At 34.0% G+C, this 57,671-nt stretch carries 50 protein-coding genes (1 of these 50 running past the window's edge); 32 read left to right on the forward strand and 18 right to left on the reverse strand.

Annotated elements, in window-relative coordinates; translation table 11 throughout:
* Nucleotides 1-93 precede the first annotated feature (93 nt).
* The 4 genes from E0F89_RS17140 to E0F89_RS12175 form a co-directional block, all read right to left on the reverse strand.
* Complete coding sequence (locus E0F89_RS17140; protein ID WP_165930014.1) at nt 94-258, reverse strand: hypothetical protein; 165 nt, start codon at nt 256-258, stop codon at nt 94-96.
* Nucleotides 259-889: 631 nt separating this feature from the next.
* Nucleotides 890-3,472, reverse strand: a complete 2,583-nt coding sequence (locus E0F89_RS12165) for a S9 family peptidase (RefSeq protein ID WP_165930024.1) — start codon at nt 3,470-3,472, stop codon at nt 890-892.
* Nucleotides 3,473-3,476: 4 nt separating this feature from the next.
* The gene (locus E0F89_RS12170; RefSeq protein ID WP_131910059.1) at nt 3,477-4,886 is read right to left on the reverse strand and encodes a RagB/SusD family nutrient uptake outer membrane protein; all 1,410 of its coding nucleotides are present in this window, start codon (nt 4,884-4,886) and stop codon (nt 3,477-3,479) included.
* An 18-nt stretch (nt 4,887-4,904) separates the two neighbouring features.
* Nucleotides 4,905-7,898, reverse strand: a complete 2,994-nt coding sequence (locus tag E0F89_RS12175; protein WP_131910060.1) for a SusC/RagA family TonB-linked outer membrane protein — start codon at nt 7,896-7,898, stop codon at nt 4,905-4,907.
* Between the two features lie 886 nt (nt 7,899-8,784).
* Between E0F89_RS12175 and E0F89_RS12180 the strand changes: the two genes are divergently transcribed.
* The 9 genes from E0F89_RS12180 to E0F89_RS12225 all read left to right on the forward strand — a co-directional run bounded on the left by E0F89_RS12180 (nt 8,785) and on the right by E0F89_RS12225 (nt 17,101).
* Nucleotides 8,785-9,027, forward strand: a complete 243-nt coding sequence (locus tag E0F89_RS12180; RefSeq protein WP_131910061.1) for a helix-turn-helix domain-containing protein — start codon at nt 8,785-8,787, stop codon at nt 9,025-9,027.
* Between the two features lie 429 nt (nt 9,028-9,456).
* Nucleotides 9,457-9,972: a hypothetical protein gene (locus E0F89_RS12190; RefSeq protein WP_131910062.1), complete on the forward strand. Its 516-nt coding sequence runs from the start codon at nt 9,457-9,459 to the stop codon at nt 9,970-9,972.
* 241 nt (nt 9,973-10,213) lie between these two features.
* On the forward strand, nt 10,214-10,567 hold the full coding sequence (locus tag E0F89_RS12195; RefSeq protein ID WP_165930025.1) for a hypothetical protein: 354 nt from the start codon (nt 10,214-10,216) through the stop codon (nt 10,565-10,567).
* Nucleotides 10,568-10,787: 220 nt separating this feature from the next.
* Complete coding sequence (locus E0F89_RS12200) at nt 10,788-12,353, forward strand: IS1182 family transposase (protein ID WP_165930026.1); 1,566 nt, start codon at nt 10,788-10,790, stop codon at nt 12,351-12,353.
* A 73-nt stretch (nt 12,354-12,426) separates the two neighbouring features.
* A complete protein-coding gene (locus tag E0F89_RS12205) occupies nt 12,427-13,233 on the forward strand; it encodes a hypothetical protein (RefSeq protein WP_131910064.1) in 807 nt (268 codons plus the stop codon).
* Between the two features lie 167 nt (nt 13,234-13,400).
* Nucleotides 13,401-13,868: a hypothetical protein gene (locus E0F89_RS12210; protein ID WP_131910065.1), complete on the forward strand. Its 468-nt coding sequence runs from the start codon at nt 13,401-13,403 to the stop codon at nt 13,866-13,868.
* Nucleotides 13,859-14,362, forward strand: a complete 504-nt coding sequence (locus E0F89_RS12215) for an endonuclease V (RefSeq protein WP_131910066.1) — start codon at nt 13,859-13,861, stop codon at nt 14,360-14,362. Before E0F89_RS12210 ends, E0F89_RS12215 begins: the two co-directional genes overlap by 10 nt.
* An 800-nt stretch (nt 14,363-15,162) precedes the next feature.
* On the forward strand, nt 15,163-15,966 hold the full coding sequence (locus E0F89_RS12220; protein ID WP_131910067.1) for a TIGR02391 family protein: 804 nt from the start codon (nt 15,163-15,165) through the stop codon (nt 15,964-15,966).
* A gap of 370 nt (nt 15,967-16,336) precedes the next feature.
* Entirely contained in the window at nt 16,337-17,101 is a 765-nt protein-coding gene (locus tag E0F89_RS12225) for a hypothetical protein (RefSeq protein ID WP_131910068.1), read from the forward strand.
* Nucleotides 17,102-17,340: 239 nt separating this feature from the next.
* Here E0F89_RS12225 and E0F89_RS12230 read toward each other — a convergent pair whose 3' ends face one another.
* On the reverse strand, nt 17,341-17,709 hold the full coding sequence (locus E0F89_RS12230; RefSeq protein WP_131910069.1) for a transposase: 369 nt from the start codon (nt 17,707-17,709) through the stop codon (nt 17,341-17,343).
* A 205-nt stretch (nt 17,710-17,914) separates the two neighbouring features.
* Here E0F89_RS12230 and E0F89_RS12235 point away from each other — a divergent pair, with 205 nt between their 5' ends.
* The 3 genes from E0F89_RS12235 (at nt 17,915) to E0F89_RS12245 (ending at nt 20,618) form a co-directional block, all read left to right on the forward strand.
* The gene (locus tag E0F89_RS12235) at nt 17,915-18,430 is read left to right on the forward strand and encodes a hypothetical protein (RefSeq protein ID WP_131910070.1); all 516 of its coding nucleotides are present in this window, start codon (nt 17,915-17,917) and stop codon (nt 18,428-18,430) included.
* Nucleotides 18,431-18,643: 213 nt separating this feature from the next.
* Nucleotides 18,644-19,174: a hypothetical protein gene (locus E0F89_RS12240; protein ID WP_131910071.1), complete on the forward strand. Its 531-nt coding sequence runs from the start codon at nt 18,644-18,646 to the stop codon at nt 19,172-19,174.
* A gap of 550 nt (nt 19,175-19,724) precedes the next feature.
* Nucleotides 19,725-20,618 carry a hypothetical protein gene (locus tag E0F89_RS12245; RefSeq protein ID WP_131910072.1) on the forward strand — a complete coding sequence of 298 codons (894 nt, stop codon included), beginning with the start codon at nt 19,725-19,727 and terminating at the stop codon, nt 20,616-20,618.
* A gap of 474 nt (nt 20,619-21,092) precedes the next feature.
* Here E0F89_RS12245 and E0F89_RS12250 read toward each other — a convergent pair whose 3' ends face one another.
* The gene (locus tag E0F89_RS12250; RefSeq protein WP_131910073.1) at nt 21,093-21,284 is read right to left on the reverse strand and encodes a hypothetical protein; all 192 of its coding nucleotides are present in this window, start codon (nt 21,282-21,284) and stop codon (nt 21,093-21,095) included.
* Between the two features lie 128 nt (nt 21,285-21,412).
* Here E0F89_RS12250 and E0F89_RS12255 point away from each other — a divergent pair, with 128 nt between their 5' ends.
* From E0F89_RS12255 to E0F89_RS12265, 3 genes are all read left to right on the forward strand, one after another.
* Entirely contained in the window at nt 21,413-22,996 is a 1,584-nt protein-coding gene (locus E0F89_RS12255) for an endonuclease NucS domain-containing protein (RefSeq protein WP_131910074.1), read from the forward strand.
* A gap of 278 nt (nt 22,997-23,274) precedes the next feature.
* Nucleotides 23,275-23,688 (forward strand): hypothetical protein, encoded by a 414-nt coding sequence (locus tag E0F89_RS12260; RefSeq protein ID WP_131910075.1) that lies wholly within the window; start codon nt 23,275-23,277, stop codon nt 23,686-23,688.
* Nucleotides 23,689-24,003: 315 nt separating this feature from the next.
* Nucleotides 24,004-24,360, forward strand: coding sequence for a hypothetical protein (locus tag E0F89_RS12265; protein WP_131910076.1), 357 nt, complete (start codon nt 24,004-24,006; stop codon nt 24,358-24,360).
* A gap of 448 nt (nt 24,361-24,808) precedes the next feature.
* On the opposite strand, the gene E0F89_RS12270 is transcribed toward E0F89_RS12265, so the two are convergent.
* Nucleotides 24,809-25,057: a transposase gene (locus E0F89_RS12270; protein ID WP_131910077.1), complete on the reverse strand. Its 249-nt coding sequence runs from the start codon at nt 25,055-25,057 to the stop codon at nt 24,809-24,811.
* A 114-nt stretch (nt 25,058-25,171) separates the two neighbouring features.
* Between E0F89_RS12270 and E0F89_RS12275 the strand changes: the two genes are divergently transcribed.
* Both E0F89_RS12275 and E0F89_RS12280 read left to right on the forward strand, forming a co-directional pair.
* Nucleotides 25,172-25,876 carry a hypothetical protein gene (locus tag E0F89_RS12275; RefSeq protein ID WP_131910078.1) on the forward strand — a complete coding sequence of 235 codons (705 nt, stop codon included), beginning with the start codon at nt 25,172-25,174 and terminating at the stop codon, nt 25,874-25,876.
* Nucleotides 25,876-26,322: a hypothetical protein gene (locus E0F89_RS12280; protein WP_131910079.1), complete on the forward strand. Its 447-nt coding sequence runs from the start codon at nt 25,876-25,878 to the stop codon at nt 26,320-26,322. The genes E0F89_RS12275 and E0F89_RS12280 overlap by 1 nt, the downstream gene beginning before the upstream one ends.
* A gap of 184 nt (nt 26,323-26,506) precedes the next feature.
* On the opposite strand, the gene E0F89_RS12285 is transcribed toward E0F89_RS12280, so the two are convergent.
* The gene (locus tag E0F89_RS12285; RefSeq protein WP_243699517.1) at nt 26,507-27,004 is read right to left on the reverse strand and encodes a transposase; all 498 of its coding nucleotides are present in this window, start codon (nt 27,002-27,004) and stop codon (nt 26,507-26,509) included.
* 150 nt (nt 27,005-27,154) lie between these two features.
* Here E0F89_RS12285 and E0F89_RS12290 point away from each other — a divergent pair, with 150 nt between their 5' ends.
* Genes E0F89_RS12290 through E0F89_RS12300 form a run of 3 tightly spaced genes read left to right on the forward strand, consistent with a single transcriptional unit; the run spans nt 27,155 to nt 29,113 of the window.
* The gene (locus tag E0F89_RS12290) at nt 27,155-28,168 is read left to right on the forward strand and encodes a hypothetical protein (protein ID WP_131910080.1); all 1,014 of its coding nucleotides are present in this window, start codon (nt 27,155-27,157) and stop codon (nt 28,166-28,168) included.
* A gap of 3 nt (nt 28,169-28,171) precedes the next feature.
* Nucleotides 28,172-28,531 carry a hypothetical protein gene (locus tag E0F89_RS12295; RefSeq protein ID WP_131910081.1) on the forward strand — a complete coding sequence of 120 codons (360 nt, stop codon included), beginning with the start codon at nt 28,172-28,174 and terminating at the stop codon, nt 28,529-28,531.
* On the forward strand, nt 28,532-29,113 hold the full coding sequence (locus tag E0F89_RS12300; RefSeq protein WP_131910082.1) for a hypothetical protein: 582 nt from the start codon (nt 28,532-28,534) through the stop codon (nt 29,111-29,113).
* A 110-nt stretch (nt 29,114-29,223) separates the two neighbouring features.
* Here the strand turns inward: E0F89_RS12300 and E0F89_RS12305 are convergent, their stop codons facing one another.
* Entirely contained in the window at nt 29,224-29,505 is a 282-nt protein-coding gene (locus tag E0F89_RS12305; RefSeq protein ID WP_131910083.1) for a transposase, read from the reverse strand.
* A 138-nt stretch (nt 29,506-29,643) separates the two neighbouring features.
* Between E0F89_RS12305 and lgt the strand changes: the two genes are divergently transcribed.
* From lgt to E0F89_RS12320, 3 genes are all read left to right on the forward strand, one after another.
* On the forward strand, nt 29,644-30,486 hold the full coding sequence (lgt, locus tag E0F89_RS12310; RefSeq protein WP_131910084.1) for a prolipoprotein diacylglyceryl transferase: 843 nt from the start codon (nt 29,644-29,646) through the stop codon (nt 30,484-30,486).
* 154 nt (nt 30,487-30,640) lie between these two features.
* Nucleotides 30,641-31,351, forward strand: coding sequence for an exonuclease/endonuclease/phosphatase family protein (locus E0F89_RS12315; protein ID WP_131910085.1), 711 nt, complete (start codon nt 30,641-30,643; stop codon nt 31,349-31,351).
* Between the two features lie 393 nt (nt 31,352-31,744).
* The gene (locus E0F89_RS12320; protein ID WP_131910086.1) at nt 31,745-32,800 is read left to right on the forward strand and encodes a serine hydrolase domain-containing protein; all 1,056 of its coding nucleotides are present in this window, start codon (nt 31,745-31,747) and stop codon (nt 32,798-32,800) included.
* A 167-nt stretch (nt 32,801-32,967) separates the two neighbouring features.
* Here the strand turns inward: E0F89_RS12320 and E0F89_RS17145 are convergent, their stop codons facing one another.
* Entirely contained in the window at nt 32,968-33,135 is a 168-nt protein-coding gene (locus tag E0F89_RS17145) for a hypothetical protein (protein ID WP_165930023.1), read from the reverse strand.
* Nucleotides 33,136-33,791: 656 nt separating this feature from the next.
* Between E0F89_RS17145 and E0F89_RS17370 the strand changes: the two genes are divergently transcribed.
* The 8 genes from E0F89_RS17370 (at nt 33,792) to trxB (ending at nt 37,669) form a co-directional block, all read left to right on the forward strand.
* Nucleotides 33,792-34,001 carry a hypothetical protein gene (locus E0F89_RS17370; RefSeq protein WP_243699518.1) on the forward strand — a complete coding sequence of 70 codons (210 nt, stop codon included), beginning with the start codon at nt 33,792-33,794 and terminating at the stop codon, nt 33,999-34,001.
* 485 nt (nt 34,002-34,486) lie between these two features.
* Nucleotides 34,487-34,732 carry a GIY-YIG nuclease family protein gene (locus E0F89_RS12330; protein WP_131910087.1) on the forward strand — a complete coding sequence of 82 codons (246 nt, stop codon included), beginning with the start codon at nt 34,487-34,489 and terminating at the stop codon, nt 34,730-34,732.
* A gap of 112 nt (nt 34,733-34,844) precedes the next feature.
* Nucleotides 34,845-35,090, forward strand: coding sequence for a GIY-YIG nuclease family protein (locus E0F89_RS12335; protein WP_131910088.1), 246 nt, complete (start codon nt 34,845-34,847; stop codon nt 35,088-35,090).
* Between the two features lie 111 nt (nt 35,091-35,201).
* Nucleotides 35,202-35,447: a GIY-YIG nuclease family protein gene (locus E0F89_RS12340; RefSeq protein WP_131910089.1), complete on the forward strand. Its 246-nt coding sequence runs from the start codon at nt 35,202-35,204 to the stop codon at nt 35,445-35,447.
* 112 nt (nt 35,448-35,559) lie between these two features.
* Nucleotides 35,560-35,703 (forward strand): GIY-YIG nuclease family protein, encoded by a 144-nt coding sequence (locus E0F89_RS17560; protein WP_207915821.1) that lies wholly within the window; start codon nt 35,560-35,562, stop codon nt 35,701-35,703.
* A 214-nt stretch (nt 35,704-35,917) separates the two neighbouring features.
* Entirely contained in the window at nt 35,918-36,163 is a 246-nt protein-coding gene (locus E0F89_RS12350) for a GIY-YIG nuclease family protein (protein ID WP_131910090.1), read from the forward strand.
* A 113-nt stretch (nt 36,164-36,276) separates the two neighbouring features.
* Nucleotides 36,277-36,522, forward strand: a complete 246-nt coding sequence (locus E0F89_RS12355; protein ID WP_131910091.1) for a GIY-YIG nuclease family protein — start codon at nt 36,277-36,279, stop codon at nt 36,520-36,522.
* A gap of 199 nt (nt 36,523-36,721) precedes the next feature.
* Nucleotides 36,722-37,669, forward strand: coding sequence for a thioredoxin-disulfide reductase (gene trxB, locus E0F89_RS12360; RefSeq protein WP_131910092.1), 948 nt, complete (start codon nt 36,722-36,724; stop codon nt 37,667-37,669).
* 130 nt (nt 37,670-37,799) lie between these two features.
* On the opposite strand, the gene E0F89_RS12365 is transcribed toward trxB, so the two are convergent.
* From E0F89_RS12365 to E0F89_RS12385, 5 genes are all read right to left on the reverse strand, one after another.
* On the reverse strand, nt 37,800-38,633 hold the full coding sequence (locus E0F89_RS12365) for a GIN domain-containing protein (RefSeq protein ID WP_131910093.1): 834 nt from the start codon (nt 38,631-38,633) through the stop codon (nt 37,800-37,802).
* Between the two features lie 82 nt (nt 38,634-38,715).
* Entirely contained in the window at nt 38,716-39,456 is a 741-nt protein-coding gene (locus tag E0F89_RS12370; RefSeq protein WP_131910094.1) for a head GIN domain-containing protein, read from the reverse strand.
* Between the two features lie 2 nt (nt 39,457-39,458).
* Nucleotides 39,459-41,192, reverse strand: coding sequence for a PspC domain-containing protein (locus tag E0F89_RS12375; RefSeq protein ID WP_131910095.1), 1,734 nt, complete (start codon nt 41,190-41,192; stop codon nt 39,459-39,461).
* Between the two features lie 2 nt (nt 41,193-41,194).
* The gene (locus E0F89_RS12380) at nt 41,195-41,527 is read right to left on the reverse strand and encodes a PadR family transcriptional regulator (protein WP_131910096.1); all 333 of its coding nucleotides are present in this window, start codon (nt 41,525-41,527) and stop codon (nt 41,195-41,197) included.
* Between the two features lie 201 nt (nt 41,528-41,728).
* On the reverse strand, nt 41,729-42,184 hold the full coding sequence (locus E0F89_RS12385) for a DUF4870 domain-containing protein (RefSeq protein ID WP_131910097.1): 456 nt from the start codon (nt 42,182-42,184) through the stop codon (nt 41,729-41,731).
* 232 nt (nt 42,185-42,416) lie between these two features.
* Here E0F89_RS12385 and E0F89_RS12390 point away from each other — a divergent pair, with 232 nt between their 5' ends.
* Nucleotides 42,417-42,869, forward strand: coding sequence for a DUF4442 domain-containing protein (locus E0F89_RS12390; RefSeq protein ID WP_131910098.1), 453 nt, complete (start codon nt 42,417-42,419; stop codon nt 42,867-42,869).
* Between the two features lie 299 nt (nt 42,870-43,168).
* On the opposite strand, the gene E0F89_RS12395 is transcribed toward E0F89_RS12390, so the two are convergent.
* From E0F89_RS12395 to E0F89_RS12405, 3 genes are all read right to left on the reverse strand, one after another.
* Complete coding sequence (locus E0F89_RS12395; RefSeq protein ID WP_131910099.1) at nt 43,169-43,378, reverse strand: hypothetical protein; 210 nt, start codon at nt 43,376-43,378, stop codon at nt 43,169-43,171.
* 149 nt (nt 43,379-43,527) lie between these two features.
* A complete protein-coding gene (locus E0F89_RS12400; protein ID WP_131910100.1) occupies nt 43,528-54,720 on the reverse strand; it encodes an immunoglobulin domain-containing protein in 11,193 nt (3,730 codons plus the stop codon).
* 597 nt (nt 54,721-55,317) lie between these two features.
* Nucleotides 55,318-57,671, reverse strand: the final stretch of a protein-coding gene (locus E0F89_RS12405; protein WP_131910101.1) for an HYR domain-containing protein. 5,809 nt of this gene lie beyond the right edge of the window; only the last 2,354 of its 8,163 coding nucleotides appear in the window; its start codon lies beyond the right edge, outside the window; the stop codon is at nt 55,318-55,320.

The raw sequence follows: 57,671 nt of genomic DNA on the forward strand, positions 1-57,671 counted from the left end.
CAGACTTTCTACGGGTTGAACTTTATATTTTACCCAAAGAAATAATAAAAAGAAAACCAAGGTAGGACGTGCTGGATGAGCCTGTCCAAAAGACTACGGCATAATGGTTTGCTCGTTCCTCACAAACCACCCTTCGGGACTTATTCCGTTTCCTTTTGTCCTGTCTGCATCCCGTCCTTTGAAATTGCTTTCTTTTTCTTTTTTCCGATTTTCTGTTTTCTTTGGAAAAGATATTTTTATTGGTTTTGTGAGGCTCAATTATCTTTTCAAGGTTTGTCTGAAATAAAATCGCAAAGTTTCCGGAAAAACCATAAAAGCATTTTTACATTTTATGCTTTTAAAAACACTTATGCAAATAGGCAAATACCTGCAGGCTTGCACACCTGAATACCTGCAAGCCTGCAGTCCAACATACTTGCATGCTTGCATACTTGTATACTTGTATACTTGTATACTTGAATGCCTGTATTTCCTCATGCTTGCTTACTTGCATCCCTGCATACTTGAGCCTTTTCTTGAAAGAAAATATTTTAAGATACAACTCAATTATTGCATCATATAACTCTCCGCAGTCTCCTGCTTAAACAATAACACTGCCGTATGAGAAGGATCCGATTTATTTAGATATATCTTTAAAATAAATTACTTTATAACCATTACAATAAAAAAAGGGCCTCAAGCCCTTTCCATTAAAACCATATCCAATAATATTTTCGCAGGAAAATAGCAAGTTGTGTTTTGAGCTGCTTGAAATACTTTCCGCAGCTCAAAACCACTTGCCCTTGCAGGGGGCTGGAAAACGCCTCCAAAGTCGGCGTTTTATTAAAATTATAAATGGATTTACGATTAACGAATAAGTGCAGTTTTTTCAAACTGCACTTATTTATTTTTAGTCCTTTAAATATTGGTCAAACCAATCGGTAATTCGTTTTGTAAGGTCCATTTTATTCTCCTTGATTACAATTACATGCTGGTCTTTTGGATATACTAATAAAACATTCTTTTTCTTGGCTCTCCTCAATGCATTATAAAAAAGTAAACTCTGTTCGTAGGGTAAATTAGTCTCCATTTTACCCACCCAAGACAGTAACGGTGTAGTTACATTATCTGCATAAAGTATTGGTGAATTTTTTAGGTACAACTCTTTGTCCTCAAAAATAGATTTTCCTATTCTCCATTGTTGCGATTCACTTCTCCATAATTCTGGGATATTGAGACTTTTTGAGTTGCTAAAATACCAACTTACCATGTCTGAAATTGCTGCACCCGACACTGCAGCTGCAAAAATTTTCGATTTTGTAATGATGTAATTTGTTTCATAACCTCCGAAAGAATGCCCTATCAAACCAATACGCTTTGTGTCAATCATTCCTGTTTTTACAACGGCATTGTTTGCAGCAACAACACAATCCAGTGCACTATTTCCGGTTTCTCCTTCAAAATATTTCACATCAGGCATTAGTACAAAATAATTCTGTTGCACAAAATGTTTTACATTAAAACCGGTATCGTTGTATAAAGTCGGAATGCAATATTCGTACAGTGCGTTCGTGATTTGCGAGTACACATTGATTATCATTGGATATTTTTTGCCTACTTCATAATTTACCGGATAATATAATAATCCTTGCAGTTTGTCTCCTTTTGAATTCGAAAATGAAATTAGTTCTACCTTTCCTTGATTAAAGTTTTTATCATGATTATTGCTTTCAAACAGAACTTTATTTACACCGTTTTTAAATGATACAATTCTGGGAGACTGATTATGCGATTGTTCTCGATAGACATACACTTCATTATTGGCTCTGCGCAATTCATCTGATTTTGTATCATTGTTTGCTACTGGAGTTAAATTGTTGGGTGTAGAAACTAATTCAAATTGTTGTACTTTGGTGGTCGCATTTCTTGATGAAACGATTAAATCATTAGTCGCATTAATTTCAGTGAGAGCCCAACCATTGTAATTATCATTTCCTATTTGCTTTATGTTCGCACCATCTACAGTGAAGTAAGTACCGCTTTCTCGTCCATTTGTAATGCGTTTTAGTTTATTTGTTTTGATGTGAAATTGATAGACATCAAATTCGTCTTGTAACAAAAGGTATTCTCCATTATCACTCCATCCTTTTATTCCAAAAATATGTGGTCTTGTTATGTACTTTAAATCATTTGAAACCCATTCGGAACCCGTAGGTGGCACAATTGACACTGTAGATTGTGTTTTTATATTGTACAGCCACCAATTTTTATCTCTAAAATAGCATATGTACGCTCCATTTGGAGAAAAAGACAATAAGTAATTTTCACCAGGTTGCTTTTCTAAAAATAGCTTTTTGGTACCATCAGCCAGATTGTACAAGAAATAGTCAACCTCACCATAGCGCTTAAAATGAGGTGCATATGCAGTTGGATTGTAAAGTAATGCAACTGATTTACTGCCGTTAAGCTGTACAAAAGGAAGTTCTTTACTTGTAATCGTATTCCAGCGCTTTTCTTCAATAAACCAAACCGATAAAGTGGAATACCCTTCTAAATTTTCCCTACTTGCTTTTGGGTAAATCCATAAATCTTCTGTATCCCAAACCTCAACATCGCCTTTTTTTGGTGTTGCCTCTTCTTTGAGGTTCGCGATTCCAAAAAACACCCTTTTACCATCACTTGAAATTTTGAAAGATTTTGTGGTAACAATTTCATGCTTTTCAGGAAAATTTAAGAATGATTTTGGTTCAAAGGTTTGAATACTTTTATCTTGGGTTTTGTAGAAGTTCAGTTTTGTGTATTTCCCGTTGATGCCCTCTTCAAGCCAAAAAACACCTTTTCCATATTCTGCTAATGTCAGACCAGATAATTTGTTTTGCGTTGTGTGATATTCTGTTTTTTGGTTTGTCCTAAGATTTATTGTTCCGAAACTACTTTTCCCTTTATGGTTACTTAGATAAGTCAGGATATTATTAAGCTGATCCAATTGGTATTCCGTTACATTTGGAAGTTGGATGATTTCTTTATTTTTGATATTCCTTATTATTAATTCCCCATCATTGGAATAGCTCACAATAATTTTTCCGCTGTTGGCAAATTCAAAAGCAGCACTATTCGCTATAACAGTACTTTCACTACTTTCTAAGTTGGTTACTATTACTTTATCTCCTTGAAAGGCACCAAATGCAATTTCACCGCCAAATTTGCCTTGTGTTCCTAGTGGAAAACTAAATCCAATCTTTTTCTGCGTATGTTTTACAAATAATGTATCTGAACCATTGCTGTACTGCATATCAAATGATATCCAGTTTCCTTTCTGGGAAATAGCTCTGTTTTCTAATTTGCCCCACCTTTCATACTCTGCTTCAGCAATATTCTTTTTGGAATTACCCTGCCCGTAAATAGAGCAGGATATTACTATCCAAATTGTCAAAATTGTTTTTTTACAAGAATAACTGAAAGTGATAGTACTATTGTTTTTTAATAGCTTCATAACTTTAATATCCTGTGTTTTGCGGTTGTAAATTTGGATTTGCATTCAATTCTAGCTCTGGAATAGGCCACAAAATATCTGAACTGTTCCAACCTGATTTTGACACAGATAGTATTCCATCGGCTGTTCCACTGCGCTTTAAATCAAAAAAGCGATGGCCGTGTTCCGTAAAAAACTCAAATCTTCGTTGTTTTTGAATTTCAGACAAAATTTCAGTGGCGATAGATGATGTAGTTATTGGTAATCCTGCGGTCGTTCTTATTTTATTTAAATCTTCTTTTGCACCCGCTAAATCACCTTGTTTTGCTCTTGCCTCGGCTCTAATCAAATATTGTTCTGCTAAGCGCAACACAATAGAATATTCCTGCGAACTTGTTGTTGCGGTGCGCAGTTTGTATTTATTGGGATGATTCCAAGTATTTAGTCCGGCGGTAACTGACTTTGTCCAATTCACTTTGCGTTGGTCGCCTGTTTCAAATGCATTCATAAAATCGGTACGAAGCGCACAAACTGGTGGCGGTCCTGATACGAAAATAAAAGTTGTACCTTCATTACTGTTTCGTACCGCTGTTGCTGATGCTAATTGCCAAATAGTAGTTTTACTATTTCTTAGAAAAATTTTGTTTAAATCCGTTTCCCAAGCATAAAGCGGACTATTGATAACAGTAGTTGCTTCATTTGCTGCTTCTGTATTTTTATTCATGTATAAATATACTCTGGCCAGCATGGCTTTGGCCACCATTTTATTGGGTTTGGCACGATCCGAAGAACTATAATTTTCAGGCAATCTAGTACTAGCACTTTCTAAATCCTTCGCGATTGCTGCATAGACTTCATCAGCAGCACTACGCGTAACTTTTCTATTAATTTCATAATTGGTTCCTGTAATATAGGGGATGCTACCATAAATTTGCAACAGATAAAAATGCACGAGAGCACGAACGAATAGTGCTTCACCCGACACTCTATTTTTAACCGCAATAGGTAAATCAGTCGAATTTTCAATACCTTGAATAACCGAATTTGCGTTATATATTTGACTATAGCTTGAAGTCCAAAGTGACGCCACAGTAGCATTGTCAGCCGTAAGCGCATTGTTGTAAATAGGTAGCGAAATTGTAGAGTTGGTATAATCTTGTAATTCATCCGCGTACAATCCCATTCTAACAGATGCACCAGTAGGTAATCCAGATAGGATGCCGCCGTCACGAAGTTGTGCATAGATTTGTGCCATTGCTGCATTTGCTGTCAATTCACTTTCAAAAACTGTAGTTCCTGTAAGCTGAGAATTCGGTAATGGAACCTCTACAAATTCACTACAGGAACTTGAAGACAGTATTAGTGCCAAAACCAAAAGAATGCGATACACCTGAAATGGCTTTGTTTGTACCGTTATAAATTGTAAATTTTTCATATTACTATTTTTTGAGGATTAAAAGTTTAATGTCATTCCGCCACTGATCACTTTTAGCGGAGGGAGGAATCCTGAGAACTTAAACTCGGGATCACCTGCTTTGTAAGATGTAAATGTCAGTAGGTTTTGACCTTGAATAAAAAGTTTACATTTTACATTAGTGGTCGCTTGTAACGGAATATCATAGGAAAGTGATATATTTTTTAGTCTGATAAAAGAGCCGTCTGTAATTACAGCATCACTTTCTATGTACCTATAATAGGTGCTTACCGCAGCACCATTTAGTCCCGTAGTGTGCAGTTGCGAACTGCTTTGATCCCCAATTTGCTGCCAAGCATCGCCAATAGTGTTGCTTTGGTTTACTGGACCACCTCCCGGAACATTTGAAATGTAATCGTAATTATCTCTTTTTACGAACTGCAATAAAAAATCCAATTGCCAATTTTTATAGTCCAATTGGTTTTGGATGCCTCCAAAATATTTAGGAGATAAGTCCTTACTAATTTGCTTGTCGCCTGCTGTTATGCTTCCATCCCCATTTAAATCTTCAAAATCGTATAATCCTGTTTGTGGATTAACACCTTTGCTTTGGTATAATTTTACAATATCAATGGATTGTCCAATCACATACCGATTTGCAAAAGTGGAACCTGAAAGATTCGGAAAAGAAAGTAATTTATTTTTTGCAACGGCCACATTGAAGTTCGTTGACCATTTAAAAGAGTTTGAATCAATATTTAGGGTTCTTACGGAAAATTCAAAACCTGAATTTTCAACGGTAGCATCAAGATTCGCATTCAATGACAAGAAACCTGTTGTAGCTGGCATAGGAATACCCACCAATTGATCCGACGAACGATTCCTATACAACGCTAGCGTGCTAAAAATTCTGTCTTTAAAAAAACCAGTTTCTAAAGCTAATTCTAGTTTACGATTGGTTTCCCATCCAAAATCGGCATTATAAAGTCGTGTAGGTTGTAACCCAATTATGCCCTGATAATTTGCACCAGTTGTACCGTAGGTATCATAAAACTGATAATCTCCAATTTGATCATTGCCCGTAGTTCCATAACTAAAACGGAGTTTTCCAAAACTCATTTTACTATTTTCTGGATTGAATTTTTCTTTGCTAAAAATCCATGCAGCACCAATAGCACCAAAATTAGCATATTGTTTGCCTGGTCCAAATCGGCTGGATCCATCCCGACGACCTGTAAAGTTTAAAAAGTATTTTTCGTTGTAACTGTAATTGATGCGACCAAAAAAAGCTTGATAACGGTATAAAAAGGTATCGCTATTGGTTGTGTTTTTTGTAATTGCAGAAGCTAAGTTGTTAATCAGATTGTTGTTTGCAAAACCAATACCCGATTGGAATAGGCGTTCTGTACGTTGCTGTTGGCTTGTCATCCCCAGTAGCACATCAAATTTGTGGTTTCCAAAATTTTTGAAACCTCTTAGTTGTGGCTCTATAATCCATGATTGTCTGCTGGTAAGGTTTAAGTACAGTAAGGAATTGTCACTCCCAACTTCATAAACAGGATTGTAAATGGTGGATGGTATCGTTCTAACTTCCTTGGTTTTTAAATCGGTAAAACCAAAATTTGATTTTATTTCTAAACCTGGAAGTAGTTCATAAGACAACACGCTGTTGGCCACCAAGTCATTGGTGTTCGCACGGTAGGTACTTTTTAGAGGTGCCAAAGGATTTTCGAAGGTATCATTTTCCCAGTTTAAATTACCATTTGAATCGTAGAGTGCGGGAGCGTTTGGTGCCAAATAACGCGCTGTTAACGTCAAATCTGTCGCTGCTTGTAGATTATCTTGTGCCATGTAATTTCCCGAAAAAGAGATTTTGAATTTCTTATCTAAAGAAGTGTGGTTTATTGAGCTAAGAATCCCTCCTTTAATGTACCTGAAATCTCCCGGAAGGACTGTTCCTTCGGTTCTGTAGTTCCCACTAATCAAGAATTGCGTTGTTTCACTACCACCAGAGATACTGGTTCTAAAGTCATTGATTGTTGCTGAACCGCCTAATAATTCCTTTTGCCAATTGGTATATCGAGTTTGATCCCAAGTTCCATTTACATCATAATCGGTATCCGAGATTGGAATTCCATCATTGATAAATGCTTGTTTACGCATCAACAGATACTGCTGCGTATTCATCAGTTCTACAAATTTAGTAGCTGTACCAACGGCTGTTGAGGCAGTTACTGAAATGTTTGTTTTACCCGATTTTCCTTTTTTTCGAGTAATTAATACCACACCATTTGCTCCCCTTGAGCCATAAATTGCCGTTGCATCGGCATCTTTTAATACTTCAATGCTTTCTATATCATTGGGATTAACACTGTTGAGCGGGCTAGCTTGGCTTGGTAATCCCGTTGAAGTGTTCGTACTTCCTATAGACTCGTTTGAATAGGGAACTCCATCAATAATGTATAATGGTTCATTTCCATCTAGTCGAATGCTGTTGCGACCTCTAATTTTAATTTGGAAACCACCGCCGGGAGTTCCCCCATCTTGAATGATATTGACACCTGCCAATCTTCCTTGCATCGCTGCTAGTACGTTTGTGACAGGTTGCTTGTCAATGTCTTTTGCAGTAATTCTTGCAATACTTCCTGTTTGCTCTTTTTCTTTAATAGAATAATATCCAGCATTTATAACGATTTCCTCTAAAGTAGTTGCATCTTCAGTCAATTTTACATTGATAGTTACTTGATTTGCAACTACAATTTGAATTGTTTTATAGCCTAGATAGGAAAAAAACAAAACATCATTCTCCGCTGCTAGTATGGTGTAGTTTCCATTTTCATCAGAAAATGCTGTTGTTGGCTTATTTTTAACCTTTATGGTTACACCAGGAACTGTGTTGGTATCATCGGTAATTTTACCTTTGATAGATCGTGTTTGCGCATTCAATCCTGTTATGAAGCACAGGAAAAGGATGCAGGACAGTTTGGACAGTTGTGTTGTTGTCCAAAACTTCAAAAATGATTTTTTTTTCATACTTTTGAATTGGTTAAATGAGACTTCGGTTTAGTTTGCTTTGGTCCTCTATTCGTCCGGCAAGAAGAGTTAGAGGGCCTTTTTTTGTGATTAGCCTTGAAAGAAGTAAGGCATAGATTTTTATTTTTTAAGTCATAGGCGTTATCTGTATATTATTAGGTGTTGTCACATCTAAGCAAGCTGTGTGATGTGAAGATAAATAGTTATTTTTCTTAGTTATTGCTGTTTATATAAAACATTGCAGCCATAAAGCCAACAAATTATCAGTGTAATGAAAGCTAGAATTAAAGTAGCTTTTATAGTTTTATAGTATTTCATCTTTTCGTTGTTCGTTTATTATCTTTTAATTTATTATTTCGATTTGCGCTATTGCTTTACCACAGATCTTGAGAGCACTCTTTTTTTGGGTGCAAAAGCTTTTGAATTTATATTGTTTATTTAGGAAAGTACACTGCCGTTGCCAGTTGCAGCCCAACTCAGGCAGTGCGTTTCCAAACTAACTAATTCAATACGTTAATTGGTCTGCGAAACTGAAAAAAGAAGATTTGCTAAGAATAAAAGGGAGTAACTTTTGCGCATAAAAAAGGCATGGAACTCAGCTTACTGCACTAGAGGTATTGGCCATACCTTACCACAAATAAGTGAGCCCACGCCTATAGACGTGAGCATCATACTTATCATCTCGTGGTAATTTGAAAAGGCCAATTTTCTAGTACGAGATTCAAAGCGAATGCTTCAATGTTTTTGAAGTGTCGCAAAAATATTAAATTTTATCAAGTAACCAATTTATTATTAATTGTTACTCTATGACAAATATAACAAATAAAATGATTTTGTTATAAGTTCTTATAACTTTTTTAAAAATTATTTTTAGTCCTTTTGTAAAATGAGTAAGAAAAAAGACAAAAGATTGATTCAATTTGGAGCGCACTTGAGGAGTGTTAGAAAAGAATTGGGCTTAAGTCAAGATTTTGTTGCAACCAATAGTAATTTGACAAAGAGCAATATTAGTGAAATTGAGAATGGAAATAGAAACTTAGCTTTTACTACTTTTTTAGAGTTGGCAAAGGGTTTAGGGATCGATCCAAAAAAATTACTTGATTATCGAATTGATTTAAACAAAGAATAACAAATTAATCTTAATACCACTGAAAAAAGATGCTTAGGCATCTTTTTTTATTGCCTATGTGGAAAACCGTAAAGAATTTTAGAAAGGGTTTTGTACGTTAGTTATTGAATATAAATTATCGAAATGAACTTTCAGTAATTTAACCAAAAAGGTTGTATATACTAAGCTCAGTTCAAACATATATACAAGAATTACCGGGTCATAATAATAGTAAAACAACTTAAATTTATGCTCATGTAAATACGAAAAGTATTCAACAAATAAAAAGTCCATTTGATAATTTGTAAGATAATAATTAAAATGTATATTTGAATGTTATACGCTACTAAGTAGCGCCTATCCACCCAAAATAAGATGTATATGCGCTACTTTATAGCGCATATATACAAGTTGGCAGTAATGGTGCCAAAAAGACAAAATCAAACAAAAATGAATATGAAAGTATTTTTTTTCTTTATATGTTTATTGTTAGTTTCCTGTGTAGCTCAAAATGAGTTTGGCATTCATAGATATAGTAAATCAAAATATAAAATTGAAGCAAATACAAACGATGAAGCGTATTCAATTATTGATACAAATTCTATTTATAAATTTATCAAGGATAAAAGAATAAATGTAAGTCAAGGTTCTGTTCAACCCTTTTATTATAAATTTTATTCCAATGGAAGAATTGCTTGGTTTGATAGTTATTTGATAGATTTTAAAAAAGATCCGACACTCGAAGCTAAGAAAGCTCATATGGGGTTTTATAATTTTAATGGTAAAGATTTTATTGTCCAGTTTTATAATTCTAATATGAACGCAGCAGAATTAACAAATGAGATACTGTCTGTTCAAAATGACACAATGATTTTGACAAAAACCTATACAGATGCAGAAATAAAATCATATTTTTTTAAGGAAATTATTCCAAAAAATGTCAATATAACAAAACCAGATTGGTAGCATCCTGTATCAATCGCCTGAAAACCACTACTGCCAGCAGCCACTACAACGGATTTAGGCTATTGGCTTAATGGAAAGTTAGTTTTGTATTTGGGAGGATTTGGAAAACCCGAGTAATGGGCTTAATTTAGTCCTAAACCCGCTTTAGTAGCGGGACGTTATACAACAGCTTGGGAATCGTAGGAAAACAACTCGGAAATTAAAAAATATGATCAAAAGGATTTTTATACTTGGAATTGTAATGAGTTTAATCCAAACTTTGCTGTATTTCAGTTTTGTAGAATTACTTCAGTTTGCAGAAACAAAGTTTGTGGCAGAAAATAGCAGACAAATTACCGAAGGAATACTTCCTTATGTTATCCTTATCTTTTTTGAAATTGTATTGATTCAAAATATATTGTCTTCAATAGTTAACCGAAAAATGTTTACTTGGATTATGTTATCCATATCAGCCATTTTTTTATTGGCAGCATTTTTCAAGCCTTTCAGTATATGGCCTTCTCTCCCCTTTTGTTTAATAATTCTTTTACTTTTATCATGTTATGTGATTGGAGAAAAGTATTATGAAAGACTAATAAATAAGCCGATTGCATAACAGCGGTTTGCCTCAATGGCTTAATCAGTGATTCTTTAGAAAATACGCTGATAACTCAAAGTTTGGTTTATATTTGTGATTGTTCGGTGACAGGTAAGCCACTGAGGCAAGCCACCGGACGTCAAACTGTCTAATAACCTCTTTTCTTCGTTACGAATTATTTGTACTAAAAATCTTTCAAAATGTTTGCGCAACTCATTGACTTTTTGTACATTTAAGTATGAAATTCATCAACGGAACCAACAGAAACCAACTCCCGCTTTTTGCCTCATCGATAGATGATGCTATTGCGCAAGACAACGAAATCAGGCTCATTGACCTTTTTGTAGACAGTATTAAACTCCCTGATTTTGGATTCACTTTCGATTTTGTCGAAAACGGAAGACCCGCTTATCATCCTTCGGATTTGCTCAAACTCTTTATTTACGGCTATCTTAATCGCATGCGTTCCTCCAGAACTTTGGAGAAAGAATGCAGTCGTAACATTGAACTCATGTGGCTGTTGAAAGGTTTGGTTCCGGACCACAATACCATTGCTAATTTCCGTAAAAACAATCCTAAAGCCATTGCTCGCGTGTTTCGTGCAACGGTAAAACTAGCCTCCCATTTTGAACTCATTGGTGGTTCTTTGGTTGCTGGTGACAGTACCAAACTCAGAGCACAAAACTCTAAGAAAAACAATTTCAATCCCAATAAAATTGAGCGACACATTGCTTACATCGATGCCAAACTAGAAGAGTACAACTCGGCTTTAGCTAAAGAAGATGGTGATGTTCTGGAAAAACAAATTATTGCAAAGAAGATTAAAAAACATACGATTCAGAAACAAAAATACATTGGGTATCAAAATACAATTGATTCCACTGGCGTTACCCAAATCTCGACTTCAGATCCCGATAGTCGCCAAATCATGACTCGTAACAACATCTCGGAAGTGGCCTATACGATACAAACTACCGTGGATGCTTTGCACAACATTCCCATTGATTTCAAGGTGACGAATGAAAACGATTCCAAAGCCATGGGAGGAATGTTACGCCGAGCCAAAAACATTTTGGGACACAATAATTTTACCGCCATTTACGACAAAGGCTATCATACGGGAAGTGAGTTTGATTATGCAAATCGCCTTGGAATTGATGTTTTGGTCGCTATTCCAGGAGTTTCTGCTCACGCACCTGATTTGGCTTTTGATGTAGAGCATTTTAAATACAACATAACCACCGATTCCTATACTTGCCCTGCCAATGAAACCCTAACGACCAATGGAAATTGGTACGCCAAAAAGAACGGCAAATCAATAACCCAGATGAAGCATTACAAAACTACTGCGTGTTTGACTTGTGAACTGTATAAAAAATGCACCAAAAATGCCAAAGGCAGACTCATTGAAAGATCCCAGTACGCCCATTTGATTTATGAAAACAAAGTTAGAATCGACAACAATTATGAAATCTACCGTAAACGTCAAGCTATCGTAGAACATCCGTATGGAGTCATAAAGAGACAGTGGGATTTTTATTATATCATGACCAAGAAAACCATCAAACATGCCTCAGCCGATGTAGGTTTGATTTTCTCTGCTTATAATCTACGTCGAATTTTCAACCTAATTGATCAAAATCTACTAAAACAATATCTAAAAGTATTGGCGTTGTATTTTGGGACTCTAAGAGCGATTTTTGAAGATTTTTATGGACTGTTTTGTTTTACTAATCGTAAAGCGACTTTTAAACAAAAGAATTTTAATTGTAGTTTAAATCACATATATTTACTAACTGATTAAACAAATAAAGTTCGTGTAAAGGTTTTTAGACGAACTGACGTTAGCTGTTATTTTAAAAAAAGAGAGAATAGTAATGATATTATTAGGAGTTTATTGGTCGTATTATTTACCAGAATCCATTTTTCATATAAACTTTTTTAAATTCGAAGAAGCTTTAAGCGGTTTTGATGATAGACCTGCAAGTCTTACTGCAACTGTTTACACTTTTAATCCTAAAAAAGTGATTAAACGTATAAAAGAAATACACGACAAATACAATGATTGCGAGATTTGCATTTTTAGACAAGGTAATAATTTGAAAATTTCGATGGTAAATTATGCATTATACGATTATGATTTCTTTGTGTTAAATAAAATTGAATCTTATTTAAATAAAAATTGGTTAGTTTTCCAAAGAAGTGAGATTAAACATTCTAAGAACGAGAATTTAATAAGATTGAAAAAGGTTAACGAAAACTTAGAAAATGAATACAATCCAAATAAAAACATTAAAATATATTACAGCACAAGAAATAAATATAGTTCTGTTTCGAAATTTATTCATATAAATTGCTATATAGCTACAAAAATAAAATCTGCTTATATTGAAGATATTAAGGAAATAGCAATTAGTGAAAATTTGAATGTTTTGTACTATTCTGAATTTATTAAATCTGATATTTCTAATTTACATATATCGGTTTCTAACGGTAGACAAGGTATAAACGGTATCAAAAAAAACTATACCAACATAAGAAGGTTTGAAGATAAATTAAATACTTTATTTGAAAAATACAATGTTACGTTTGACTTTCAAGAAGGTTTTGATTATGATTCAAAAGGAATTACAATAGAAATGATGGTTGATGAAGATTTTGTAATCGAACGGAACAATGAATAAAAACAACAGCTAACAGGCGTTTTGATATAGTGGGGTTTTAGTGGAATTGCCGTATCGCATCACGTTTTTATTAAACAGAAAATACTCGTTTACGAAATCCCCACCATCTCAAAGCGCCAGAAACGTTAGCCATAATTTTACAAAATTCGAAATCTAAAAAATAATTTATGGAAATAATAACCAAAAATAATAGAACATTACTTTTTAGAGAATTGACAGATGAAAATTTATGGGAAAGTAAACTAGAAAATACTTCATCAATTGGTAGTACTAAATCAAATTATCAATTTTCTTTTAAAAATGATTTAATTAAAAAAGAATATATTATTGAAAATTACGACTTTAATAGTTATTTGAAAAGTTTTATAAATTATTTTATAGAGAATGAAATAAAAATATCAAAAACTACAAGAAAGGTTATAGATGATATTTCAAATATTAATGACGATGAAAAATTTATACTCAATGAAGAAAATTCTTTTCTGCATTATGTTCGTATTTTGGATATTGTAAATTATTCTTTTAAAGTTCATATTGTAACTAATTATGGTTATGAAAACTACATCATAACGTATTTACTATATGATAATGGAAATTTAACTATAACTAAAATAAAAAGAAAACTGTGTTATTAGCCTTTGATACTTATTATTATGATAACAAGGCAAAAACAGTTTGTCTTGAATTTGCAGAATGGAATGAAAATAAAATCTTCAAAATTTACACTGAAATAACAGATAATGTTGAAGAGTATATTCCGGGAGAGTTTTATAAAAGAGAGCTACCTTGCATTATTAGTTTATTAAATCAAATTGATCTAAAAAAAGTTGATACCATTATTGTTGATGGATTTGTTTATTTAGATGATGACAAGAAATTCGGTTTAGGCGGATATTTGTATGAAAAACTAAATAAAGAAATTCCAATCATTGGTGTTGCAAAAACTAATTTTGCCACAATCGAAAAACACAAAAAGACTTTATTTAGAGGTGAAAGCAAAAAACCTTTATTTATAACAGCCATCGGAATTGAAACTGAAGATGCTTTACAGAAAATAGAAAGTATGGATGGAGAGTATAGAATTCCAACTTTACTTAAAGAACTTGACCGATTAACAAAAGAAGCATAAAAACTATGGCTAACAGCTAGAGATTCGTTGCGTGCGCAGCACGAACAATGAAACTCCGGTTGAACGGAACCGTTCACTGGCAGGAACTATGGAGTTATCGTAAAGTTTTAAAGGAGAATTTCAAGAGGATTTAGTGTCCTCTTTTTTTTTGAGAAGGATTTTGGGTTTAGTTTCGTATTTTCGGTCACTTATGAACACACGTTCCCTTACCCATAAAATCAGTTTTAAAAAGAAATTGTGTTTTGGCTACCGCAAAAAAACCATCGATAGATATGGTTTCGCCACTTATCGAATTAGCATCTTTCAATAACGAAACAAATAGTTTGAAAGTGTTCTTTGATGCGATTGGATTATTTTTCTAAAATCGGTAATACTGTGGTAATAGGGACGAATATTTTCTAAAAGCCATTGCATTTCAATTTTTCTCAAACATTCTTTTTCTAGATCTCGGCCAATCCTGACCCCGTTGAGATAACCTTATAAATAGATCTTTATAAACACTTTACTATTGAAACTCGGGCGACCTTCGGTCTTGAGCGTTTTTATAGCAAAATCAAGCTTAGAGATGTCAATATATTCGACAAAGGCATCTATAAATCGCACCTGATTATCGGGACTTATAGTGTCTTCTAAACTTCAAAAACCCATTTGTTGACGTGAAATACCTGTGATATGTTATCATTCTTAAAAATACGAAAAATCTTCTTTTTATACAAGTATTTTATTATATTTGATGATAATACAACGGAGGTTTTTTCACAGACTGGCGTTATGTCTCATTATAAACACGATTTATCTAAATGACAGAAAGTTTTAACCCAAGTACATTAAGAAGTATTTCCAAAATAATTGGTGAAGAAATCTTGACTCATAAACAAATTAATGAGCAATTTCATAATTCAGGACTTATCGATACTGGTGAAGGAACGAATAAACCAGATAGAATTTATTACACATTAACATCAAGACAGAAACAAGATAATTGCGGAAATAATGTATTAAGCTTTATAGTGAAAATTATAGATCCAAAACGCTACGACGATGAAGCTAGTTTTGAAAAGCACCGAACCACTATAAATGAAAGATTACTTTATGAAGGAATCGAAATAAATAAAGAAGGAAAGCCAAAAATTGTAGATAAAGCGAAAACTATCTCAGAAGCGAAATGTCGCTCTATGAAAATAAAAGAACGAGTTCACGGAATAGGAATTCATCATGACATTTTACCGTATTGCGAATCTGAATGGCTTAACGAAAATTATTTTCACGCAATTCTTGAAATAACTAAAAGTATTGCTCATAAACTTCGCCAAAAAAGTGGTTATGTTTCAGACGGCGCAATATTAGTTGATGAATGTTTTGGGTTGGGATGTGATAAAAAGCCAATGCTAGCATTTAGCCTTTTACAATCTGAAAGTGATGAAAGTGAGCATAAAGGATTTTCTAATTTTATCAAAGGGTTTTTCAGTATGTATAGAAACCCTAAAGCGCATGACCCAAAATTATTAGAAGATACACATCTGACCGAAATGACAGAAGTATTAGTCGTTGCAACAATAATTCAAAACAAACTGGATAAAACATATAAAACCGGATATAAATAACGAGGCATAACAGCCACTAAAACGGATTTGGGCAATTGGTTTAATGGAAAGTTGGTTTTGTATTTGGAAGTTGGTGGCTATTTAACCACAAAATGGGCTAAAACAATATCTAAAAGTATTGGCGTTGTATTTTGGGACTCTAAGAGCGATTTTTGAAGATTTTTATGGACTGTTTTGTTTTACTAATCGTAAAGCGACTTTTAAACAAAAGAATTTTAATTGTAGTTTAAATCACATATATTTACTAACTGATTAAACAAATAAAGTTCGTGTAAAGGTTTTTAGACGAACTGACGTTGGCAGTAATTTTACCGCAGAAAACTAGAATTTAGAAACTTAGCACATTTTAAAAATTAAGACAGATATATTTATGGGAAATAACAAAACTCAAAAAATTCATTTTTTATACATAATTGGTATTTTAATTATGATTATCATTTGCCTATTTACGTTCAATTTTGGAGACCAAATTGAATTAGTTGCATACATATCATTTGCCTTAACAATCACCTCTTTATTTTTAGCATTAATCTCTATAATTTATGCATTCTATTCAAATATGTCCTTATCTCAAACATTGAGTCAATTAAACAGTGCGTCTAATAAGGTTGATGAATCATCAAATAAATTAACCGAAAGTACAATTAAACTTAATCAACAAATAGAAAATATTCCAGTATTACTAAAAAGTTTAGAAGGTAAAGTAGACAATACACACAAATTAGTATCTGATGTTTATAATAAAGAAATTATTCCGAAAGACGCTTCAACAACTGTAATCTCTAAAGAAATATTTGATAAATTTTATAAATTTAGTTCTCCATCAGGACTTCTTGCATTATATGCAACTTACTTAAGTTTTAAAACCAAAAAGAAATTTAGCTTAAGTGAATTAGAGTATTCAACTTCGCTGATAAAAAAAGATTACACAAATGGTTTTTTAGTTGCTTGTTCATCATTTAGTTTTTTCACAAGAAAAGATTATTCTGAAGATTGGGTAATTCCAAATTTCAATGAAGACGTTTCTGAAAATATAAAGTCTGAATTAGAAAAAAGAATATCCGAAATGGATGAAGAAGACAGAGAATATCTAACACACGAAAAGAAATTAATTGAAGATTTTTTTGAAGATTAAAATAAAAACTACTGCCAACAGCTAGAGATTCGTTGCGTGCGCAGCACGAACAATGAAACTCCGGTTGAACGGAACCGTTCACTGGCAGGAACTATGGAGTTATCGTAAAGTTTTAAAGGAGAATTTCAAGAGGATTTAGTGTCCTCTTTTTTTTGAGAAGGATTTTGGGTTTAGTTTCGTATTTTCGGTCACTTATGAACACACGTTCCCTTACCCATAAAATTAGTTTTGACATGAAACTATGTTTTGCCTACCTCCAAAAAACCATCGATAGGTATAGTTTCGCCACTCATCAAATCAGGACCTTCCAAGAACGAAACAAATAGTTTGAAAGTGTTCTTTGATGCGATTTGGTTATTTTTTGTAAAATCGGTAATACTGTGGTAATTGGAACTAATATCTTCTAAAAGCCATTGCATTTCGACGTTTCTTAAAGATTCCTTTTCAAGATCTCGACCACTTCTCACTCCGTTGAGATAACCGTATAAATATATCTTTAGAAATACTTTACTATTGGAACTCGGGCGACCTTCGATCTTGAACGTGTTTATAGCAAAATCGAGCTTAGAAATATCAATAAGCTCTACAAAGACATCTGCAAAACATATCTAATTATCAGGACTTATAGTGTCTTCTAAACTTGAAAAACGCATTTGTTGACGGGAAATACCTGTGATGTGTTGCATTCTTAAAAATACGAAAAATCTTCTTTTTATACTAGTATTTTGTTATATTTGAAGATAATACAACGGAGGTTTTTTCACAGACTGACGTTACCGGCTATAACTACCTTGGAAACCGAAAAATTTAAAAATGGATAATTTTAATAATTTACAATCTCATACTAATTTTTTTAGTATTCTTCTAGTGCTAATAGCAATATGTCTTTTCTATTATGTTGTAAAGAATTATAAAACAATCAACTCTCAGTTGAAATTGATATTGATTATTATTATAATTGCTATCCCTTTTAAAATTTATGACACAATTGGAAATGACAATCAAATACAATCTTTAGTGAAAAATTTTGATGTCACTAATGGGAAAGTTATAAAACATATAAGAGGAAAAGGAAAAGCAATTAGTTATATTGAGTTTAAATATTATGTGAATAATATTAAAATAGTTAAGCAATATGATGACACATACTACAGTAGTTTCCCTGTTGAAAAACCCAATTTTAATTCTGACTATTTAGTAATTTATGAAAAGGGAAATCCGAATAATAGTTTAATCTTATTAAACTATGAATTGAAAGATAAAAACGATTTGGAGAAATATAAAATTGAATTCCAAAAAAAAATTCCTGAAAACGCATTCAATCACTAAATTAAAAAATTTGATTGTGGAATTTTAGCGATAAACCGAAACTTTTGGAATAGGCAGACAAACGTACTCAACAAACGTGTTGTTACAGCCGGTAACAGCCGTTTCAAGCCATATGTTCGTTTTCGTTAAATAAAAACAATAATTTTCATAACTTCGTTTTTTCCTAACGGAAAAACCGCAGTTCCTAAGCCGCAAACGGCTTGAAGCGTCGGGATGTTAACAGAAACCTTTGAAAAAATGACGAAAAAAATTATAACTTCTTTAATATTAATACTTTCAACAATTCTAATATTTAGTAATACTGCTCGATATGAAGTTGCGAAAAGAGTGAATATGATTTCTGCTGGAAGTTATCCGTTTTCAGAATCTTATAAACTTCCCTATTCAGAGACTGAAGTAATAAAAGCCATCGAAAAATTTAAAGAAAAAAATCCGAAATATGAAGTCCCTGAAGTCTCAATTTCCTCTAACAATTCATTTAAATTGGAAGACACTAGATCTGAAAATGGATTATGGTTTGTTGCTTTTCTTTACGATTCAAACGAAAACAGAATTTTAAATATTGCAATAAGAGGAAATGAAACTAATACTACTTTAGAATTCGTCTCTATAAATAATGGTTTTGAAATTGGACATTGGAAAGATATAAATCGTGATTTTTCATATGATGAAAATCAACAACTAAAAAATAGTTTTGAAAAATTTTATTTAAATCCAATAAAACAAATATTAAAGAACGAATAAGGCTTCTGGTAACACACGTCTTGCGCCATTTGCGAATTTAGTGGAATTACCGTTTTTTATCGTATTTTCGTTTAGCCGAAAATACTCGTCTTCGTAAGTCGCAAACGGCACAAGGCGCGAGAACGTCAGGCTGTGAAAAAACCTCTTCAAATCTAGAAAGTATTCGGAGGGCTCCAAAGAATAATCTCAAATATGGAATTCTCATGAGGTTGATTTTAGTTTTTTCACAGACTGACGTTAGTGGCAAGCTGTCCGCAGAATCGCAGAAAATCATTAAAAACAGAATATGAAATTATTATATTTTACATTTTTACTCATCTTAACAAATAGCTTTTACACAACAGCACAAGAAATTTCTGTAAATATTGGTTTAGATACTTTAAGTTTAGAGAGAAATAAAATTGTCAAACTGTGGAGTAATTATTTAAAATCAAATCCAGATGAAATAAATAACAATCCAAATTGGTGTGAAAATGACAAAATAAAATACAAAAGTTATGATTTATTGAAAAGCGAAGGATTTTTAAGTCCGTCACTTTATTACTTTCAATTGAACAATAAAATACTATCAATATCAAAAAAAGAAAATGATTATATTATAAAATCAGCATTTTATGATAGTGAAACTTTTGATATTTATGCAATAACAAATGTAGTTGCAACAAAATTAAATGATAAATTTTACCTTACAAATTATCAGCCAAAACTTATTAAAGAATGGAGAACCAAAACAATAGGTAATATTACTTATCATTATTTTCCTGAATATCATTTCGATGAAAAAAAAGCAGAACAAGCAAACGCATATTTAAATAAAATTTGTTCTGTGTTTGAACTAAAGCCTGAAAAAATTAATTATTTTATTTGCCGTGATTGCGAAGATATTTTTAGAGTAAAAGGATTTGATTATGTGTTATCAATGGGAAATGGAAAAGAATGTGGCTTTTTTGATAAATATAATAATATAATTTACGCTACGGCTTTTGCAGGTGAAAACCACCAACACGAAATCACTCATTTTATAAATAACTATTTTCCAAATGCAAATGAATTACTATTAACAGGACTTTCAGCATATTGGGGAGAAGAAAATGCTCACAAAGGAAAACCTTTGCTATATAGTATTAAAAGAGTAAATGAATATTTGAAAAATCATCCTGAAATTGATTTAAACAAACCGAATGAGTTTTGGAAATTAGACGAAGAAACAAATCCTCAATATGTTACTGGAGCTATAATTTGCGATGTTGCATTTGAAAAAGGAGGAATTAATACATTAAAACGTTTTCTAAATAATAGCAAAAGCGAAGAGGAATTCCTTTTGTTCATAGAAAAAGAATTGAAAGTAAAAAAAGGAGATTTGAACAAAACTATAAGACAGAGGATAGAGAAAATATCCACCGAAAATAAGTTTGATAATGCAAAAATAAAAGCCAGCCACTAACAGCTAGAGATTCGTTGCGTGCGCAGCACAAACAATGAAACTCCGGTTGAACGGAACCGTTCACTGGCAGGAACTATGGAGTTATCGTAAAGTTTTAAGAGAGAATGTCAAGAGCATTTAGTGTCCTCTTTTTTTTGAGAAGTATTTTGGATTTGGTTTCGTATTTTCGGTCACTTTTGAAAACAAGTTACCTTACCCATAAAATTAGTTTTGACAGGAAATTGTGTTTTGGCTACCTCCGAAAAACCATCGATAGCTATAGTTTCGCAACTTATCAAATCACCATCCTTTAAGAATGAAACAAATAATTTGAAAGTGTTATTTAATGCGATTGGATCCTTTTTCTGAAATCGGTAATGCTGTGTAATTGGCACGAATATCTTCTTAAAGCCATTGCATTTCCATGTTTCTGAAACATTCCTTTTCAAGATTTCGACCGCCCCTGACTCCGTTAAGATAACCATATAAATAAATCTATAGAAACACTTTACTATTGAAACTCGGACGACCTTCGGTCTTGAGCGTTTTTATAGCAAAATCAAGCTTATAGAGGTCTATATGCTCTACAAAGGCATCTATAAATCGCACCTGATTATCGGGACTTATAGTGTCTTCTAAACTTGAAAAACGTATTTGTTGACGGGAAATATCTGTGATATGTTGCATTCTTAAAAATACGAAAAATCTTCTTTTTATACAAGTATTTTGTTATATTTGAAAATAATACAACGGAGGTTTTTTCACAGACTGACTTTATAGGCAATTTGTGGGCAAGAATATCAAATATAGAATAAATGGCAAAACAGCAGATTGAAGATAAAATTCGAGATAAACTCGCTATAAAACTTAACCTAATTGAAGATGGATTGACATATATTGATGACGAATATCATCTCAAAAATCCAAATGGAGCTGGTGGTTTTGTAGATATATTTGCCAATGATACCAATAATAACTTTGTAATTATAGAGGTAAAGCGTTCAGACGCCGCATCAAGAGAAGCGATTACAGAACTTTCAAAATATGTTGCCCTTCTAAAGCGAAAAAAAAATCTTAAGAATAGTGAAATACGGTTAATTGTAATTTCGACACATTGGCATGAATTATTAGTCCCATTTTCAGAGTTTTATCATGCAACTAATTATCAATTGAGTGGTTTTAAGCTTACTGTTGACAAAGATTATAATCCAATTTCAGTTGAAAAAATTGAAGCACTTCCTGAAATTGAGGGTAGAAATATTTGTAGGCGACATTTTATTAGATATTATAAAACTTATGACGATTTACTTGATTCAAAAAAAGAAATTGTTAAGCAAGCCACTACTTTAGGTATACACGACTTTATTCTTGTAGTATTTAATTTGAATTTTGTGGACCCATTTTATGGAGCAACAAAAGTGCTTTATTGGGCGCCACAACTCAAATCGCGTGAATTTTATATTGAAAAGCTTACTGAAGTTCTAGATTCAGAAAGTCTTAATGAAATATTAGAAACAATAGACGAACTTGATGACGAGGATGCATTAGACGAATTATCTGAAAGATTAGACGGTGAGATTGATGTAACTTGTGAAACTTGCGAAATTGGATATCCAGAAAAATTAACCGATAGACTCAATGAAATGTGGAGTCTCGAAAAAGTTTTCAAACATGGAGTTTTTCAGGAAGATGAACGTCTTTCTGAACCTATGATTCTGATGGATTTAAAAGGTCTTAATGGAGCATCATTTATGCATTTTTTCTCTACGCTAAAAAGTGAAAACCGCTCAAAATTTAACGAAATTGAATCGAATATAGAAACTCCGTTTTTCAACAACTCAATTTGGAAACATGATGTCAAAGACATTATTTCTTATTGCAAGAAAAAGACTCATTCAACCATGTTAATTTCTATTTTTAATAAAGATGACATTTTTGAAACCATTTGGCAATCGATTTCTTGTAGAGACTCAAAATTGTGGGCACCTCGTTTTTTTGTTATAGTTGATCCAAATGATTCCTCTAAAGCCGTTGAGTTTTTTAGTGGAGAAATTGTTTGGGAAAGAAAACAATTTGAGATAAATAACATAATTCAAGAATCGTTTAAAAACTTCGAAGAATATCTTTTTGCAAGACATTTTGGAGAACAAAGGCAACATAATCATTTGCTTATGGAAAAAATGGGATTAAAATATGTCACCAACTACAAAAAAGTCGGTAAAAAAGTCGAAACGGATTTGAACGACATTTTGATTCGTAATAAAACAATATCTGAAAAAAGCAAAATCGAAACTGTGCCTTTTGATACATTTCTTACAGAAAATATAAACGAGTTAATGATTCTGTTCAATTACTTTGAAAATGCGCATGTAGGTAATGGAATGTTCGCAAATTTTTAAATTCAAACTGCCTATAACACAAGCTATAATAAATTGCTGCCTTTCAATTAAATAGAACCACTTTTTTTCATAACTTCCAACCTGGTAACAGAGAATACTCAGCTTCGAAAGCCGCAACTTCTCATAGCCTGACGTTGGCAATAATTCTACATATTTTCAGCTAAAATGGCCTCCTTCATCTACCGGAAGAAATTGAAAATTTAAGTTAAATTGTGGAGAATTATCTAATTGCAAATAATTGAATTTTAAAAGTTTGATAAAAATATTAGTTTAGAATTATGAAAAAGACCTTGACAACTTTAATGATTTTACTTTTAACTACTTTTTGTTTTTCTCAAACATTTAAGGATTATGAGCGTAGAAGACTTAATTCATTTGAAATTAATCTGAGTTCAATTGACTTAAATAATTCAACTAACTATTTGAATTTAGTTACAATTTTAGAAAAAGATAAAAAAAGGATAAGAAATAAAACAATTGGAATAGTTTTGACTTCTCTGTCTGCATTGGCTACAACATTTGGAATTATGGTAATTTCAAATTCTAAAAATGACCGAGAAGGAGTCGGACAATCTATTGGAACTATGTTTATCGCTGTCGGAACTATTGAATTAGGGGTATCAATACCTCTATTCATTTCTTCAAAAAAAAGAAAAAAAGAGAGGAATAAACTAATTGAATATTATAGATAGTGAAAGTATTGAAAAATAACTATTGCCATTAGCCACTTCAAAGGATTACAGCACTTGTCTTAATGGAAAGTTGGTTTTATATTTGGGATGATTTGGCAAATCCTAATAATGGACTTAATTTAGTCCCAAACTGCGTGTAGCGCCGGAACGTCAGACTGTCTAATAACCTCAATTTTGAGTTTTAGTATTCGTACTCATATCTTTAAAAATTTTCAAATATGTGATTCTCAGAGAACTTTTTAAGGTTTTTAGACAGACTGACGTTATGTGCAAGCTAAAACCAAAAGAAGGCAAATTGAAAAACTACTAAAATCAATGGATTCTAAAATAGAAAAATATGTTGAATTAACCGTTTTACACGGGAACCTCATTGAAGAAGGAAACAAAAAAGCCAATAAAATTCATTCAGATATTGAAAAAGAACTAGTTTTTTTACGGGTAACTAAAAATGAAACTAAAACCGAATTTTATAAATTATTGGACCACGAAAATCCATCAGTTAAACTTTGGACAGCAACAGAACTTCTAAGTACAAATGAATTAAGAAGTATGCAAATTTTAGAGAGTTTAACAAAAGAAAAAAATATTATTGGACTCACATCAAAAACAATAATAGAAATGTGGAGAAAAGGAATGATGATAAAAATAAATTGGGAGGACAACTTAAAATAAAAAATAGCATCTAAAAATAGCCAGCACATAACAGCTAGAGATTCGTTGCGTGCGCAGCACGAACAATGAATCTCCGGTTGAACGGAACTGGTCACTGGCAGGAACTATGGAATTATCGTAAAGTTTTGAGAGAGAATGTCAAGAGGATTTAGTGTCCTCTTTTTTTTGAGAAGGATTTTGGTTTTAGTTTCATGTTTTCGGTATCTTTTGAACACAAGTTACCTTAACCGTAAAATTAGTTTAACAGGAAATTGTGTTTTGGCAACCACCAAAAAACCATCTATAGATATGGTTTCGCCACTTATCAAATCAACATATTTCAATAACGAAACAAATAGTTTGAAAGTGTTCTTTGATGCGATTGGGTTATTTTTATGAAATAGGTAATGCTTTGATAATTGGGACGAATTTCTACTAAAAGACATTGCATTTTAATGTTTCTGAAAAACTACTTTTCTAGATCTCGATCACTTCTAATTGCGTTGAGATAACCATATAAATACATCTTTAGAAACAATTTACTATTGAAACTCGGGCGACCTTCGGTCTTGAGCGTTTTTGCAGCAAAATCAACCTTAGAAATATCACTAAGCTCTACAAAAGAATCTATAAATCGCACCTGATTATCGGGACTTATAGTATCTTGTAAACTTGAAAAACGCATTTGCTGACGGGAAATACCTGTGATGTGTTGCATTCTTAAAAATACGAAAAATCTTCTTTTTATGCTAGTATTTTGTTATATTTGATGATAAATACAACGGAGGTTTTTTCACAGACTGACCTTGGCAGAAACATTAAAAAAATAACTATGGAAATAAACCACGCATTAATAAATTGGGATTTAGTAGAAGCTAATGAAATCTCTAAGAACGCAAAAACTTTAATTTTAGGCTCATTTAATCCTAATAAACCTAACCCTAATGAAAACACTAATTTTTATTACGGAAGAAATACAAATCATTTTTGGAAAAGCATTTCAAGGAATTTAAATCTACCTGAAAACTATTTTTTTGAGAATAATAGAAGAAAACTTGATTGTATGAGCAAATATGAATTTTGCTTTTTTGATTTAATAAATTCAATTGATTTTATTTGCAATGACAATGAAGTTTTAAATCAATATGTGAATGACAAAATTTTCACAACTTTCGATGATACTGAATTATTTAAAGTTCGTCCTTTTAATTATCAAAACAACCCGAACATAATTCATAAAAATGTGAATTTTAATCATCATATTTTTGAATTTTTAGAAGATAATAAAATTAGTAAAGTGATTCATACTTTAGGGAATAATAGAATTGATTTAAATTTAGTTGCAAAACCAGTAAATAATAATTTAGGTTTTACACCCTTCGTAAATCAAATTATAGAAATTTGTAACAATAATCAAATAGAATTTATAGCAACATCTTATAGTCCTTCGCAAACAGCAGTTAATCGTGGTGGTGCAGAAAATCAAAATAATTTAGATGCTTGGATTGCAGTAAATGTTCTAAATATAAATCAATAATGATAAAAATAAATAAACCAGCAACCGCTGCAAAAATCTATTTAAAATATAATGGTAGTAGATTGGACTTAATGCAAAAGTATAGTGCTTTTTTAAATTCAAGAATTGAATTTGAAAAGATTTTTGAAAATGTAAAAGAAACTATAACAATCAAAGTAAAACTTTTTGACAATAAAATTTACTATTTAGGTCTAATTTCTAGAAATATATATACCGAAATCAATAATAATTTAGTACAATTTGAAAATGGATTTTTAATGCATAACTCAATATTGTTAAGTAATAATTTGACTTTTATTCAAGGTGTTATAACAATGGATTTGGAAATTAATGGAGAATTTATAAATGAAAGATATTTATTTAAAGTATTCATAAATGGAACAAATCAAATACATAAATACATACTTGATTCAGAAATTGAATGTGAAAATTTCGTAAAAGAATAAAATGCATCTGCCAACAGCTAGAGATTCGTTGCGTGCGCAGCACGAACAATGAAACTCCGGTTGAACGTAACCGTTCACTGGCAGGAACTATGGAGTTATCGTAAAGTTTTGAGAGAGAATGTCAAGAGGATTTAGTGTACTCTTTTTTTCGAGAAGGATTTTAGGTTTAGTTTCGTGTTTTCGCTCACTTTTGCACACAAGTTCCTTTACTCATAAAATTAGTTTTGACAGGAAACTGTGTTTTGTCTTCCTTTAAAAAACCATCTATAGTTATGGTTTCGCCATCAATCAAATCAGGATCTTTCAAGAACGAAACAAATAGTTTGAAACTGTTCTTTAATGCGATTGGGTTATTTTTTCTGAAATCGCTAATGCTGTGATAATTGGGACGAATGTCTTCTAAAAGCCATTGCATTTCAATGTTTATTAAACATTCCTTTTCTAGATCTCGACCACTTCTGATTCCGTTGAGATAACCATATAAATAAATCTGTAGAAACACTTTACTATTGAAACTTGGGCGACCTTCGGTCTTGAGCGTTTTTATATCAAAATTGAGCTTAGAGATATAAATATATTCGACAAAGTCAACTATAAACCGAACTTGATTGTCCGAGCGTTTTGTGCCATATAAACTTGAAAAACGCATTTGTTGACGGGAAATACCTGTGATAGGTTGCATTCTTAAAAATACGAAAAATCCTGTTTTTACACCACTATTTTACTATATTTGTTTGCCATCAAAGGAAGTTTTTTTACAGACTGACGTTGACAGAAACCGAAAAAAAACCAAAGAAAAACTATTTAACCAAAGAAAAATTACTACAAATTAATGGGTAAGAAAAATAAAAAATATCACTCGATAAGAAATAATTACCAGAAAAAAAGAAGAACAAAAAATTGGATAAAAAACAAGTTAAATAATATACAATTACGTTACGATAATTTGCAAAAACAAATTGAAAACTCGAAAAAAACTATTATTAATTATCCTTCTCCACAGAAATTTTCTTTTATCAATAATACTGATGAGGTTCTAACTTATTTTAATGATGTTAGAGACTACATAAAACAAAAAGAATCAGTAAATTTAGATATTTCAGATATTACAGAATTGACACCCGAAACAATTACGTTATTAATGGCTAAATTAAGTGAGAAAGAAAGTAGGAAAGTTGTTTTACATGGAAACGCACCAAAAGATCCAATACTTAAAAAAATGTTTGTTGAATCAGGGATTTACAATTTTGTAAATAGCCGAGGCAGAAAACAAGTTTCCCAAAAAAATAAACTATGGAAACATTCAACAAACAATGAAGTAAGAGGTGAAATGACTGCAGAAGCGATAAAAGCTTGCAAAGAATTGTTTAAACTAAAAGGAATAAATTACGATACAGATAGTTTGTACAATTTACTTGTTGAAGCAATGTCAAACACAATGAATCATGCTGATGGAAAAATATCAAATTTAGATTGGTGGTTATACTACTATTTGGATGAAGAAAATAATACTTTAAAATTTAGCTTTATTGATTTAGGTATTGGCATATTTAAAAGTGCAAGTTTTGATACTTATAAAAATTACATGAAGCATATTTATAAAGGAAATCTTTTATTAGTTAAACCCTTTTTAGAAGGTAAGATAATTTCTTCGAGAAAAACAGATAATGAAATTAGTGGAAAAGGTGTTCAGCAAATCATCGATTGTGCAAAACTCGATGAATTTAAAAAATTTATCATCATAAGCAATGATGTGAAAATTGATGTTAAATCTCAAGAAGGTGAGGAATTAAGTGATAACTTTGAGGGTACTTTTATATATTTTGAAATATCAAGTAATAATTAAAAAATGGAAATTAAATATAGAATAAATATTGCAGAAGATTTTTCGGCATATCCAGCTGGGAGATTCCGTTCAGAAGGTGATACTTCAGGTGAAGCATTTTTGTTAGACCACTTGTTAGGTAAACTGATTGTTTCGATAATTGAGAATTGTCTTTTGGAAATTAACTTAAATGGTATGAATGGATATCCATCATCATTTATTTCAGGTTCTTTCGGTAAAATAACTTTTGAACTGGGTAAAATAATGGGTCAAAAGAAAGCTTCTGAATTAGTTAGAAAACATATTATATTAAAATGTGAAGATAGTTCTTCAAGAGCACAAGCAATCGAAGATGAAATCAATAATCCAATTTCGAAAAGATAAATGAAAAAAATCCCTTGGAAATTTATTGTAATCATCATCGTAATAATTATTATAAGTATAGTAATTGGAATTGGAATACAATCAAGATGTAATATTGAAATAGATAATAAAATTCGATATTCTGAAATCCTAAATTGGATAACAACATTATTTATAGGTTTTATGGTTGGGTTTGTTTTTAAAAATCAATTTGAAAATAATAAAATTGTAAAAGGATATCTTTTAGATGATGTTAATAAAATTTCTCAAGAATTAATAACATTAAAGAATTACTGCTTTTCTTTTAAAAGCAATAATTGTTTTAATGAAGAACAGAGAAAAGAAATAAATTCAAAAATGAATTTAATTGATAAAAAAATTAATGTTTTTAGTGAATTTTTAGAAGAATGTTATAGCAGTGAACATAATGAAATTAAAACTAATCTTGTGAATTCTTATAATAGCTTAAATAAGAAAATCACAGGAGATGAATTTTATGAAAAAGATGTGTCTAACAAATATTTTGATGATGTGGTTACTGAATCTGCAAAATTTGAAAGTGAATTAAGAAAATTGACTTTAAAAATCATAAAATCGTTATAAATAAAACAGCATTTGCCAACAGCTAGAATTTCGTTGCGTGCGTAGCACTAACAATTAAGTTGCTGTTGAATGGAACCTATCAATGCTATGGTAATTATCACGAATATCATCTAGAACCATTGCATTTCTATGTTTCTCAAAGATTCCTTTTCTAGATCTCGAACATTCTTGACCCCGTTGAAATAACAATATAAATACATCTTTAGAAATACTTTACTATTAAAACTCGGGCGACCTTCGGTCTTGAGCGTTTTTATGGTAAAATCAAGCTTAGAGATGTCAATAAGCTCTACAAAGGCATCAATAAAACGTATCTGATTATCGGGACTTATAGTGTCTTCTAAACTAGAAAAACGCATCTGGTGACGGGAAATTCCTATGATATGTTGCATTCTTAAAAATACGAAAAATCTTCTTTTTATACTAGTATTTTGTTATATTTGATGATGATATTACGAAGGTTTTTTCACAGACTGACGTTAGTGGCTAGTTTGCCAAAAAACCACAGAAAATAGAAATTAATAAAAAATATGATTGCATTGTACATAAATTGGGATTTTGACTCTGAAATAATTAACATTCTTGGGTTTCCATTAAAATATTACGGACTTCTATTTGCTTGTGGTTTACTTTTAAGCACTTATATTCTAAAAGGAATTTATAAAAAAGAAAACTTAAAAGATAACGCACACGAAGCGTTATTTGTCTATGGATTTATTGGAATTTTTGTTGGGGCAAGACTTGGTCATTGTTTATTTTATGATTTTGAATATTATTCAAAAAATATTTTAGAAATATTTTTACCAATAAAAATAAATCAAATTGGAGAAATAAAATTTATTGGTTATAGCGGATTAGCAAGTCACGGAGGAACAATTGGACTTATTATTTTACTGTATTTATATTCAAAAAAATACGAAATAAAATACCTTAAAATACTTGATTTAATCGCAATAGTTGCTCCACTTGGAGCGACATTTATTAGACTTGCTAATTTAATGAACTCGGAAATGATTGGTAATCCAACTACAATGCCTTGGGCATTTATTTTTAGAAAAGTTGACAATATACCGAGACATCCAGCCCAACTTTATGAAGCAATCGCATATTTAATAATTTTTATTATAATTTTTACAGTTTACAAAACTAAAAACATAAAGTTAGGAAATGGATTTTTGTTTGGTTTAGCAATAACTTTAATTTTTACAATGAGAATTTTAATAGAATATGTAAAAATAAATCAAGTGGAATTTGAAGAAGGAATGAAATTAAATATGGGACAAATTTTGAGTATTCCATTTATTATAATCGGAATATATTTTATGGGTAAAAATTTAACTAAAAGTGAAACTGAATATAAAACCAGCCACTAACAGCTGTTTTGATATAGCTGGAGTTTAGTGGAATTATCGTCTCGCATCAAGTTTTCATTAAGCCGAAAATTAAACGCTTACGAACTTCCAGCCATCTCAAAGTGGCGAAACGTTTCAAGTAACTGTAACCGAAGACACAACGACAAAAGACAGAATGAAAATAATAACTTGGAATTGTAATATGGCTTTCCGCAAAAAAGCGGAATTTATTCTGACAGAAAAGCCAGACATTCTAATTGTGCCTGAGTGCGAAAATCTGGAACGACTTGTATTTGGAATTGGCACAAAACAACCAAATGACATTTTTTGGTATGGCAACAATCCACATAAAGGAATTGGAGTATTTTCATTTGGCGACTTTAAAATTAAACTTCTCGAAATTCATAACCCTGACTTCAAATACGTTTTGCCATTATCTATTTATAATGAAAAAATCAACTTGACAGTTTTTGCAATATGGTCGCAAAAACCTAAGAAATACGATTGCTATACAGAGCAGGTTTGGAACGCTGTTCATTTTTACAGCAATTTATTAGACAATGACAATGTGATTCTTGCGGGTGACTTTAATAGCAATTCAATTTGGGACAAACCAAAAAGAGTTTACAACCACTCAAACCTTGTTGACTATTTAAAGGGCAAAAATATTTTTAGTACTTATCATCATTTTCATAACCAAACACAAGGACAGGAAAAAGATAACACGCTTTTTATGCACCGAAAAATTGAAAGACCATATCATATTGACTTTTGTTTTGCATCTTCAAATCTTATAGACAAATTAGAAAATGTTGAAGTTGGCAGTTATGAAAAGTGGACAAAACACAGTGACCATAAACCTTTAACTGTAACACTTGATTTATGACAGAAGAAAAACAGCTACTTGTAATAGCTACTACAACGGATTTGGGCAATAGGCTTAATTTAAAGTTGGTTTTGTATTTGGGATGATTTGCTTCGCCTGTTCGATTACTATGATTCAGCCAAATAAAAATTTATAAAAAATAGATTTATTTTTTTGCGAATAATTTAATAACTTTAATTTAGTCCCAAACCCGCTGAGTACTGGAACGTCAGGCTCTAAAAAAACCTCATCAAATTTAGAAAGTATTCGGAGGGCTACCAAAGAAAAATCTCAAATAGGAGGATCTCAAGAGGTAGATTTTAGTTTTTTCACAGACTGATGTTGGTGGCAATTTTACCGAAACGACCGTAACCACAGGATATATACAAACATTAAATAATTTTCAGAACATAAATGAAACAATTTTTTAGACTAACAATACTTGCAACAACAATTCTATTTACAAGTTGCAATTTATCAGCACAACAAAAAGACAACTATTCAACAAAAATTGACAGTTTACTACAAACTAAAAATCCGAGAGATTTCAACGGAGTAGTTTACATTCAACAAAACGGAAAATTGAAATATGGTAAAGCATACGGATTTGCTAATTTAAACAAAAAAATACCTCTAAAAATCGACGACAAATTCTCTACAATGTCGATAGCAAAACAATTTACGGCTACGCTTATCTTACAAGAAGTTGAAAAAGGAACGATTGATTTGCAGACACCTATTCGTAAATATTTACCCGATTTAAAATATTCTTGGGCAGACACTGTCACTGTTCATCAATTACTTAACAACACTTCGGGTTTGTACAGCGAAAGCATAGACAAGCCTTTGAAATTTAAATCAGGTACTGCATTCAACTACTCAAACGTTGGTTATTATGTGGCTGGAATGGTTTTGGAAAAGCAAAGTGGAAAAAGTTTTGAAACGTTAATAACGTCATTATTTAAGAAATGTAAAATGAACAATAGCTATTATCCTAACGGATCCAATAGTATTTTTTTGACTAAAGGACACCTTATAAAAAAAGATGGAACGATAACGCAATTTGAAAAAATCAGCTTTACACCTGACAAGTATTGGGGAAGTCATTTAATTGTTACCGCATCAGATTTAGCCAAATGGAACGAATGTTTGCATAATGAAAAATTATTAAAACCAGCTACTTACAAACTGATGACTAATTATTCTATTACCAACAAACATCAACTTTTTAGTGAAAATCCTATTGGTTATGGTTATGGTTTGCGAATTAATGATAAAGACGACATCTACGAAATTGGACATACAGGTTTTCATCCAAGCGAAGGATTTACGGCAGTAAATTTATACTACCCTAAAACCAAAACAAGTGTCATAGTGATGGAAAATCAAGCCCATGAAAACTTTGAAATTGCTTATTATTTCGAGCAGGAAATTAGAAAAATAGTTAAAGAAAGTAAACTTTTGAAATAAATCGCTTCAATGAAAAAAGCACTATTGCTGTTTTGCAGTAAAATATCATTTATAGTAAATGCACAAACAAATCACAGGAAATAAGTAAAAAGTAGTCTAACAAAGAAAGCTGAGCAAATGCACGGCTTTCTTATTTTACATCATTAAGCAAACCCGAAAGGGTGTCTTTATATTTTCTTGGAAACGAAAGCATCAAGAATATTAAACAAGGTCTGTTTTTCTTCATCTGACAGCGTTTCTATAAGTGTCAATTTTTCCATTAAACTTTTATCGTGGGAATGAATGTCTTTTATTTCTTCGGCAGACGCAAACAGTTCGGCAATCGAGCAACCCATTGCTTTTGCAATTTTTCAATCGTAGAAAATGATGGGTCAGTTTTATTGTTTTCTATAGTACTAAATTGTGCTTTATCGATACTTGCCTGCCAAAACAATAAATAGCAGATGTTTCATTCGATTGTTTTTGATATAGAAATAGAAGACAAGAGATAAACGGGTTATTATAATTATATTTCGTATCTATATTGTCAGGTTCAACCTGACAATATAGCTATGGTATGTATATCGTGCTAAATAAATGATTGTTGATATTATTATATTTTGTTTCATTGTAGTCAGGTTAAACCTGATATGTTAACTATGAGGCATAAATATATATCTACACAATCTAACGAGATTCTTTCCTATTTTAATAGTAAGGACATACCGTGTTTAGCACTACAAGCTTTGCCTGAATCAAAAGAAAGTGCGGTAAGGGAATTGCTTAGCGATATGACCAAAAGAGGGCTTTTAATGCGGCTGAAAGAGGGCGTTTATTTTATAATACCCTATGAAGAGAATGCGGAAACTTTTATGCCCGATAGGCACTTGATTGCGCAATATCTCGTAAAGGGTCCAAAGTATTACATTAGTTACTACTCTGCTTTACAAATCCACAATCTCATTACTCAACCCTCCCTTAAAGTAAAGAGCAAATTGTTGTTTCAAAACAAATGAGGCCATCGGAAATTAAAATTAAAGACATCACATTTCAATTTATCTATCACAACGAAAATCACATCTTCGGCGAAAAGAAAATATGGATTGATGATTTCAATTATGCAACTATTGAAGAATTTAACAATCAAATTAATTACAAAAATGTAGCTTCACTTAATGTGCAGTTTTTATTTGCATATCTACTATTTGTAAAAATAGAATAACCCATTTAAATTCGGTTTAAATTTTTCGGGTATTTTTTTAAATTAATATTACAGTAATCAAACAATGAGACTGACAATTGAAAATTTACATTTAAGTTATACAAAAACCGTCACTCGTTATTTAAAATTTAATAGTGATCTTCAAAGCGTTCCAAAAATATTTATCAAACGATACAAAAAAAGCATTCTACAATTTACCAATTAACAGACTTAATAATTCACGAGAATGATTATTATATGTTGCATTATAATGACATTTTTAATACATTTACATTAATAAAAGTACATTGACTGACTGAGATTTAATTGATCAAGACTATAAAGGGATACAAGGTAAGTCATTTTAAATGAGACCTATTCGGCTACCCTTTTTGGAGGAACACTTGAAAACACCAATAAAATCAACGAATTAAGGAATAGGCATATAATCCTGCCACCCCGACAAAAGCCGAACAAAATTGTTCGGCTTTTTCTATTTTACAGCTATGTACATTGTCTATATAATCCAGAGTGAAATTTCTTTTAAATACTATACAGGCCAAACTAATGACTTGGCTAATAGAATATACAGACATAATTCTGGGTTTAGTTTGTCTACAAAATCTGGAATGCCATGGTGTTTGATTTATCAGGTTGAACTTTCAACACGCTCAGAGGCTATGATTTTAGAAAATAAAATAAAAAAAAGAGGAGCAAAAAGATATTTAGAAGATCTTGATATCCTTAAATAAATGTATAGTAGTTCGGATGTGGCGTCCCGCATCGGCGGGAAGGCCGCAGGTTCGAATCCTGGCACCCCGACAAAAGCCGAACAATATGTTCGGCTTTTTTTATTTTACAGCTATGTACATTGTCTACATAATTCAGAGTGAAATTTCTTTTAAATACTACACGGGTCAAACAAATGACCTTGCCGATAGATTATACCGACATAATTCTGGCTTTAGTTTGTCTACAAAATCTGGAATGCCATGGTGTTTGATTTATCAGGTTGAACTTTCAACACGCTCAGAGGCTATGATTTTAGAAAATAAAATAAAAAAAAGAGGAGCGAAAAGATATTTAGATAATCTTGATATCCTTACATAAATGTATGGTAGTTCGGATGTCGCGTCCCGCATAGGCGGGAAGGCCGCAGGTTCGAATCCTGCCACCCCGACAAAAGCCGAACAATAGGTTCGGCTTTTTTATTTTACAGCAATGTACATTGTCTACATAATTCAGAGTGAAACTTCTTTTAAATACTACACGGGTCAAACAAATGACCTTGCCGATAGATTATACCGACATAATTCTGGGTTTAGTTTGTCTACAAAATCTGGAATGCCATGGTGTTTGATTTATCAGGTTGAACTTTCAACACGCTCAGAGGCTATGATTTTAGAAAATAAAATAAAAAAAAGAGGAGCAAAAAGATATTTAGAAGATCTTGATATCCTTAAATAAATGTATAGTAGTTCGGATGTGGCGTCCCGCATCGGCGGGAAGGCCGCAGGTTCGAATCCTGCCACCCCGACAAAAGCCGAACAATATGTTCGGCTTTTTTTATTTTACAGCTATGTACATTGTCTACATAATTCAGAGTGAAATTTCTTTTAAATACTACACGGGTCAAACAAATGACCTTGCCGATAGATTATACCGACATAATTCTGGCTTTAGTTTGTCTACAAAATCTGGAATGCCATGGTGTTTGTTTTAATAGGTTGAACTTTCAACACGCTCAGAGGCTATGATTTTAGAAAATAAAATAAAAAAAAGAGGAGCAAAAAGATATTTAGAAGATCTTGATATCCTTAAATAAATGTATGGTAGTTCGGATGTAGCGTCCCGCATAGGCGGGAAGGCCGCAGATTCGAATCCTGCCACCCCGACAAAAGCAGAACAATATGTTCGGCTTTTTTTATTTCACAGCTATGTACATTGTCTACATAATTCAGAGTGAAACTTCTTTTAAATACTACACGGGTCAAACAAATGACCTTGCCGATAGATTATACCGACATAATTCTGGCTTTAGTTTGTCTACAAAATCTGGAATGCCATGGTGTTTGATTTATCAGGTTGAACTTTCAACACGCTCAGAGGCTATGATTTTAGAAAATAAAATAAAAAAAAGAGGAGCGAAAAGATATTTAGATAATCTTGATATCCTTACATAAATGTATGGTAGTTCGGATGTCGCGTCCCGCATAGGCGGGAAGGCCGCAGGTTCGAATCCTGCCACCCCGACAAAAGCCGAACAAAATTGTTCGGCTTTTTCTATTTTACAGCAATGTACATTGTCTATATAATCCAGAGTAAAATTTCTTTTAAATTTTATACAGGTCAAACTAATGACTTGGCTAACAGATTATACCGACATAATTCTGGCTTTAGTTTGTCTACAAAATCTGGAATGCCATGGTGTTTGATTTATCAGGTTGAACTTTCAACACGCTCAGAGGCTATGATTTTAGAAAATAAAATAAAAAAAAGAGGAGCAAAAAGATATTTAGAAGATCTTGATATCCTTAAATAAATGTATGCTAGTTCGGATGTAGCGTCCCGCATAGGCGGGAAGGCCGCAGGTTCGAATCCTGCCACCCCGACAAATTGATCCTTTCTGTTCTCACATAAGGTATTTTTTATTTCAGAATAATTAAAACTGATACTTCTAGTCCAGTATTCCAGCAATAATATCCTATTTTTGCAATGTTAAATTCAAAAGAAACATCAATATGGCTGATACGATCGAAAAAATTAAATGTCTTATTATAGGTTCTGGTCCAGCAGGATATACTGCAGCAATTTATGCCGCCAGAGCAAATATGAATCCTATCTTATACCAAGGAATGCAGCCTGGAGGCCAGCTGACAACAACTAACGAAGTAGAAAACTGGCCTGGAAATCCTGAAGGAATCACCGGTCCGGAAATGATGGTTGGGTTACAGGCACAAGCACAACGCTTTGGAACTGATGTCCGCGATGGTTGGGCAACAAAAGTAGATTTTTCAGGAGAAATTCATAAAGTTTGGATCAATGATACAAAAGAATTGCACTGCGAAACTGTAATAATTTCAACTGGAGCAACGGCTAAATACTTAGGTTTGCCGTCAGAACAACATTATTTGCAAATGGGTGGAGGGGTTTCTGCCTGTGCTGTTTGTGATGGTTTTTTCTATAGAAACCAGGAAGTGGTGATCGTAGGAGCAGGAGATTCAGCTTGTGAAGAAGCACATTATCTTTCTAAACTTTGTAAAAAAGTAACCATGTTAGTGCGTAGTGAAAAATTCCGTGCCTCAAAAATCATGGAGGAGCGCGTTCGTAAAACAGAAAACATAACGATATTGATGAATCACGATACTGTTGAAGTGTTGGGTGATGAACAAGTAGTCACTGGAGTGAGGGCTTTAAACAAAACTACGAATGAAGTTTTTGATATTCCTTCAACTGGTTTCTTCGTAGCCATTGGTCATAAACCTAACACGGATATTTTCAAAGATTATATCACAGTAGACGAAACAGGTTATATTATCAATATTCCAGGAACTGCAAAAACCAATGTTAGTGGTGTTTTTGTAGCTGGTGATGCCGCGGATCATGTATATCGTCAGGCGATTACTGCTGCCGGAACCGGTTGTATGGCTGCTCTTGATGCCGAAAGATATTTGGCTGCTAAAGAATAATCTTAATTAGAAAATTCAAAATTAAAAAGTCCCATTTTGCCTAAGCAAATGGGACTTTTTGTTGGTTAAGAATAGTATCATTCCAATTTTTCTCCCCTCCTTCGGAGGGGTTGGGGGAGGAAGGAGCTTTCTATTTCAGTTTTTTTATCAGCTTAGCTTCATCAATAAATTTTCTGAGTTCAATTTTTGCCGCTCCCACAAGTTGAATTTCTGATTTCTCGGCTGCGTCAATAATAACTATTTTCAATGCATTTACACTGCCACTAGAATTACTTTCGGTGGTTATATCCACATTTTCTACAGCGAATTTATTCCCCGTAAAATCGGAGTTATTCTCTAAACGTATAATGGCAGAAGTTGCTTCTCCTTCAATAGTGGCCGTAGATTTTTGATACATATCTACTTTTAATTCGGTAACAATAGCAAGTGCTTTCAATGAGGCATTTTTGCTCATCTCAAATGTTGCAATTTCTGATTTTAAATTCAGTTCTGTTTTTGATTTATCATCAGATTGTAAAATAAAATTTTTTGAAACAACATTCAAAAATTGTTTAGAATTATCACGAACTTTAATAGTTATTGCGTCCAGGAGAAGTTGCTGTGTAGCAGTGACAGTTGATTCATCTTTGGAGGTGATTAGATTTAAGTCGTTGGTGTAAGTCACTCGCACAGTCAATTTTTTATAATTTGTCGCCTGCTTTGTGGCATAGATACGCAATATTTTATCAGATAAATCAAAAGAAACAATGTCATGCAGGTTGTCATCAGCCTCAATTTTAAGTTCCGCTTGTTCTCCTCTTTCCAGACGAACTTCGAGATTGTCTTCAACCACTAAGGCTTCAAATGAGCCAACTTGTCGCTCTTCTATAGTTACCGTTTTTGAACCTTTTATTTTTTCCTTTTTTTGTGCAAATGTCAAGGTAGCTGATAAAACAACGAAAAGTACTATGATATATTTTTTCATTTCATATAATTTAGGATCCTTACAAATATAAAAAATCATCCATTGGAAATGGATGATTTTTTAAATACAATTAAAATAGAAATTATTCTTTGCCGATACTGCCTCCGGAACTTATTTTCTTCTGAACTGATTTTGGGATTATATCGTAATTGATAGAACCGCCGCTTGAGGCTTCAGCTTTTAAACTCACGATAGGATGTACACTAATCGACGCACCACTTGAAACAGCTGCAGTTACCTCATTGGCTTGTAAATTTTGAGAGTCAATTTTGCTTCCACTTGAGGCGGTGGTCCTCATTTTCAGCGCTATCCCATTAACTGTTATACTACTGCCACTGCTAGTATCGCAGGTTATTTTATCTGCTTCAACTTTTACATCAATTGATGCTGCGCTGGAACTATTCAATTTGATGTTTTCACCTTTTAGTATATTTTTACTTATAATTGTAGCGCCGCTTGTTGCCTCAAGTTGGCTGATATTTGGCATTTTCACCGTTACTTTTTTCGATCTTGTATTAATAAAAGAATTTTTATCACAAGAAATAATAAGAGTGCCATTTTTTACTTTAGTACTGATATGCTTTTGTAAATTATCATCCGCTTCAACACTAATTTCGCTTCGATCCGCTTGCTCAATAATGAGGTCAATAGCATTACTGACTTCCACGTTTACGAATTCGCCCTCAACAATTCTATTCTCTGTCGTGACATTTCCACTTCCTTCTATTGCATTTAAGTTAATGAAATGGTTACACGATCCAAACAATAAAGCAGTTAAGGCAACCAGAATAAATTTTGTTATTAATGCGATGATTCGTAACATGACTAATTTGTTTTAATGATTATTCCGTCTTTATTTTTCTTTAATCCTCTATTTTTAGTATTTGATTTTACGGTGTCTTTTTCCACTGAAACTCCTTGGTTATTGATTGTAACTGTTACATCGGAGGTGTCTGCTTCTGAGTCATTGTCAACATCATTAAACTCATTTTCTTCCGTAGGACAATTTAAACATTTTATCTGAGAATTTGTAACTTTATAGATGTAATTATCTGAGCTGTAATGTAAATTGAAGAACGTATCGTCTGATCTGTCATAATTCTGAAGGGAAGAATCTGGTTTTAATAAAGTTCCTTCAGGTAAATATAAAAACACTTCCACTTCCTGATCGCGGAATTTATTAGTCACTTCAGTCAATAAATAGTTGTCTAAAATCAGCTGATTTCCTTCAATTTTAACAGCATATTTTATTTTTTCGGCTCGTTGTTTCGCATCTTGAAATGATTTTCCCCTTGCCATTTTCTCAATCTGAATAAATGGGACTTTTTCATCTGTATTCAAAATTTGAAAACGCACATTATTAGAATAAATCAACTGAGCATTTGCTGAATCTTGCACAAATTTGAAGTTTTCGTTGTTGTCAATATCCTTAGTATAATAATCGTTGAACCTGAATTTTACAAACAAAGTGTCAGTCGGCATCATGTTAATTATTTCTTTTTGTACAGTTTTTCCTTCGTAAGCCACTTCAGATGCTTGCTTTATTCCAATAGAAATTAGTATTGCAATTGCAATTATCCAAAGTGCCAATAACGTGTATTTAGCAATGTTTCCAATGGATTTCATTTTAGGAGACAATAATTTGAACCCTAAAAGTGTCAGGAAAAAGAAAGGAATTCCAACTGCAAAGAACATTAATAATCCAAAAGACCAGATAGGATAATCCGTAAAGTTTCCTGCTTCAATGAAACTTCTCCATGGGACATCGATAAAATCAGAAGAACCTAAGGTGAAAACGGCAATCAATAAAGAGATTAAAGTCCCTATACCTGTAATGATTAAAATAATACCCAAAAACTTCGCGAAAACCTTAAAAACGGTCATGATCAAATCGCCAAGTGAACTGCCTAATTTGGTGGCACCGGTTTTTATTTGATTGCCGTATTTATCGTAATCAACATCTTTCAGTTTACCGGAAACACTTTCAAATTCTTCACGTACTTTTTTTTCGATGTTTGAAATTGTAACAGGCTCTCCCGTCATTTCAAGTTTTTCTGAAGTCGTAACAGCTTCCGGAGTTACAACCCAAAGAATAATGTACGCTACGATTCCAGTTCCAAAACCAGCAAAAACTAAAAGTATTAGAACAATTCGGATCCATACTGCATCAATTCCAAAATAATGACCCAAACCGGAAGCAACTCCGCCAATCATTCCTTTTTCTTTATCACGATACAGCTTTTTCGTTCTTCGAGTGTTTGTTTCACTATAGTACGGAGAAACTTTCAAGTCGTCTTCAATAATGTAATCTTCCGGCTGGCCCATTACGGCAATCACCTCGTCCACATCTGTTAAACCAACAACATGTTTGTCACTTTTTTGCTTTTCGTTCAATAGTTCCGAAACGCGCATTTCGATATCTTTTATGATTTCATCATGGCCTGATGAATTCGATAAGGAACGTTTTATCGCATCAAAATAGCGTGTTAATTTTTGGTATGCATCTTCATCTATATGAAAGAACATCCCGCCTAAGTTAATATTTACAGTTTTGTTCATGACTAATTTTTTTGGTTGGTTATAAGGTTTACGGCATCGGATAGTTCAGTCCAGGTGCTACTAAGTTCTGTTAAAAATGTTTGTCCTATTTCAGTTAGACCATAGTATTTTCGCGGTGGCCCTGATGTGGATTCTTCCCAACGATAGTTGAGCAATCCATCATTTTTCAATCGGGTTAGCAGCGGGTAAATAGTTCCCTCCACCACTAATAATTTAGCGTTTTTCAATGTGTCCAATATTTCCGATGTGTATGCATCTTTCTCTTTTAAAACGGATAAGATGCAAAACTCGAGAACACCTTTACGCATCTGTGCTTTTGTGTTTTCAATATTCATAATTTCTTTTTTTTGATTTTGTGTTGATTAAACGGTTCATTTTTTGATTGATGATTGATTTTTTTTGGAGCTTATTCCTGCTTTCCATTTCAATCTTTTTTATTTTTAAAGAAAAAATAAAAAAGGATTTCCATTGCAATCAGGGCTATTGGGTTCATTTTATTTATTACGTCTATTCTCTTTTAATCCGTTTTAATTTTCCTAATTAATGAAAGGAATCGTTATTGGATATTTGTATTTTTCTCCATTTGATGTTTTGATGGAAGCGTAGATGATTAAAAAGAATTCAGCCACTTTCAAAAGACCAAAAATTAAGACCGAAACCAAACCAATTGTCAGCAATCCGATGTTTCCGTCGAAATTAAAATTTCTAAAAGTAAAATCGTGATTATTTACTACAGCTTCCAACGGAATATTATTAAAGAGAGTAATTAAAAATATTGGAACTGCAATTAGGATGAGCACTAAAGAATACAGTAATAAACTTAACTGAAAATTAAGTACCTGTTTTCCATGGTGATCCACAAATTCTGAACTTTCCTTTTTTGAAGTCCAAAATAGTATTGGAAAAATATAATTTCCAAAGGGAATGAAATATTGAGTCAATGCACTCAAATGAGTAAATGTAGCGATGTTTTTTTCGGTTGTTGTTTCCATGATTAAAAGTATATAGTAATTTCTTATGCAAATATATGGCTAAAAGACAGTATCTTGTTTCGCATAGTACCAAATATTAACATAAAATTAACAAATTAATTTAATATGTACGCATAGTATTTTTTTGTATTTTAGCAAAAAACATAGCAACAATGAATACGCCATGAATCAATTTCCCACAGAAAAGGGGAGTAGTACTGCCGTATTCTTGTTTAAATAAATAGGACTACATATGAAACTTACAGCCTCAAAACTTAATAAATTTCTGTTATTCAAATTACCTTCAGCATTTATCTGTGGTGTACGTGTAAAAGAGATTGATGAAAACAAATGTGTAGTATCAGTAAAACACCGTTGGATTAATCAAAACCCGTTTAACTCCATGTATTTTGCAGTGCAGGCGATGGCTGCTGAGCTTTCTACCGGAGCTTTGGTAATGTTTCAAATTCAAAAAAGCGGCAGAAAAATATCGATGTTAGTCGCTAACAATAAAGGGAATTTCACTAAAAAAGCTACGGGTAGAATTACTTTTACTTGTAAGGATGGTCATTTGATTGAACAAGCTATTCAACAAACAATTGCTACCGGAGAAGGACAAACATTCTGGATGAAGTCTATAGGAACGGACGAAAAAGGAGTTCAAGTATCCGAAATGGATTTTGAATGGAGTGTAAGAATTAAATAATTACCCATAGTTCTATTTCGAACCAAGGGACGAAATGTGGCGTTAGGGACTAAATCCTGGTAGAAACATGAATTGGAACCATTTTAGCGTGCCGTAGGTACGCGACATTTATCGTTTTATTGCGTACTTAAGGCACACTAACGAATTTCAAACCTAAATTACTACCTATATTTAGTGCCTAAAGGCACAAGAAAAGACTTTTAACTCTTGATTCGCATTATCTATAAAAAACAGAAAAACGCTTCTAAATCTAGAGGCGTTTTTCTGTTTGAAAGCTTTTTATTTTAAATCAGCTTTAATTAGCAAGCTGTTTTGCATGTCTTTCCTTCCGCTTTGCATTTAGCTTTACACTTGGCCACTTCAGCAGCAGTCATCGTTTTAGCATTAGAATCTTTTTTAGCGCAACAAGATTCTTTTTTTGCTTTTTCTTTTGTAACAGTTTTACTTTCTTGCGCACTAAGATTTACTGTCATAAATGCGATTGCGATAAATGTTATAATCTTTTTCATATCTATAAATTTAAAATGGTTTTTATTTTTTTGCTTTGGAATTAATCCAAAATTACAATTCAAATATAAATAATAATTTAAATCAATTGTTTATTTACAGGTTAATATTTACTTAATTGAATCAAGTTTTATTGCTGCAAACTTCCAGTTTACTTGATGATTATTTTTGTACTCATTTCTCCTTCGGAAGTTTTAAGTTTCACAATATAGACACCTGAAGCAAAATTTTTGATCGGTATCTGAATTCGTCTTTGATCTTTGTCTTCAACATCCCACTTATCGACAATCTGCCCTAACAGATTAATCAGATAAACATCATTCACTGTAGTATCTGGAGTTTTGTTTTGGATAATCAGGGTTTTATAATTTCTTGCATACAAAACGTCAATTTCCTTGTCCAAGAACGACTCTTCAACACCAAGTGTTTTATTTAAAAACAGTATGTAAAACCTATTCTTATATTCGCCGATATCTAATGAAATGGAGAAAGCTTCATCCCTTATGTTCTGGTATCTGGCCGTTACGGAATCGAATAAAAATATTTTGGTGCTTTCTGTTATATTTTCTAGCTCATCAATTTTTATAGTAATTGGTCCCTTATCAGCAATTGTAATTCCTAAAGGGATGACCTGATCCTCATTAAAATTATTAATTCCTTGAATCACATAAGCTTTGTTATTTATTTCCCAATAAATATCATTTTTTTGCATATCAAACGTAGGAGCATCGTAACCAATATCAGGTCCCGAGGTCGTGTTACTATCAGCCGTAACCAGCAGTTGCCTGTGTATACCTACAAAAGAGTCAAATCCCAGTCTGATTTTTGATCTTGCATCTATTATTTGAGTTTTTTTGTTTCCTACACTTTTCATAAATACAGAACTTTCGGGGCTTTCTCTTTTAAATGCACGTTGATTATTGTTAAAATTCAACAAAGGAGCAGCTACCGCTGTTCCAAGTGGCGCATCAATAAAAAATCCTTGTGCCACAGGAATGTATCGTTTTGGACTTCTTGATCCGCTGGAATTATTATTTACGGTTAATACACTATTTGCAATGCCAGGAACCCCTCCGGATAAATTATACGCAGCATAACCTCCGGTATATTGCGCCAGTATATGATTGTTAGTAACACCAAAATGATCCCAAAAGTACAACGTCCCGTTAAATACATTTTGTGTTGCGGTACAGCCTGCACAATCTTTCAGGTTGTTTCTTATAAACTCGTTTGCATCAAGTGCTGATGGATAAGGGTTTCCGACTAGGTAAATTTGGTTTAAAGGTAATGGTAGTGAAATTGTAGCGTTATTTGGTTTTCCTATAAAAACATAGTTTTGCGTCACATTAGTTGCGGCAGTGCCTCCCGTTCCTTTCATCGTAAATCCTTCCCCTGTTTTTAAAAACCCAGTGCTTCCAAGATAGTTCCATTGATTATAATTTTGTAGCTCGGTACTTTTAACCTTATCGTTATAAGACCAAATCCAGCGGTTGCTTGTTTTTATCGGCGATGATAACGCGCCATCAGCAAAATAGGCACCATCATTGAAAGAGATTAGGCCCGGAGCTGCTGAATTTGTGCCATCTTTTGCTACTCCTATAACTGAATATGGTGCGTTATTAGCGCCTCCTTGAATACTTACCGGTGATGACCAATAATTATAGTTGTAACTGTTACGCTGGCCTTGCTGATCGCGTTCAATGTATCCCAAACTGGCTTCCTCTAAAATACTTTCATTAACCTGGGTAGTGGAAAAGTAGAAATCGGAATCATAAGAGCCATAACGTTTTTGCAATAGTTGCGATTCTCCAACTAAATCAATATTGCCGTCCAGTTTTAAATAATGTGTGATCCATAGCATGCGACCACTGTTACTTTCGTTTTGAGGCGCGGGAGCTGGTTCCGCCATTGTTAACTTACCTGAAATTGACTTCAATCCCAAAAGTGTAATTCCATCTTTTCCACCAGCTTCTACCGACTTAATATTGTTTGATATTTTTACTATGTTCCAATCAATGCGTGTCTTAGCAACATCAATTCCTACACTATTCGGGTAATCCCAAACAACTGGCTGAGTCCAGGTGCTCATAACATTCCAATCTCCATCGTTTGCGCTTGTATATGGTAATGGTGCCGTATTTTCCTGCCAAGTGGTCATATTACGAAGTTTTCCATTTACAGGAATAGTGGAATTATCCGGTGTATAGCCACCATTTGTTATTGTTCCAATCAATAATTGAAAATAACCCTTCAGTGTTCCAAAGCCGAAGCCTGGAGCGGGCATTGGAATTTCTACGCCGATATTCGCATTATTTTGCAAACGTTGGTTCATTGTGAATCTTATCTGATCTTCTGTAATTTTCCCATCCCAGATCCTAACTTCTTCTATCCAGCCGGAGAAATGATTATCAGTATTCGGAGGAGTCCATCGTGCACCTATAAATGCTCGGTCTGTACCTTTAGCGGAAATAGTTTTATTTACGTTAATTCCGTCCACATATAATTTCCCGTCAGTATCTACTGCAATATGGTACCAACGTTTATTTAGTACTACTGATGAAGGAAGATCTGACATATTTATTTCTAAATTTTTAGTGCTGATAATTGTACCTTTTGAGGCATCTGTAAAGGTTCCGTCTGCTTTTAGTCTTGGGTATGGTCTTATCCAAGCCTCTATGCTATAGGTTCCAGTATATCCTGTGCCAAGGTCAACATAGTCATCAACCCCGTCGAAATCTAAGGTGGTACAATCTTGTATACTTAATTTAGGTCCAATGTAATTAGGGATACAAGTGGTATTTTGGATAATTTGTCCATTTTCATCTTTTGACATCGGTACTAAAACCCAATTGATGGTATAGTCTCCTATATTTGCTGCTGTGAAAATGGCTTTTGGATTATTTTTAGGATCTATGTTAACACTTTGGTCAGGATTAGAAAGAACAAATCCCACAGGCCCCTGAATACTCCATTCGCCTACGTATCCATCCGGCGTAGGGTAAGAAGTTATTGCACCTTGTTTTCCTCCAACAACGGCAGCACTTAGAGGTACACTATTAGTTCCACAGCCTACTGCCGATGCTACTGTTGTGGTTGTATATTTATCGAAGGCAAAAACCCTTACTTCTTCTTGATTTACTGGGCTGGAACATGTATTACCAGCACTGTCAAGAATCAATGACGTTTTTACCACAAAGATATTCCAACCAATTTTTGTTGGAGTCCAGGTTACATTATTTGTGGTTCCAATAATTATAGGATTTGAAGGATCAGTAGTATCAGTCCATTGCAAGTTTACATCTCTAGGGCCTTCAGGTACTTTGATGTTATCTAAAGCCCAGATATCTCCAACTCTACTACCAGTATAGCTAAATCGAACCCTTAAATTACTATAGCCAATGTAGTCTCCTAAATCAATTTCCATCTGGTTTATACCAGGTGTTCCTTGTCCAAAACGATCGTAATTTCCACTAGTTGCTATGCCAGACTGTTGGAATAATATAGGTTCGGAGGTATAGGAAACTCCACCATTTGTTGAAATTTCTACTTTAATAGTTGCGCCAGGAGTAAGGTTGTAAGCCTGATCAAAAGTTAGAATGGCTTCGTCCAAGGCACCTAATGAAAATACTGCTGTTTCAAGTGTCGATGGGTTATTCCCCGATACAATAGCAAAACCTTTATTGCCCGCGGTGCTTAGGGAAGTATCCCATCTTTTATCAACGATTTCGTAAGTTGGGGTTAAATTTGCCGTAGCGAAATCATGCGGATTGGTTCTTAACCACTTATCTGGATTTCTATTATCAGCAGAAGATTCGAAATTAAAATTAGTATTTCCAAATTGATCTGTTATTCTCCAGCCTTTATTAGTTATGGATGAATTATCAAAAGCACCTCCCTCAAATTGTCCGAAAGATTCACCATAACCTGTTTGTGAGCTTAGTTCAACCCCTTCACCGATACAAATTACCTTTTTGTTTGCGGAAACTGGACTTGGTTTAATATTAGTTGGGATAACACTGATAATAGCAGTTTCACTATATACGTTTGGTGAACAAGCACCACTACTTATCTCTACCCTGAATACTGTAGATGCCGTAATCTTTAAGTTATTTATTTGTGAGGCCGAGAGAGAAGTACCAGTAAAATTTCCGGCACCGTCTGGAATTACAGACCAAGATGGTGCGGTACTTGTTCTATATTCCCATTTTACTATTGTACCTACGATACCTGTTAAATCCAGTTTAACTGGATTAACAACAACAACAGCAGCATTTGGATTGGGATCTATACAAGATAAAAAGATTCTTCCTGTTGCTCCAAAGGATAAGATTCCACCTTTAGGATTAGGGTCAATAGTAATGGTGAATGTTTTAGAAGATCCGGCACAATTAACACTTCCGTTATTAAAAGTTGGCGTAACCACAATTGTTGCTACAACTGGAGAAGTTCCAGTATTTGCGGCTGTAAATACAGGAATGTTTCCAGTTCCGGTAGCGGCCAGTCCGATTAAAGCAGTATTATTAGTCCAAGAATATGTTGTAGTTCCGATAGTGTTTATGGTTGTAAAAGCAGGTACAGTTGATGAACTTCCGTTACAAAAAACTTGATTAGTAGGTAGATTGACTTGAGCAGCAGGATTTACTGTTATGGATCCGCTTAAAGAAGCGTTACTACAAAGTCCTTGTGTCGTTACCGTATAATTAAAAGTTCCAACTACAGATGGAGTACCGCTTATTGTATACACTCTAGTTCCAGAATTATAGGAACCAGTGACACCAGCTGGAAGTGCGCCAGCTGTAATGGAAGCGTTAGTCCCACCGCCTCCAATAGCATAACTGATATTAAGTACAGTATTAACGCAATTTGTCGGATTGTCTGACCCTGCTCCAGATGATAATACAATAGTTGAATTAGGATTAACGGTAACATCAACTGTAAATGGTAATCCCAAACAGGAATTTGAAGTAGGAGTTACGGTATATCGAATAATTCCTGCCGTTGTTCCCGTATTGTTTAAAGTTTGAACGATGGTGTTTTGGGTACCATTGCTAAATCCAGTAATTGTCCCTTCGGTAGGAGAAGTTTGAATGGCGGCTGTCCAACTATACGTTGTGCCAGTTACTGCCGAGTTTAACGCTACGTTTGTTGTTGAACCACTGCAAATCGTTTGAGCTATGGCAGAACCTACAGGAGCGGGATTAATTGTTACGTCAACTGTAAAAGTTATTCCTGTACAAAAGTTTGCAGTAGGAGTAATTGTATAGCGAATAGTTCCTGCTGATGTGCCTGTATTGTTTAAAGATTGGGCAATTGTATTTCCCGAACTATCGCTAAATCCAGTAATTGTTCCACCCGTTGGATTAGTTTGAATTGCTGCAATCCAACTAAATGTTGTGCCGCTAACGGTTGAGTTTAGCGCCACATTTGTCGAAGATCCGCTACAGATAGTTTGAGTAGTGGCAGATCCTATTGGTTTTGGACTAATTGTTAATAGTACTGCTGTTGACTGTATAGAGGTGCAAGTATAACCTGAAGAGCCAGAAATTATCACATCATAATTACCTGCATCACTTAAAGCTGCTGTTGTGATAGTGTAAGTAGCAGAAGTTTCTCCAGTGATATTACCACCGTTTTTTCTCCATTGATATGTCAAAGGATCGCCACCAGCATCTGCTGTTACTGAGAAACTAACATTTGCCGTGTCTTCGCAAACAGTTTTTGAAATTGGCTGAGATGTTATAGCAATGGATTGATCAATATTCAACGTTACTTGGTCAGAAGTAATAGCTGCGCAAGGTGAGATCCCGCTAACAATTGCATAATAAGGGCCGTCATCAGTTAAAGCAGCTTGAGCGAAATTTAATACATTAGTATTAGCGCCAGTTATATTAGCCGAATTTACAACAGCGACTCCACTACCTATTATCCCTTTATACCATTGAAAAGTTAATCCGTCTCCACTAGCTACTACGCCAAAGGTTGCAGGGTTGGAAGCACAAACACCTACATTAGATGGCTGAGTATTTATAGTTACTAAGCGGTTTATAATCAAAATAGAATTGTTTGATGTTAAAGGAATACAAGGACCCGTTCCCGTAATTACTACATTATAATCATTGGCAGTATCAGTAGTTTGTAAATTAGACAGCGTTAAAGTTGATGAGTTCGCGCCAGCTATATTGGCTCCGTTTACCAAATTAGTGCTGCCTTTTCTCCATTGATATATTAAGCCTGCACCCGTTGCATTTACGTTTAAAGTGGCTGTACCTCCCGAACATAAAGTTTGGGTTGCTGGAGGTTGGGTTATAATTGAGACTGCTTGGTTAATGACCAATGTTGCATTATTTGAAGTCAAGGGTGCGCATGGTACAGTTCCTGTAATTACCACGTTGTAATCAGAAGCCGCATCACCGCTAACTGTTGGATTTATGGTTAAAGTGGCTGTGGTAGCACCTGAAATAGTACCTCCATTAGTTAAATTAGTAGTTCCTTTTCTCCATTGATACGTTAAACCTGTTCCTGTCGCTACTACATTAAAACTTGCTGATGTTCCTGAACAAACGGTTTGTGTTGGTGCTGGTTGAGTATTTACAGCTACTATTTGGTTTACTACAAGGCTCGATATATTTGATGTAACCGCCGTGCAAGGTGCTGTTCCGCTGACAACTACAGTGTAATTTGCAGCATCAGACGAAGTAACATTAGCTAATGTTAAAGTAGATGTTGTTGCACCAGAGACATTGCTACCATTTACTAAATCGGTTCCGCCTTTTTTCCACTGATAATTTAAACCTGTTCCTGCCGCGCTCACACTAAATGTTGCTGTACTACCTGAACATAAAGTCTGTGTTGTTGGTGGTTGTGCAGTTATTGCAACAACTTGGTTCACGACCAAAGCTGCATTATTTGAAGTCAAAGGGGTACAAGGTGCAGTTCCTGTAATTATCACGTTGTAATCCGAAGAAGCATCACCACTTACTGCTGGATTTATCGTTAAAGTTGCTGTTGTAGCTCCTAAAATTGCACCTCCATCAGTTAAATTAGTACTACCTTTTCTCCATTGATACGTTAAACCAGTTCCTGTTGCTACTACATTAAAACTTGCTGCTGTTCCCGAACAAACGGTTTGTGATGTTGCAGGTTGAGTTCCAATGTCTACTATTTGGTTTACTATTAAAGCAGCCGTTGAAGAAGCTACGGGACCACAAGGACTCGCCCCGCTTACAATGACATTATAACTTCCGGCATCCGAAGTGGCTAAATTGGATAAATTTAATGTAGCCGTGGTAACTCCTGTTATATTTCCTGTATTGCTAAGGTTAGTAGTGCCTTTTCTCCATTGGTAGGTTAATCCGGAGCCAGTTGCGCTAACACTAAAAGTAGCTGTGCTTCCTGAACATAAGGTTTGTGTCGTTAGTGGTTGGGCAGTTATTGCAACAACTTGGTTTACCACCAAAGCTGCATTATTGGAAGTCAAGGGCGTGCAAGGAGCACTTCCTGTTATCACAACATTATAATCGGCTGCCGCATCGCCAGGCGATACCGGATTAACAACTAATGTCGCAGTGGTTGCTCCACTGATACTACCCGCGTTTACAAGGTTGGTTGTTCCTTTTCTCCATTGGTAGTTTAATCCTGTTCCAGTGGCCGTAACATTAAAGCTGGCTGAATTTCCTGAACATAGGGTTTGCGAAACAGCAGGGTGAGCACTGATCGCTACAACTTGGTTCACATTCAATATGGCATTCAAAGAGGCGACAGAAGTGCAGGAACTCGCTCCGCTTACTATAACGTTGTAAGAACCGGCATCACCCACTGAAACGCTTGTTAAATTTAAAGTAGCGCTTGTTGCACCGGATATATTCCCACCATTTACTAACGGTGTTGACCCTTTTTTCCATTGATAAGTCAAACCTGTGCCTGTTGCTTCTGCACTCATACTTACGTTCGATCCTGAACAAGCGGTTTGTGAAGCTATAGGCTGAGATGTAATTACTACTGCCTGATTTACCGTGACGTTTACTGTTGCGGTGCCAGCAAGTGTAGAACATCCTGTAGGAGTATTTGTTTTTATTGTTAGAATTACATTACCGGCACTGATAGCCGGGGTGTAAGTTGCAGACACTATTATTGGATTAGTTCCCGATGTTATTATGTTAGAAAAATTTCCGCTTGGTGCTGACCACGTTCCTGCATTTGCATTCCCTGTTAATGTTCCAACAACTGAAATAGCGCTATTCGAACAAACTGATTGTGTTGCAGAGGAAACAGTTACCCCTGTAAACGAATTAACGTTTATTGCATTACTACCGTTACTAGCTGTTGAAACACTAATATTTCCGCAAGTATTAACTGCCTGTACAGTTACAACTTGATTACCAGTTTGGGCCGCAGTTGTCACAGAGACCGTAATTGTATTGGTCAAATCTCCTGATAAAATTGTCCATCCGGAAGGTAAAATCCAATTGTAATACTGCACACCAGTCGCGCCTGCCGGAGCTGTAAGTGTAATATTTGCTGTTGGACAAATTGATTTACTTGGGGAGATCGATATGGATGCACTACCATTCCATCCAGACGGTGGAGCTGTATACACCGTCATAATAATGCTATTGCTGGTTACTGTAACGGGAGATGCGCAACCAATATTTGATGTCATTACAACGGTAATTGTTGATGGGCTTGCAAGTGACGTAGTAGTGTAGGTTGAATTGGTTGCGCTATTTATATTTACACCATTTCTTTGCCATTGATATGTTGGGTTAGTGCCACCATTTACTGGCGTTGCCGTAAACGTTACGCTTGTTCCAGCGCTATTACAAATAGAAGTAGACGTTGATGTAATAGTCACAGAGGGTACTACAGCAGGATTGACAGTGATCGTTCCTGTAGCTGTAGTCTGATTACAAGAACCTGTCGTTGTCACTGTATAAGGAAAGGAGCCACTAACAGTGGGTGTTCCGTTTATAGTAAATGTTCCGCCACTATAAATGCCATTTACGCCGGTTGGTAATCCTGTTACGGTTGCTCCAGTTCCCCCACCGCTAATGGCAAATGTAATCGTACTAATTGCGGTGTTAATGCACCTGGTTAGATTATTTGAACCACCTCCTGAGGTTAAAGTGATTGCTGCATTTGGACTTACTGTAATTGTTCCAGTTGCTGTTGCTTGGACACAAGCGCCTGTGGTTGTGACCGTATAGGGAAAAGAGCCGCTTGCTGTGGGTACGCCATTTATTGTATAAATGTTGCCACTAAAACTACCTGTTACTCCCGCAGGTAAGCCCGTTACGGTTGCTCCAGTTCCTCCACCGCTAACTGCAAATGTGATATTGGTAATCGCAACGTTAATACATTTTGTTTGGTCATTTGTAACTGCTCCAGATGTTAAATTGATTGCTGCATTAGGAGTAACAATAAGGGTTCCCGTGGCTGTTTTTTGGGCACAAGTGCCAGTTGTTGTTATTGTATAAGGAAAAGATCCGCTAGCTGTGGGTGTACCGCTTATTGTAAATGTACCGCTATTAAATACTCCTGTTAAACCTGCCGGTAATCCTGTTATATTTGCGCCAGTTCCACCTCCACTTACGGCAAATGTAATAGTACTTATTACTGTATTAATGCATCTAGTTTGATTATTTGTACCTGCGGCGGAAGTTAAAGTGATAACTGCATCTGGACTAACTGTAATGCTTCCAGTTGCTGTTACTTGAACACAAGATCCTGTGGTTGTCACTGAATAAGGAAAAGTTCCACTAACTGTTGGAGTTCCGGCAATTGTGAAGGTACTTGCACTAAAGCTTCCTGACACTCCAGAGGGAAGGCCTGATACTGTAGCTCCGGTTCCACCACCACTTATACTATAGCTAATATTTGTTAGTGAAGTATTGGCGCATAAGGTCTGATTATTTGTGCTAGCTCCTGAAATTACGCTAATGACTGCATCCGGATTTATCGTAATTGTTCCCGTAGCTGTAGTCTGAGTACAGGTGCCTGTAGTTGTCACAATATAGGGAAAAGATCCAATTGCTGTTGGTGTTCCACTTATGGTAAAGGTTCCTCCACTAAAAGTTCCAATTAAGCCTGCAGGTAGTCCTGTTACAGTTGCGCCAGTTCCTCCTCCGCTTACGGCAAATGTGATAGTGTTTAACGCAACGTTAATACATTTTGTTTGATTATTAGAACCTGCTCCTGATGTTAAACTAATTACTGCAACAGGATTGACCTTTATAACACCCGTTGCAGTTGTTTGGACACAGGTACCGGTTGTTGTGACTGTGTATGTAAAAGAGCCACTCGCTGTGGGTGTGCCGCTAATTGTTACCACACCTCCACTAAAACTGCCTGTTAAACCTGCTGGTAGACCTGTCACGACCGCTCCGGTTCCTCCACCGCTAATAGCAAATGTAATAGGCGAAAGTGGTGAATTAGCGCATAAGGTTTGATTATTGCTTCCGACTCCAGACGTTAAACTAATTGAAGCATCTGGACTGACTGTTACTTTAATAGCGTTGCTAGTTACCATTGAAGGTGAGGGGCATGTGGCAGAAGAAGTGACATCTACAGTAACGTTATCGTTGTTTGAAAGTGCGTTTGAAGTAAAAGAGGCGCTATTTACTCCAACGGGGTTACCGTTTACTCGCCACTGATAGGTTGGGTTTAGTCCTCCATTATTTAAATTATTGATATTAAATGTAACAGCAGTTCCAACACAAAATGTTGTTTGAGTAGCTGATAGAGTAACAGTGGGAACGACCAGAGTATTGACAGTCATGGTAAATACATTGCTTGTTGCAGTAGTAGGTAAGGCACAAGTCGCATTGGAAGTCATAACCACTTTTACCTGATTTCCATTGGTTAAGGCGGAAGTTGTGTAAGTTGCGCTATTAGATCCAACTGGAGTGGTACCAACGAACCATTGATAAGAGGGAGTTGTACCGCCATTTGTAGGGGCTGCTGTAAAGATCACAGAAGTTCCTGCACAAATACTGTTTCCGGTATTGGCGGCAATTGATACAGCCGGAACTAAATTTGGATTAACAGTAACAATTGAGTTATCAGTATATGGGGAAGAACATCCTACTGCTATGATATTATAAGTGGTAGTTGAAGATGGGTTAACACTAAAAGTAACATCAGCTCCAGTTCCTGTTTTAGTAGCAATAATAGTAGTGCCAACTCTTAACTGATAATCTTGCAAGTTTACACTACCAGTCAAAATAATTGACGCACTTTGTCCACTACAAATTATATCGTCCGATACGTTTCTTTCAGCACAATCCTGCCCAAAACTATAAAGACTACTTAGAAACAATAATAGTATAATAAAGTATTTTTTTTTCATGGCACCTACGATTTAGAATCAAACAATTAATATTTTTTAAAAATTACATAGTGGGGACTAGGTTAATTCATACGTAAAATAGTATTTACTGTAGATGTAACATTTCTGTAAAAAAAGCGGGGCGGCTTAATTAATTTTAAAGTTAATTTCTAATATGAAATGTAGATTTGGGCTTATCTAGCTTAAAGTTAAGTATTTAAATTATATCGATGTATTTTAAAAGCGTATTTTCGACGAAAGTGTATTTATGTCGACGAAGTACATTTACTTTATAAAAATTAATTTATTTTTCGGACTTTTTTACGTTAAAATATTAGCGCTAAAAAAAGCTGTCCATACCCGGACAGCTTTTTTTGTAATGGAATAAACATTTAATTTTTTAATGCAGTTACTTTCTTCAGTATTAGTTTTATTTCCTGCATGCTAAAACGAAGGGAGTATGATGGCAGCAAATGTTAAATATTTCCATTTAAGGTTAAATGCTTTTGTTTCTCTGTTTGAAATCAATTTACAAACCAACATTAGATATTAATAATTGGTCAAATTATTTTTAAAAATCAGATCATTATTTGCTTCATTGTATGGTAAAATATGGTATTAATTTACAATAATTTTTTTACTGAGAACTCCCTCAGTAGTATTAAGTTTTACAATGTACACTCCTGAACTTAAATTTTTAATAGGAATTTGAATGCTGGATTGCATCTGATTTTGTACATCCCAGTTTCCGAGATCCTGTCCTAAGATATTATAGAGTGTCACATTATTAACCGTTACATCAGGAAAGTTGTTTTGAATAAACAAAGTCTTCGAGTTTTTGGCGTAAAATACCGCAATATCATTATTTAAGATTGATTCTTCTATACCAAGCGTTTTATCTTTAAAACGTAACGAGAAACGATTTTTATATTCACCGATATCCAGCATAATGTTTAAAGGACCTTTTCTAATATTATGATAGCTTTCAGTTAAATTGTCAAACAAAAATATTCGAAAATCATCGGCTATATTTTCAAGCTCATCCATTTTTATAGTGATTGATCCTTTATTACCAATAACAACTCCCAAAGGGATGATCTGATCCTCATCAAAATTATTAATTCCCTGAATTACATAGGCATTGTTATTAATTATCCAATACATATCATCAGTTTTTATATCAAATAGCGGGGCATCATAACCAATATCATAACCGGAAGTGGTGTTAGGATCGGCTGTCACTAATAATTGTCTGTGCATACCTTTAGAAGAGTCAAATCCCAATCTGATTTTTGATCTTGTATCTATTAATGATTTTTTGGCGCTTCCAATTGTTTTAATAAATAATGAGCTTGCAAGGGTTTCTCGTACGAAGGTCCGCTGATTATTAGTAAAATTCAAAGAAGCAGTCGATGTCGATGTTCCTGTCGGCGCATCAATAAAAAAGGATTGTCCCACCGGAATGTATTGCTTTGGTCTTTTTGATCCAATGGAAAAATCGTGAACAGTTAATACACTATTTGCTATACCGGCAACCCCTCCGGATAAATTATAGGCAGCGTAGCCTCCTGTATATTGCGCCAGTACATGATTGTTGGTTACACCAAAATGATCCCAAAAATAAAGCGCTCCATTAAATACATTTTGGGTTGCCGTACATCCTACACAATCTTTCAGGTTGTTTCTTATAAACTCGTCTGCATCAAGTGCAGATGGATAAGGGTTTCCGATTAAGTAAATCTGGTTAAGAGGCAATGGTAATGAAATCGTACCATTATTGGGTTTCCCTACAAAAACATAGTTTTGTGTTAGATCCGTTGCAGCAGTTCCCCCGGTTCCTTTCATTGTGTATCCTTCCCCTGTTTTTAATAACCCTGTGTTTCCGAGATAGTTCCATTGATTGTAATTTTGTAGCTCCGTACTTTTAACAGGAGCATTATAAGACCAGATCCAGCGGTTGCTTATTTTTATTGGTGACGATAACGCTCCGTCAGCAAAATACGCACCATCATTAAAAGATATTAAGCCTGGACTGGCTGAATTTGTGCCATCTCTCATAACCCCTGAGATCGAGTAGGGCGCATTATTGACACCTCCCTGAATGCTTACCGGCGATGACCAGTAATTGTAATTGTAACTGTTTTGCTGGCCTTGCTGGTCGCGTTCAATATAGCCAGTGCTGGCTTGATCTAAAATACTTTCATTGAAATAAGTTGGCAAATATCTCTTTTGCACTAACTGTGATTCGCCCACAAGATCAATGCTGCCGTTCAGTTTTAGATACAGGGTAATCCATAAACCTTGACCACTATTTTTCTCGTCTAAAGGTTTAGAAGGATCTGCTATTGTTAATTTTCCAGCTTCTGATTTTAGTCCTAATAATGTGATGTCTTTTGAAGTTGAGTTTATATCATGCAAACTTCTTACAATGTTCCAGTCTATTGGTTGTCCATTAATTCCTGTGCTATTTGGATAATCCCAAACAGTTTCTCCGTAAGCCCACGGCGTTGCAGCGGATCTGTTTGTCCAATCCCCATTTCTGACAGAATAATAAGGTAATGGTGCGGTTTGAGGCTCGGCAGTGGTGATGTTTTTTAATTTACCATCAGCTCCGACACCGAAATTAGGTTTTAAATACCCACATCCAATTTGATCCATTCTGTAATAGCCTTTCAAATTTGCCCAGGTAACGCCATTGACTGCTACAGGGATTACTTCTCCAAAGACTACATTATTTCCAGCAGATTGTTCTTTTATTTCCTGATTCATCATTTGACGAATCTGCTCATCATTTAATGCAACATTCCATATTTTAAGTTCATCAATCCAACCTTTGAAATAATTTACCGGTTCGCTAGATGCAGTGGCATTTTGATCCATAGCGCCAATTAATGCTTTAAAATTGTTCGCATTAGGCAGGCTGCTTCCTGTTTTTGTATTCAGTAATATTCCGTCAATGTATAGTTTGTATT

The organism is Flavobacterium caseinilyticum, assembly GCF_004349085.1.
Taxonomy (GTDB): Bacteria; Bacteroidota; Bacteroidia; order Flavobacteriales; family Flavobacteriaceae; genus Flavobacterium; species Flavobacterium caseinilyticum.

Coding starts and splice junctions, on each gene's coding strand:
- E0F89_RS12295 (WP_131910081.1), top strand. CDS start 28,172: ATGGAAATTAAATATAGAATAAATATTGCAGAAGATTTTTCGGCATAT.
- E0F89_RS12315 (WP_131910085.1), top strand. CDS start 30,641: ATGAAAATAATAACTTGGAATTGTAATATGGCTTTCCGCAAAAAAGCG.
- E0F89_RS12260 (WP_131910075.1), top strand. CDS start 23,275: ATGAAAAAGACCTTGACAACTTTAATGATTTTACTTTTAACTACTTTT.
- E0F89_RS12165 (WP_165930024.1), bottom strand. CDS start 3,472: ATGAAGCTATTAAAAAACAATAGTACTATCACTTTCAGTTATTCTTGT.
- E0F89_RS12370 (WP_131910094.1), bottom strand. CDS start 39,456: ATGTTACGAATCATCGCATTAATAACAAAATTTATTCTGGTTGCCTTA.
- E0F89_RS12375 (WP_131910095.1), bottom strand. CDS start 41,192: ATGAACAAAACTGTAAATATTAACTTAGGCGGGATGTTCTTTCATATA.
- E0F89_RS17560 (WP_207915821.1), top strand. CDS start 35,560: ATGTACATTGTCTACATAATTCAGAGTGAAATTTCTTTTAAATACTAC.
- E0F89_RS12290 (WP_131910080.1), top strand. CDS start 27,155: ATGGGTAAGAAAAATAAAAAATATCACTCGATAAGAAATAATTACCAG.
- E0F89_RS12180 (WP_131910061.1), top strand. CDS start 8,785: ATGAGTAAGAAAAAAGACAAAAGATTGATTCAATTTGGAGCGCACTTG.
- E0F89_RS12305 (WP_131910083.1), bottom strand. CDS start 29,505: ATGCAACATATCATAGGAATTTCCCGTCACCAGATGCGTTTTTCTAGT.
- E0F89_RS12330 (WP_131910087.1), top strand. CDS start 34,487: ATGTACATTGTCTATATAATCCAGAGTGAAATTTCTTTTAAATACTAT.
- E0F89_RS12270 (WP_131910077.1), bottom strand. CDS start 25,057: ATGCAACACATCACAGGTATTTCCCGTCAGCAAATGCGTTTTTCAAGT.
- E0F89_RS12280 (WP_131910079.1), top strand. CDS start 25,876: ATGATAAAAATAAATAAACCAGCAACCGCTGCAAAAATCTATTTAAAA.
- E0F89_RS12220 (WP_131910067.1), top strand. CDS start 15,163: ATGACAGAAAGTTTTAACCCAAGTACATTAAGAAGTATTTCCAAAATA.
- E0F89_RS12265 (WP_131910076.1), top strand. CDS start 24,004: ATGGATTCTAAAATAGAAAAATATGTTGAATTAACCGTTTTACACGGG.
- E0F89_RS12350 (WP_131910090.1), top strand. CDS start 35,918: ATGTACATTGTCTACATAATTCAGAGTGAAACTTCTTTTAAATACTAC.
- E0F89_RS12275 (WP_131910078.1), top strand. CDS start 25,172: ATGGAAATAAACCACGCATTAATAAATTGGGATTTAGTAGAAGCTAAT.
- E0F89_RS12175 (WP_131910060.1), bottom strand. CDS start 7,898: ATGAAAAAAAAATCATTTTTGAAGTTTTGGACAACAACACAACTGTCC.
- E0F89_RS12400 (WP_131910100.1), bottom strand. CDS start 54,720: ATGAAAAAAAAATACTTTATTATACTATTATTGTTTCTAAGTAGTCTT.
- E0F89_RS12170 (WP_131910059.1), bottom strand. CDS start 4,886: ATGAAAAATTTACAATTTATAACGGTACAAACAAAGCCATTTCAGGTG.
- E0F89_RS12395 (WP_131910099.1), bottom strand. CDS start 43,378: ATGAAAAAGATTATAACATTTATCGCAATCGCATTTATGACAGTAAAT.
- E0F89_RS12240 (WP_131910071.1), top strand. CDS start 18,644: ATGTTAACAGAAACCTTTGAAAAAATGACGAAAAAAATTATAACTTCT.
- E0F89_RS12335 (WP_131910088.1), top strand. CDS start 34,845: ATGTACATTGTCTACATAATTCAGAGTGAAATTTCTTTTAAATACTAC.
- E0F89_RS12255 (WP_131910074.1), top strand. CDS start 21,413: ATGGCAAAACAGCAGATTGAAGATAAAATTCGAGATAAACTCGCTATA.
- E0F89_RS12205 (WP_131910064.1), top strand. CDS start 12,427: ATGATATTATTAGGAGTTTATTGGTCGTATTATTTACCAGAATCCATT.
- lgt (WP_131910084.1), top strand. CDS start 29,644: ATGATTGCATTGTACATAAATTGGGATTTTGACTCTGAAATAATTAAC.
- E0F89_RS12340 (WP_131910089.1), top strand. CDS start 35,202: ATGTACATTGTCTACATAATTCAGAGTGAAACTTCTTTTAAATACTAC.
- E0F89_RS17370 (WP_243699518.1), top strand. CDS start 33,792: ATGAGGCCATCGGAAATTAAAATTAAAGACATCACATTTCAATTTATC.
- E0F89_RS12320 (WP_131910086.1), top strand. CDS start 31,745: ATGAAACAATTTTTTAGACTAACAATACTTGCAACAACAATTCTATTT.
- E0F89_RS12390 (WP_131910098.1), top strand. CDS start 42,417: ATGAAACTTACAGCCTCAAAACTTAATAAATTTCTGTTATTCAAATTA.
- E0F89_RS12355 (WP_131910091.1), top strand. CDS start 36,277: ATGTACATTGTCTATATAATCCAGAGTAAAATTTCTTTTAAATTTTAT.
- E0F89_RS12195 (WP_165930025.1), top strand. CDS start 10,214: ATGAGTTTAATCCAAACTTTGCTGTATTTCAGTTTTGTAGAATTACTT.
- E0F89_RS12365 (WP_131910093.1), bottom strand. CDS start 38,633: ATGAAAAAATATATCATAGTACTTTTCGTTGTTTTATCAGCTACCTTG.
- E0F89_RS12225 (WP_131910068.1), top strand. CDS start 16,337: ATGGGAAATAACAAAACTCAAAAAATTCATTTTTTATACATAATTGGT.
- E0F89_RS12250 (WP_131910073.1), bottom strand. CDS start 21,284: ATGCAACATATCACAGATATTTCCCGTCAACAAATACGTTTTTCAAGT.
- E0F89_RS12385 (WP_131910097.1), bottom strand. CDS start 42,184: ATGGAAACAACAACCGAAAAAAACATCGCTACATTTACTCATTTGAGT.
- E0F89_RS12380 (WP_131910096.1), bottom strand. CDS start 41,527: ATGAATATTGAAAACACAAAAGCACAGATGCGTAAAGGTGTTCTCGAG.
- E0F89_RS12285 (WP_243699517.1), bottom strand. CDS start 27,004: ATGCAACCTATCACAGGTATTTCCCGTCAACAAATGCGTTTTTCAAGT.
- E0F89_RS12235 (WP_131910070.1), top strand. CDS start 17,915: ATGGATAATTTTAATAATTTACAATCTCATACTAATTTTTTTAGTATT.
- E0F89_RS12300 (WP_131910082.1), top strand. CDS start 28,532: ATGAAAAAAATCCCTTGGAAATTTATTGTAATCATCATCGTAATAATT.
- E0F89_RS12200 (WP_165930026.1), top strand. CDS start 10,788: ATGAAATTCATCAACGGAACCAACAGAAACCAACTCCCGCTTTTTGCC.
- E0F89_RS12210 (WP_131910065.1), top strand. CDS start 13,401: ATGGAAATAATAACCAAAAATAATAGAACATTACTTTTTAGAGAATTG.
- E0F89_RS17145 (WP_165930023.1), bottom strand. CDS start 33,135: ATGGGTTGCTCGATTGCCGAACTGTTTGCGTCTGCCGAAGAAATAAAA.
- trxB (WP_131910092.1), top strand. CDS start 36,722: ATGGCTGATACGATCGAAAAAATTAAATGTCTTATTATAGGTTCTGGT.
- E0F89_RS12190 (WP_131910062.1), top strand. CDS start 9,457: ATGAATATGAAAGTATTTTTTTTCTTTATATGTTTATTGTTAGTTTCC.